Annotated in this window: 56 protein-coding genes (2 of these 56 only partly in view); 22 read left to right on the forward strand and 34 right to left on the reverse strand. The window is 71.3% G+C overall.

The features are described 5' to 3' along the window. From KZ829_RS05625 to KZ829_RS05660, 8 genes are all read right to left on the reverse strand, one after another. Window positions 1-507: the 5' portion of an SDR family oxidoreductase gene (locus tag KZ829_RS05625; protein WP_220142748.1), read on the reverse strand. The gene continues 240 nt to the left of window position 1, outside the view; only the first 507 of its 747 coding nucleotides appear in the window; it begins with the start codon at window positions 505-507; its stop codon lies beyond the left edge, outside the window. Between the two features lie 45 nt (window positions 508-552). Continuing rightward, window positions 553-1,818 (reverse strand): ABC transporter substrate-binding protein, encoded by a 1,266-nt coding sequence (locus KZ829_RS05630; RefSeq protein ID WP_220142749.1) that lies wholly within the window; start codon window positions 1,816-1,818, stop codon window positions 553-555. After that, window positions 1,815-2,849: a branched-chain amino acid ABC transporter permease gene (locus tag KZ829_RS05635; protein ID WP_220142750.1), complete on the reverse strand. Its 1,035-nt coding sequence runs from the start codon at window positions 2,847-2,849 to the stop codon at window positions 1,815-1,817. Before KZ829_RS05635 ends, KZ829_RS05630 begins: the two co-directional genes overlap by 4 nt. An 85-nt stretch (window positions 2,850-2,934) precedes the next feature. Next, a complete protein-coding gene (locus KZ829_RS05640) occupies window positions 2,935-3,813 on the reverse strand; it encodes a branched-chain amino acid ABC transporter permease (protein ID WP_220142751.1) in 879 nt (292 codons plus the stop codon). A gap of 2 nt (window positions 3,814-3,815) precedes the next feature. Next, window positions 3,816-4,535: an ABC transporter ATP-binding protein gene (locus KZ829_RS05645; protein ID WP_220142752.1), complete on the reverse strand. Its 720-nt coding sequence runs from the start codon at window positions 4,533-4,535 to the stop codon at window positions 3,816-3,818. A 190-nt stretch (window positions 4,536-4,725) separates the two neighbouring features. Continuing rightward, window positions 4,726-5,433, reverse strand: a complete 708-nt coding sequence (locus KZ829_RS05650; RefSeq protein WP_220142753.1) for an ABC transporter ATP-binding protein — start codon at window positions 5,431-5,433, stop codon at window positions 4,726-4,728. Between the two features lie 114 nt (window positions 5,434-5,547). Beyond that, complete coding sequence (locus KZ829_RS05655) at window positions 5,548-6,186, reverse strand: alpha-ketoglutarate-dependent dioxygenase AlkB (protein ID WP_220142754.1); 639 nt, start codon at window positions 6,184-6,186, stop codon at window positions 5,548-5,550. Between the two features lie 9 nt (window positions 6,187-6,195). Then, window positions 6,196-7,761, reverse strand: coding sequence for an MFS transporter (locus KZ829_RS05660; protein ID WP_220142755.1), 1,566 nt, complete (start codon window positions 7,759-7,761; stop codon window positions 6,196-6,198). Between the two features lie 89 nt (window positions 7,762-7,850). Here KZ829_RS05660 and KZ829_RS05665 point away from each other — a divergent pair, with 89 nt between their 5' ends. Then, the gene (locus KZ829_RS05665) at window positions 7,851-8,594 is read left to right on the forward strand and encodes a TetR/AcrR family transcriptional regulator (RefSeq protein ID WP_220142756.1); all 744 of its coding nucleotides are present in this window, start codon (window positions 7,851-7,853) and stop codon (window positions 8,592-8,594) included. 55 nt (window positions 8,595-8,649) lie between these two features. Here KZ829_RS05665 and KZ829_RS05670 read toward each other — a convergent pair whose 3' ends face one another. The 7 genes from KZ829_RS05670 to KZ829_RS05700 all read right to left on the reverse strand — a co-directional run bounded on the left by KZ829_RS05670 (window position 8,650) and on the right by KZ829_RS05700 (window position 18,032). Continuing rightward, a complete protein-coding gene (locus KZ829_RS05670; RefSeq protein ID WP_220142757.1) occupies window positions 8,650-9,219 on the reverse strand; it encodes a GNAT family N-acetyltransferase in 570 nt (189 codons plus the stop codon). A 93-nt stretch (window positions 9,220-9,312) separates the two neighbouring features. Continuing rightward, a complete protein-coding gene (locus KZ829_RS05675; RefSeq protein WP_220142758.1) occupies window positions 9,313-10,329 on the reverse strand; it encodes a succinate dehydrogenase/fumarate reductase iron-sulfur subunit in 1,017 nt (338 codons plus the stop codon). Next, window positions 10,326-12,221, reverse strand: a complete 1,896-nt coding sequence (locus KZ829_RS05680) for a fumarate reductase/succinate dehydrogenase flavoprotein subunit (protein WP_220142759.1) — start codon at window positions 12,219-12,221, stop codon at window positions 10,326-10,328. Before KZ829_RS05680 ends, KZ829_RS05675 begins: the two co-directional genes overlap by 4 nt. Before the next feature lie 67 nt (window positions 12,222-12,288). Then, window positions 12,289-13,080, reverse strand: coding sequence for a succinate dehydrogenase subunit SdhC (gene sdhC, locus KZ829_RS05685; RefSeq protein ID WP_220142760.1), 792 nt, complete (start codon window positions 13,078-13,080; stop codon window positions 12,289-12,291). Between the two features lie 194 nt (window positions 13,081-13,274). Then, window positions 13,275-14,732 carry a TldD/PmbA family protein gene (locus KZ829_RS05690; RefSeq protein ID WP_220142761.1) on the reverse strand — a complete coding sequence of 486 codons (1,458 nt, stop codon included), beginning with the start codon at window positions 14,730-14,732 and terminating at the stop codon, window positions 13,275-13,277. Window positions 14,733-14,805: 73 nt separating this feature from the next. Continuing rightward, window positions 14,806-16,242 carry a TldD/PmbA family protein gene (locus KZ829_RS05695; RefSeq protein ID WP_220142762.1) on the reverse strand — a complete coding sequence of 479 codons (1,437 nt, stop codon included), beginning with the start codon at window positions 16,240-16,242 and terminating at the stop codon, window positions 14,806-14,808. A gap of 32 nt (window positions 16,243-16,274) precedes the next feature. Next, a complete protein-coding gene (locus KZ829_RS05700; protein WP_308285352.1) occupies window positions 16,275-18,032 on the reverse strand; it encodes an alpha/beta hydrolase family protein in 1,758 nt (585 codons plus the stop codon). A gap of 94 nt (window positions 18,033-18,126) precedes the next feature. On the opposite strand from KZ829_RS05700, the gene mshB reads away from it, so the two are divergent. The 3 genes from mshB to KZ829_RS05715 are packed head-to-tail and all read left to right on the forward strand — an operon-like array spanning window position 18,127 to window position 19,991. Further along, window positions 18,127-19,002 carry an N-acetyl-1-D-myo-inositol-2-amino-2-deoxy-alpha-D-glucopyranoside deacetylase gene (mshB, locus tag KZ829_RS05705; RefSeq protein ID WP_220142764.1) on the forward strand — a complete coding sequence of 292 codons (876 nt, stop codon included), beginning with the start codon at window positions 18,127-18,129 and terminating at the stop codon, window positions 19,000-19,002. After that, window positions 18,999-19,451, forward strand: a complete 453-nt coding sequence (locus KZ829_RS05710) for a hypothetical protein (protein ID WP_220142765.1) — start codon at window positions 18,999-19,001, stop codon at window positions 19,449-19,451. The genes mshB and KZ829_RS05710 overlap by 4 nt, the downstream gene beginning before the upstream one ends. Before the next feature lie 48 nt (window positions 19,452-19,499). Then, on the forward strand, window positions 19,500-19,991 hold the full coding sequence (locus tag KZ829_RS05715) for a hypothetical protein (protein WP_308285353.1): 492 nt from the start codon (window positions 19,500-19,502) through the stop codon (window positions 19,989-19,991). Here the strand turns inward: KZ829_RS05715 and KZ829_RS05720 are convergent. After that, a complete protein-coding gene (locus tag KZ829_RS05720; RefSeq protein WP_220142766.1) occupies window positions 19,988-20,947 on the reverse strand; it encodes a GNAT family N-acetyltransferase in 960 nt (319 codons plus the stop codon). The genes KZ829_RS05715 and KZ829_RS05720 overlap by 4 nt on opposite strands. Window positions 20,948-21,029: 82 nt before the next feature. Between KZ829_RS05720 and fdxA the strand changes: the two genes are divergently transcribed. From fdxA to KZ829_RS05735, 3 genes are read left to right on the forward strand one after another with little or no spacing between them, the layout of a single operon-like run. Further along, window positions 21,030-21,356 (forward strand): ferredoxin, encoded by a 327-nt coding sequence (gene fdxA / locus KZ829_RS05725; protein ID WP_220142767.1) that lies wholly within the window; start codon window positions 21,030-21,032, stop codon window positions 21,354-21,356. Further along, complete coding sequence (gene dapC / locus KZ829_RS05730) at window positions 21,353-22,459, forward strand: succinyldiaminopimelate transaminase (RefSeq protein WP_220142896.1); 1,107 nt, start codon at window positions 21,353-21,355, stop codon at window positions 22,457-22,459. Before fdxA ends, dapC begins: the two co-directional genes overlap by 4 nt. A gap of 15 nt (window positions 22,460-22,474) precedes the next feature. Then, entirely contained in the window at window positions 22,475-23,119 is a 645-nt protein-coding gene (locus tag KZ829_RS05735; RefSeq protein ID WP_220142768.1) for an SIMPL domain-containing protein, read from the forward strand. A 25-nt stretch (window positions 23,120-23,144) separates the two neighbouring features. On the opposite strand, the gene KZ829_RS05740 is transcribed toward KZ829_RS05735, so the two are convergent. The 8 genes from KZ829_RS05740 to KZ829_RS05775 all read right to left on the reverse strand — a co-directional run bounded on the left by KZ829_RS05740 (window position 23,145) and on the right by KZ829_RS05775 (window position 29,343). Further along, window positions 23,145-23,741, reverse strand: coding sequence for a hypothetical protein (locus tag KZ829_RS05740; RefSeq protein WP_220142769.1), 597 nt, complete (start codon window positions 23,739-23,741; stop codon window positions 23,145-23,147). A gap of 370 nt (window positions 23,742-24,111) precedes the next feature. Further along, a complete protein-coding gene (locus KZ829_RS05745; RefSeq protein ID WP_220142770.1) occupies window positions 24,112-24,804 on the reverse strand; it encodes a hypothetical protein in 693 nt (230 codons plus the stop codon). Beyond that, on the reverse strand, window positions 24,801-25,256 hold the full coding sequence (locus tag KZ829_RS05750; RefSeq protein WP_220142771.1) for a hypothetical protein: 456 nt from the start codon (window positions 25,254-25,256) through the stop codon (window positions 24,801-24,803). The genes KZ829_RS05745 and KZ829_RS05750 overlap by 4 nt, the downstream gene beginning before the upstream one ends. After that, a complete protein-coding gene (locus tag KZ829_RS05755) occupies window positions 25,246-25,737 on the reverse strand; it encodes a hypothetical protein (protein ID WP_220142772.1) in 492 nt (163 codons plus the stop codon). The genes KZ829_RS05750 and KZ829_RS05755 overlap by 11 nt, the downstream gene beginning before the upstream one ends. 74 nt (window positions 25,738-25,811) lie before the next feature. After that, entirely contained in the window at window positions 25,812-26,315 is a 504-nt protein-coding gene (locus KZ829_RS05760) for a hypothetical protein (RefSeq protein WP_220142773.1), read from the reverse strand. Window positions 26,316-26,811: 496 nt separating this feature from the next. After that, a complete protein-coding gene (locus tag KZ829_RS05765; protein ID WP_308285354.1) occupies window positions 26,812-27,561 on the reverse strand; it encodes a class I SAM-dependent methyltransferase in 750 nt (249 codons plus the stop codon). A 94-nt stretch (window positions 27,562-27,655) separates the two neighbouring features. Next, entirely contained in the window at window positions 27,656-28,696 is a 1,041-nt protein-coding gene (locus tag KZ829_RS05770; protein ID WP_220142898.1) for a DNA polymerase III subunit beta family protein, read from the reverse strand. Between the two features lie 47 nt (window positions 28,697-28,743). Further along, window positions 28,744-29,343 (reverse strand): LysE/ArgO family amino acid transporter, encoded by a 600-nt coding sequence (locus tag KZ829_RS05775; RefSeq protein ID WP_220142774.1) that lies wholly within the window; start codon window positions 29,341-29,343, stop codon window positions 28,744-28,746. Window positions 29,344-29,413: 70 nt separating this feature from the next. On the opposite strand from KZ829_RS05775, the gene KZ829_RS05780 reads away from it, so the two are divergent. After that, window positions 29,414-30,238, forward strand: a complete 825-nt coding sequence (locus tag KZ829_RS05780) for a LysR family transcriptional regulator ArgP (protein ID WP_220142775.1) — start codon at window positions 29,414-29,416, stop codon at window positions 30,236-30,238. On the opposite strand, the gene dapD is transcribed toward KZ829_RS05780, so the two are convergent. Further along, window positions 30,235-31,182 (reverse strand): 2,3,4,5-tetrahydropyridine-2,6-dicarboxylate N-succinyltransferase, encoded by a 948-nt coding sequence (dapD, locus tag KZ829_RS05785; RefSeq protein ID WP_220142776.1) that lies wholly within the window; start codon window positions 31,180-31,182, stop codon window positions 30,235-30,237. The genes KZ829_RS05780 and dapD overlap by 4 nt on opposite strands. A gap of 66 nt (window positions 31,183-31,248) precedes the next feature. Between dapD and dapE the strand changes: the two genes are divergently transcribed. Then, on the forward strand, window positions 31,249-32,319 hold the full coding sequence (dapE, locus tag KZ829_RS05790; RefSeq protein WP_220142777.1) for a succinyl-diaminopimelate desuccinylase: 1,071 nt from the start codon (window positions 31,249-31,251) through the stop codon (window positions 32,317-32,319). Here dapE and KZ829_RS05795 read toward each other — a convergent pair. After that, window positions 32,316-32,486, reverse strand: a complete 171-nt coding sequence (locus KZ829_RS05795; protein WP_220142778.1) for a hypothetical protein — start codon at window positions 32,484-32,486, stop codon at window positions 32,316-32,318. The two genes, dapE and KZ829_RS05795, sit on opposite strands and share 4 nt — an antisense overlap. A gap of 173 nt (window positions 32,487-32,659) precedes the next feature. Here KZ829_RS05795 and KZ829_RS05800 point away from each other — a divergent pair, with 173 nt between their 5' ends. The 4 genes from KZ829_RS05800 (at window position 32,660) to KZ829_RS05815 (ending at window position 41,829) form a co-directional block, all read left to right on the forward strand. Beyond that, complete coding sequence (locus KZ829_RS05800) at window positions 32,660-33,439, forward strand: LOG family protein (protein ID WP_220142779.1); 780 nt, start codon at window positions 32,660-32,662, stop codon at window positions 33,437-33,439. A gap of 1 nt (window position 33,440) precedes the next feature. Next, window positions 33,441-34,046, forward strand: a complete 606-nt coding sequence (locus tag KZ829_RS05805; RefSeq protein ID WP_220142780.1) for an LOG family protein — start codon at window positions 33,441-33,443, stop codon at window positions 34,044-34,046. Between the two features lie 90 nt (window positions 34,047-34,136). Then, complete coding sequence (locus tag KZ829_RS05810; RefSeq protein ID WP_220142781.1) at window positions 34,137-38,042, forward strand: ATP-dependent helicase; 3,906 nt, start codon at window positions 34,137-34,139, stop codon at window positions 38,040-38,042. Between the two features lie 100 nt (window positions 38,043-38,142). Continuing rightward, the gene (locus tag KZ829_RS05815) at window positions 38,143-41,829 is read left to right on the forward strand and encodes an ATP-dependent helicase (RefSeq protein ID WP_220142782.1); all 3,687 of its coding nucleotides are present in this window, start codon (window positions 38,143-38,145) and stop codon (window positions 41,827-41,829) included. A 137-nt stretch (window positions 41,830-41,966) separates the two neighbouring features. Here KZ829_RS05815 and KZ829_RS05820 read toward each other — a convergent pair whose 3' ends face one another. Continuing rightward, on the reverse strand, window positions 41,967-42,371 hold the full coding sequence (locus KZ829_RS05820; RefSeq protein ID WP_220142783.1) for a pilus assembly protein CpaE: 405 nt from the start codon (window positions 42,369-42,371) through the stop codon (window positions 41,967-41,969). A gap of 223 nt (window positions 42,372-42,594) precedes the next feature. On the opposite strand from KZ829_RS05820, the gene cspE reads away from it, so the two are divergent. Next, entirely contained in the window at window positions 42,595-42,798 is a 204-nt protein-coding gene (gene cspE / locus KZ829_RS05825; RefSeq protein WP_014447450.1) for a transcription antiterminator/RNA stability regulator CspE, read from the forward strand. A 159-nt stretch (window positions 42,799-42,957) separates the two neighbouring features. On the opposite strand, the gene KZ829_RS05830 is transcribed toward cspE, so the two are convergent. Further along, window positions 42,958-43,671, reverse strand: coding sequence for a lysophospholipid acyltransferase family protein (locus KZ829_RS05830; RefSeq protein WP_220142784.1), 714 nt, complete (start codon window positions 43,669-43,671; stop codon window positions 42,958-42,960). A 106-nt stretch (window positions 43,672-43,777) separates the two neighbouring features. Between KZ829_RS05830 and KZ829_RS05835 the strand changes: the two genes are divergently transcribed. Further along, entirely contained in the window at window positions 43,778-44,647 is an 870-nt protein-coding gene (locus KZ829_RS05835; RefSeq protein ID WP_220142785.1) for a hypothetical protein, read from the forward strand. Between the two features lie 4 nt (window positions 44,648-44,651). Here KZ829_RS05835 and KZ829_RS05840 read toward each other — a convergent pair whose 3' ends face one another. Genes KZ829_RS05840 through KZ829_RS05855 form a run of 4 tightly spaced genes read right to left on the reverse strand, consistent with a single transcriptional unit; the run spans window position 44,652 to window position 47,786 of the window. Further along, window positions 44,652-45,524, reverse strand: a complete 873-nt coding sequence (locus tag KZ829_RS05840) for an ABC transporter permease (protein ID WP_220142786.1) — start codon at window positions 45,522-45,524, stop codon at window positions 44,652-44,654. Continuing rightward, window positions 45,514-46,260: an ABC transporter ATP-binding protein gene (locus KZ829_RS05845; RefSeq protein ID WP_220142787.1), complete on the reverse strand. Its 747-nt coding sequence runs from the start codon at window positions 46,258-46,260 to the stop codon at window positions 45,514-45,516. The genes KZ829_RS05840 and KZ829_RS05845 overlap by 11 nt, the downstream gene beginning before the upstream one ends. 33 nt (window positions 46,261-46,293) lie before the next feature. Next, a complete protein-coding gene (locus KZ829_RS05850) occupies window positions 46,294-47,364 on the reverse strand; it encodes an ABC transporter substrate-binding protein (RefSeq protein ID WP_220142788.1) in 1,071 nt (356 codons plus the stop codon). An 8-nt stretch (window positions 47,365-47,372) separates the two neighbouring features. After that, a complete protein-coding gene (locus KZ829_RS05855; RefSeq protein ID WP_220142789.1) occupies window positions 47,373-47,786 on the reverse strand; it encodes an RrF2 family transcriptional regulator in 414 nt (137 codons plus the stop codon). Window positions 47,787-47,977: 191 nt separating this feature from the next. Between KZ829_RS05855 and KZ829_RS05860 the strand changes: the two genes are divergently transcribed. From KZ829_RS05860 to KZ829_RS05875, 4 genes are read left to right on the forward strand one after another with little or no spacing between them, the layout of a single operon-like run. Then, window positions 47,978-49,285, forward strand: a complete 1,308-nt coding sequence (locus KZ829_RS05860; RefSeq protein WP_220142790.1) for a M16 family metallopeptidase — start codon at window positions 47,978-47,980, stop codon at window positions 49,283-49,285. Beyond that, window positions 49,282-50,598 (forward strand): M16 family metallopeptidase, encoded by a 1,317-nt coding sequence (locus tag KZ829_RS05865; RefSeq protein ID WP_220142791.1) that lies wholly within the window; start codon window positions 49,282-49,284, stop codon window positions 50,596-50,598. The genes KZ829_RS05860 and KZ829_RS05865 overlap by 4 nt, the downstream gene beginning before the upstream one ends. After that, on the forward strand, window positions 50,595-51,542 hold the full coding sequence (gene nudC, locus KZ829_RS05870; RefSeq protein ID WP_308285355.1) for an NAD(+) diphosphatase: 948 nt from the start codon (window positions 50,595-50,597) through the stop codon (window positions 51,540-51,542). The genes KZ829_RS05865 and nudC overlap by 4 nt, the downstream gene beginning before the upstream one ends. A gap of 57 nt (window positions 51,543-51,599) precedes the next feature. Beyond that, the gene (locus tag KZ829_RS05875; protein WP_220142792.1) at window positions 51,600-52,481 is read left to right on the forward strand and encodes a phytanoyl-CoA dioxygenase family protein; all 882 of its coding nucleotides are present in this window, start codon (window positions 51,600-51,602) and stop codon (window positions 52,479-52,481) included. Between the two features lie 34 nt (window positions 52,482-52,515). Here the strand turns inward: KZ829_RS05875 and KZ829_RS05880 are convergent, their stop codons facing one another. Next, entirely contained in the window at window positions 52,516-52,758 is a 243-nt protein-coding gene (locus tag KZ829_RS05880; RefSeq protein ID WP_188119738.1) for a mycoredoxin, read from the reverse strand. An 83-nt stretch (window positions 52,759-52,841) separates the two neighbouring features. Between KZ829_RS05880 and KZ829_RS05885 the strand changes: the two genes are divergently transcribed. The 3 genes from KZ829_RS05885 to KZ829_RS05895 all read left to right on the forward strand — a co-directional run bounded on the left by KZ829_RS05885 (window position 52,842) and on the right by KZ829_RS05895 (window position 55,960). Continuing rightward, window positions 52,842-54,980, forward strand: coding sequence for an ATP-dependent DNA helicase UvrD2 (locus KZ829_RS05885; protein ID WP_220142793.1), 2,139 nt, complete (start codon window positions 52,842-52,844; stop codon window positions 54,978-54,980). 137 nt (window positions 54,981-55,117) lie between these two features. Further along, a complete protein-coding gene (locus tag KZ829_RS05890) occupies window positions 55,118-55,453 on the forward strand; it encodes a hypothetical protein (RefSeq protein WP_246635077.1) in 336 nt (111 codons plus the stop codon). A gap of 144 nt (window positions 55,454-55,597) precedes the next feature. Then, complete coding sequence (locus tag KZ829_RS05895) at window positions 55,598-55,960, forward strand: WhiB family transcriptional regulator (RefSeq protein WP_183217053.1); 363 nt, start codon at window positions 55,598-55,600, stop codon at window positions 55,958-55,960. Between the two features lie 274 nt (window positions 55,961-56,234). Here KZ829_RS05895 and KZ829_RS05900 read toward each other — a convergent pair whose 3' ends face one another. Next, window positions 56,235-56,270, reverse strand: the 3' portion of a protein-coding gene (locus tag KZ829_RS05900) for an ABC1 kinase family protein (protein WP_220142794.1). 1,311 nt of this gene lie beyond the right edge of the window; 36 of the gene's 1,347 nt are visible here — the last part of the coding sequence; its start codon lies off the right edge, out of view; it ends in the stop codon at window positions 56,235-56,237.

Consider the following 56,270-nt stretch of genomic DNA (forward strand, 5'->3'; position numbering starts at 1 on the left):
CTCGACCGCGAGCTCTTCGGTGAGGTGGATCAGGGCAGCCTTGGTGGTGCCGTAGAAGGCGATCCCGGGCGCGGGGCGCACGCCGGAGACCGAGGAGATGTTGACCACCGAGCCACCGGTGTCGGCCAGCCCGCCGCGCAGCGCCTCCTGGATCCAGCCGAGCGTGCCGATCAGGTTCACCTCGGCCATCTTGCGGGCCGCGTTCAGATCGAGGCTGGCCAGCGGCCCGTACGCCGGGTTGATCCCGATGTTGTTGATCAGTGTGGTGACCGGCCCGAACCGCTCCCGCACCGTGTCGACCACGGCCGCCCGGTGCGCCGGGTCGTCGCCCTTCCCGGCCACGCCGAGGGCCACCTCGGGGCCGCCGAGCTCCTTCACCGCGGCCTCGAGGGCGTCGGCGTCACGGCCGGTGATCGCGACTTTCGCTCCCTGTGCGATGAATCGCTGGGCGATGGCGAACCCGATTCCGCGGCTTGCCCCGGTCACGATCGCTATCTGGTCCGCCATCGCTCAAACCTCCTGAGTCGTGTTTTTGCAGTCTGAGTGCAGATATTACGCGGCCGGTACGCCGTTCTGCGGCGGAGCCACGGGCTGGCCCGTGTACGGCGTGACCGGACCGTCCTTGTCGTCGGTCGTGTACGGCGTGCCGAAGTACACCGCCTTGCCGCCCTGGATCCTGGTGAGCTGCTCTCCGCCGTACCCCGAGTGGTCCTGCGCGGAGAAGCGCAGCGGCACCGTTCCCGGGCCCTGGAAGCCGTTCTTCTGCACGGCCTCGATGATCTTGTCGCGGGTCAGGTCCTTGCCGGCGGCCTGGAGCGCCTGCACGAACAGGTAGCCGACCGACATGCCGTAGACGACGTTGTTGTCGAATTCGGCGTTGCCGTTGTGCGCCGCGTTCACCTTCTTGAACAGCTGGATCCACGGGTTGGCATCGTCGTTGTTCAGCGGCAGGTAGTTGGTGGCCACCAGGCCCTCCATCAGGGGCGCGGCGGCACCCAGCGTCTTCCCGACGGTGGTCGGGTCGGCGCCGACGTTGCTGACCACGAACTGCGGTTTGAACGCAATCTTCGCAGCCGTGCCGATCGAGAGGGCAGTGAAACCGGGCACAGTAGCCAGTACCACCACCTCGCAGCCGGCCGCCTTCAGTGCGCCCATCTGCGGGCCCACGTTCGGGTTGCTGGTCACGTAGCTCTCCTTGGCCGCCACCGGGCCGAGGATCTTCTCGATGCCGGCCAGGCTGTCCCGGCCGAAGTCGTCGTCCTGGCCCAGGAAGCAGGTCTTCTTGCCGGCCAGGTTCTCCTTGACGTACGTGCCGAGGATCTTGCCCTCGACTGTGTAGTCCGGGTTGAAGCCGAACGTGCCCGGGTACTTGTCCGGCTGGTTCCAGCTGCGACTGCCGCTGGCCACGAAGAGGTCCGGCACCCGGTTGGTCTTGAGGAAGTCGAGTATGCCGGTGTGTGTCGGGGTGCCCAGGCCGTTGAGGATCGCGAAGACCTTGTCCTGCAGCACCAGCTCGCGCACCACGGTCTGGGTGTTGGCCGGGTTGTAGCCGTCGTCCTTGATCTTGTAGCTGATCTTCCGGCCGTGCACGCCGCCGTTGGCGTTCACGTAGTCGAAGTACGCCTTGGTGGCCGGCGCGATCTTCGAATAGCCGGCCGCGGCCGGGCCGGTCAGCGGCATGTGGGTGCCGACCACGATCTCGCTGTCGGTCACACCCGGCACGCTCGTGCCGCTGGAACCGCTGCCGCCGCCCTCGCTCGTGCAGCCCGCGGTGGCGAGCAGCACGACGGCCAGGGCCGCCGTCGCCGTACGTTTCATCGATTCCTCCTGATAAGACGTGAAATTCGGGATGGGATGGATGCGAGGCCGCCGGGGGCGGCGAGCATGACGACGACGAGCACCACACCGAAGACGACGAGCGCGAGGTTGCCCTCGAGCTGCTGCGATCCGGTCTGCTCACCGACGGACTGGGCCAGCGTGGGAAGCACCACCAGCAGAACCGCGCCCCACAGGGCGCCGAACAGGCTTCCCAGCCCGCCGATCACGATGGCCATGACAAGGAACAGGGAGAGCGTCAGCGGGAACGCGCCGGGTGAGACGCTCTGCGCGAGCACGGCGAACAGCGCGCCTGAGACACCGGCGCAGACGGCGCTCACCACGAACGCCAGCACCTGGGTCCGCGCGATGTTGATCCCGGCCAGCTTGGCGGCGGTCTCGTCGTCGCGGACGGCCCGCAGGTCACGCCCGAACCGGCCGCGGATCAGCAGCGCCAGCAGCAGCACCACGGCCAGCGCCGCGCCCCAGCACAGCCAGGCCTGCCAGCGCTCCATCGGGATCGTCTCCGGCGGTGGGTTCAGGATCACCGACAGGCCCTGGTCGCTGTTGAAAGTCTCGTCGAAGGTGCTGGTCACCGACGGGACCACGATTGCCACGGCCAGGGTGAGGCCGGCCAGATAGGGGCCGCGCAGCCGGGCCGCGGCCAGGCCGATCACCGCGCCGGCGGCGGTCGTCACCAGGACCGCCACGGCGAAACTGAGCGGCAGGTTCACCCACTTGTTCTGCGTCAGCGCCAGCGTGTAGGCGCCGGTCGCCATCAGTGCGCCGTGCCCCAGGGACAACTGCCCGTTCAGTCCGGTGAGGACGGTCAGGCCCGCGGTGACGCAGAAGTAGGCGCCCGTCGTGGCGAGCTGATAGTTCCGGAACGGCGGCAGCACATACGTCAGCGCCACCACCAGGACCGCGCCGGCCACGATCACCAGAGCCGGGTGCAGGCGCCGTCGGCGCTTCGGCACGGCAGACCCCACATCCGGTACGGGGGCCGCGTTCGCCTTCTGTTGGACGTCGGTCATGCTGGGCCTCCCTGGGCATGCCCTCCCGGCCCTCGCCTACGAGCTGCGCGGTCTGCCGCGGCCAGGTGCCGCTCGGTGCAGTCGGTCATGCCACCCTCGCTTTCGAACTGGAGAACAGCCCGCCCGGCCTGCCGAGCAGCACCAGCACGAGCAGGGCGAGGATCGCCATCGGGGCGACCGTGACGTCGATGTATCCGCTGACGTACGACAGCAGCAGACCCACGATCAGGCCGCCGACGACCGCACCGATCGGGCTGTCCAGACCGCCGACCACCGCGGCCGTGAACGCCGAGACGAAGACGACGTCCATGGCGGTCGGGTGGACGCCCAGTTCGGTGGGGACGACCAGCATCCCGGCGAGCGACCCGACCGCCGCCGCCAGCGCCCAGCCGAGCGTCAACATGCCGCCCACCGAGACGCCGAGCAGGCGGGACACGTCCGGTGCGAAGGCCGCGGCCCGCATCCGCAGACCGATCGCCGTACGGGTGAAGAGCAGCGTGAGAACGACGACCACCGTGCCCACCGCGGCGAAGACGAACAGGTCGTACCGCGACAGCATCGCGATCCCGCCCACCTCGAACGCGTCCCGGCTGAACGGCGTCTCCACCGGCTGGTACTCGTTGCCGTAGATGATGCCGAGCGTGCCCTGCAGAACCAGGACCAGGCCGAGCGCCACCACCACCCCGTTGAGCGGTGACGAGTGGTCGACGAAGCGCATCACCACCCGCTCGACCAGGACCCCGAGCAGGAGCCCGGCCAGCAGGGCCACCACGAACCCGAGCCAGTAGGACCCGGTCGCGTTCGTCACCGAATAGGCGACGTAGACGGCGGCCACCGCCATCGAGCCCTGCGCGAAGTTGACGATCCGCGCGGCGCGCCAGATCAGGACCAGGGCCAGCGCGAACGCGGCGTAGACCAGGCCGCGGCTGAGCCCGTCGAAGGTCAGATAGATGAATCGGTCCATCGCTAGAACCCCAGGTAGGCGTGTCGGAGATCGGCGTCGTCGCGCAACACCGACGCCTTGTTACGGGCCACCACCCGGCCCAGCGCGAGCACCACGCCCTCGTCGGCGATGGAGAGCGCGCTGCGTACGTTCTGTTCGACCAGCAGGACCGCCAGGCCGGTGCGTTCCCGCAGGTCACGGAGCAGCGCCATGATCTGGCCGGTCACCTTCGGCGCGAGGCCCAGCGACGGCTCGTCGAGCAGCAGCAGCCTGGGCCGCCCGACGAGCGCCCGGCCCAGGGCCAGCATCTGCCGCTCACCGCCGGACAGTTGATGGCCGGCGAAGGTGCGACGTTGTGCCAGCGGCGGGAACAACTCGTAGACCTCGTCGAGCGCTTTCCGGGCATCCGCCCGGTCGCGCCGCCAGAGCCCGCCGAGCCGCAGATTCTCGTCCACGGTCAGTTCGGTGACCACGCCGCGCCCCTCCGGGACGTGCGCGATGCCCCTCCGCACCAGATGCTCCACCTTGGTGCCGGCGAGGTCCGCGCCGTCGAAGAGGACCCGGCCACGCGAGCTGCGGACCAGACCCGAGAGGGTACGCAGGAGAGTGGTCTTGCCCGCGCCGTTCGCCCCGAGCACGGCGACGATCTCTCCCGGTTGGACGGTGAGGCCGACGTCGTGCAGGACCGGTGCCGCACCGTACCCCGCGGTCAGGCCGTCGACCTGCAGTAACGCCCCGGTCATGGCGATGCCTCCGGTGCGCTCCGGGTACGGGTGATCATCGGCGCTCCTCCTTCGGGGCCGCTCGGTGGGTATGCCGAGGAGAGCCGGGTCATGCCCGGCTTTCCGGATATGCGAAATGAGAGGCCGGTCCGGCCCCGTGTTGTGAAAGGCGTGCCGCGCTGTCAGGCCGGAAGGGAAACGGTGGCCCGGATCAGGCCGGAGCGCCGAGATAGGCCTCGGTCACCCGTGGGTTATCGCTGATCTCGCCCGGGGTGCCGAGCGCGATCGACCTGCCGAAATCGAGCACCAGGATCTCGTCGCAGACCGACATCACCAGGTCCATGTGGTGTTCGACCAGCAGGACGGTGGTGCCGACCTCTTTGATCAGGGTGCCTAGCCAGCGGATCTCGTCCGAGTCCAGCCCGCCGGCCGGCTCGTCGAGCATCAGGATGCGTGGCTTGGCGACCAGCGCCCGTGCCAGCTCGATGCGTTTACGGATCGCGTACGGCAGCGCGCCGGGATGGGCGCCCGCGTACCGGGCGACGCCACACCGCTCCAGGGCGGTGAGTGCCTCCCGCTCGGCATGCCGGTTGCGTGCACCGACCATCACGTTCTCCAGGACGGTCATGCCGGTGAACTGGCCGACGCCCTGGAGGGTCCGTGCGATGCCGAGGCGGTTCAAATGGTGCGGCCGGGGCCGCCAGGGCTGCCCGTCCAGCGTGAGCGACCCGGAGGTCGGGTTCACGAAGCCGCAGATGACATTGAAAAGGGTGGTCTTGCCCGCGCCGTTCGGCCCGATGACGCCCACGATCCGCCCCGGCGCCACGCGCAGGGAGACGTCATCGAGTGCGGTCAAGCCGCCGAAGCGGACCGTGATGTTGTGGAGCGCGAGCTCCTTGAGCGGGGGATCTGTTGACATGGCCGCCTCGCCGGACCGGTGGGGATCCTAGATGGAGATGGAGCATCAACTATTTACACTTGGAGTGTAACTTTCTCGGCGGACTCGTCAACCACTTGCGATGACCCTGTTACCTCAGGCCACGCCGGCGGGGCGGAACTGCACGCTGATCCGGGGTCCGGCGGCCTTCGCGGTCTTGGGCACGGCGTGCTCCCAGGTGCGCTGACAGGAGCCGCCCATCACGATCAGATCGCCGTGACCGAGGGGCAGCCGCAGCGTGTCGTGCCCGCCGGCGCGTGGCCGCAGCAGGAGATTCCGTGGGGAGCCGACCGAGACGATCGCGACCATCGTGTCCTGCGTGGCGGAGCGGCCGATGGTGTCGCCGTGCCAGGCCACGCTGTCACGCCCGTCGCGGTAGAGACACATCCCGGCGGTCATGAACTCCTCGCCGAGCTCATCGGCGTAGTGCCGGTTCAGCTCGGCGCGGGCGGCGGTCAGAGCGGGATGTGGCAGCGGCTCCTCCGCCGAGAACCAGCGGAGGAGCCGTGGGACGTCGACGACGTCGTCATACATCCGGCGGCGCTCGGCGCGCCAGTCGATGCCGAGCAGCGTCTCGAAGACGGCGTCGGAGCCGGGCAACCAGCCGGGCAGGATGTCCACCCAGGCGCCCGCGGTGAGGTGGCGGCGGGTGAGGCGGCCGGTCAGTGACCCGACCCGGACCTCAGCCGGCCCGGACAGCAGATCGAGCATCGAAGGCTGGTAGGCGCTGGTCATGCCGCCATGTTAGTACTGGCGTTCGATTCCGGCGGCCTTCATCTCCGAGCCTGTGGACAACGGATTCCCCGCTTCGCCTTCTGTGGACAACGGGCCGGTCTCCGCCCCGTCCGTGGCAGGCTTCGGGCGCAACACCGTGGCGGCCAGGACCGCCGCGGCGATCCCGCCCACCACGCCGATGAGAGAGGTGACCGCGATGGCGTCCACGAAAGCGGCACGGGCGGCCTCGGCCAGGCCCGTGTCTCCGGTCGCCACCGCCACCCCGAGCGCTTCACCGAGCGAGTCCCGCGCCGGCCCGGTGACGTCCGCCGGCATCGACGCGCGATATGCCGTGGTCAGCACACTTCCCAGAATCGCCACGCTCAGCGCCGTGCCCACCTGCTGGACCGTGTCGTTGACCGCCGAGCCGACCCCGGCCCGCTCCGGCGGAAGCGCGCCGAGCAGCGTTCCCACCGCGGCCGGCGCCGCCACACCACTGCCCATGCCGATGACGACCAGGGCCGCGGCGAGCTTCAGATACCCATCGTCCGGGTCGAGCGACGAGAGGATCGCGAAGCCGCCGGCGACCAGCAGCAGACCGGCCGCCAGCGCAACCCGCGCGCCGAACCGCTTGTCCACCACCACGCCGACACCGTTGAAGGCCATCGTCGTCACGATCATCGGGATGAAGGCCGAGCCCGCCCGCAGTGGCTCGTATCCGAGGACGAACTGGAGGTATTGCGTGATCGCCAGCATCACACCACCGGCGGAGAAGGAGAGCAGCACGAGCGACAGGCTGGCGCCCCGGAAATTGCGGTCCCCGAAGAGCGACAGCGGCAGCATCGGCTCGGCGACCCGGCGCTCCCAGAGGATGAATCCGGTCAGCGCGACCAGGGCGATGAGGAAACCGCCGACGGTGCGTGCCGACTGCCAGCCGTGCTCGGGTGCGGAGATCACGCCCCAGACCAGGGCGGTCATGCCGATGGTGGAGAGCAGGGCGCCGAGCGTGTCGGGCCGGGTGGCCGGGCCCCTGGACTCCGGGATGATCAGCACCGCGGCCACGATGCCGAGCACCACGATCGGGATGTTCAGCAGAAAGACCGAGCCCCACCAGAAGTGCTCCAGGAAGAAGCCGCCCAGGGTCGGGCCGCCGATCGCGCCGAGCATCAGCACGGAGCTCCAGATCGCGATCGCCTTCTTGCGCTCGTCCTCCGCGAAAACCGTGGTGAGGATGGCCAGGGTGCCCGGCATGAGGAAGGCGGCGCCCAGCCCCATCAGGCCACGGACCGCGATCAGCTGGCCGGGGGTCTGGCAGACGGTGGCCAGCGCGGATGCCCCACCGAAGATCGCGAGGCCGGTGACGAGACCGAGGCGGCGACCATGCCGGTCGGAGAGGCTGCCCGCGGTGAGCAGTGCGCCGGCGAAGACCAGGATGTAGGCGTCGATGATCCACTGAATGTCCGCGGTGCTCGCGCCGAGGTCGCGGATCAGGGCCGGGATGGCGATGTTGAGCACCATGTTGTCCACGACGGCCACGAGCAGGCTCAGGCAGAGCACGCCCAGGATCAGCCAGCGGCGGGGGTGACGGTCGGGCATGGACACGCCTCTCTCGTACGATGTTCGGTTGGACTCGAACACCGTACCAGTCGACTCGAACACTGTGCGAGTCACTTTATGATGACCTCATGCCCGAATTCACCGACTCGGTGTGGACCCGCCCGGCCCGCCCGCGCACCGGTCAGCCGACCCTCAGCCGGGAGCAGATCGTGCGCGCGGCGATCGAGCTCCTCGACGCGGAGGGAGCGGCCGGCCTGAGCATGCGCCGGCTCGGCGCCCGCCTCGGTTCCGGCGCCACCTCGCTCTACTGGCACGTGGCGAACAAGGACGACCTGCTCGAACTGGCCGTCGATCAGGTGATGGGAGAGATCTACGTGCCGGAGCCGGGGGACACCCCGTGGCGGGTGGGCGTGTCGGTGATGGCCAATGGCATGCGGGCCATGCTGCTGCGTCATACCTGGGTGATCGGGCTGCTCGGTGTGCGGCCCACCATCGGGCCCAACGTGATGCGGATGGGCAACCGCAGCGTCGCCCTGCTCCTGGCGGCCGGGTTTACCGGGCCCGCCCTGTCGCACGTGCACTCGCTGATCACCGCGCACGTGATCGGCGCGGCCACCACCGAGGCCGCGGTCGTCGCCGCGGTCCAGCGAGCCGGGCAGTCGGCGGCCGAGATCCGCGAGCAGTTGGAGCCGTTCATGGAGAAGACCGCCGGCGACTACCCCGACTACGCGCGCTGGCGGCAGGAGAACGGGGTCACCGAGATGGACCCGGACCAGGTCTGGGACCAGAGCTACGCCTTCGGCCTGGAGCGGATCCTCGACGGCCTCGAACTCTGGCGGGCCAACAGCATCGGCGACACCTCAGCCGCCTAGCCGCCAGTTCCGGAAGGGGACAGGAGCGAAACCGGCGCCAGCGAGCCGGGTGGGATCAGTCGGTGGCCAGGCGGGCGTGCAGATGCATGTCGTGCCAGCCGTCGGCATGGCGGGCCTCGCCGCGTTTGGTGCCCTCCAGGAGGTAGCCGGACCGCTGGGCGACCTGGCAGGAGGCGGCGTTGTGGGTGGAGTGGCTCAGTTCCAGGCGGTGCAGGCCGAGCTCGCCGATGCTCCACCGGGTCAAGGCGGTCAGGGCGCGGGGTGCGATCCGCTGTCCGCGGGCTGACGGGAGCACCCAGTACGAGACGTGCCCGAGACCCTCGGTGAGGCTGATGTGCCGCAGGCCGGTCTGGCCCACGACCTGCTCGTTCTCGACGATCGCCCAACCCGCGTCCGTCTCCGCCCGCCAGCGGAGCGGCCACTGCGCGATCCATTCGAGCGCCTCGTCCTGGCTCAGGCTCCGGCAGTGCCATCGCTGGATCGCCGGGTCGGCGAAACCCGCCACGACCGCGTCCACGTCGGTCTCCCGCCACGGCCGAAGCCGCAACCCTTCACCGTCGATGACGGGCTGCGCCGCCGTGGACAGCGAACCCGACGGAAGCGCGGGCGTGGTGAGAAGAGGCACCCAGCGACTCTAGGCGAGGGCGGTGCTCCGGTCGTACCGGGAAGGGGTTGGAGCGAGACGGCGAGGGGGAGCCCGCCGCCTCGCTCGCGCCGGTCAATGGTCGGGGGTTTTGTTCGGTTCGGGGTGGTGGTAGGCGATCTGCTCCGGCGGGAGCGGGAACTCGAGGTCCTCGCCGAAGGGCGAGAGGCCGCCCTGCTGCGGGGCGACGAGCTCGGCGATGTCCATGTGGCCGTCGGGGCCGACCGGCGCGGTCTGCGGGAGGCGGGCGCTGGACATCGGCGGATTGACCGTCGGCGGCTTGGCCGTCGATGGGTTGAACGTCGGCGGCTTGGCCGGATGCGGATTACCGGACGCCGATTCGAGCTCGTCGCGGCGGAAGATCTTGCGGCCCAGCCAGACCAGGGGGTCGTAGCGGCGGTCGACCACGCGCTCCTTCATCGGGATGATCGCGTTGTCGGTGATCTTGATGTGTTCGGGGCAGACCTCGGTGCAGCACTTGGTGATGTTGCAGTAGCCGAGACCCTGGCTGGCCTGCGCGTACTCCTTGCGGTCCTCAAGCGCGTCGAGCGGGTGCATGTCCAGCTCGGCGGCCCGGATGAAGAAGCGCGGGCCGGAGAAGGCCGGCTTGTTCTCGTCGTGGTCGCGGATCACGTGGCAGGTGTTCTGGCAGAGGAAGCACTCGATGCACTTCCGGAACTCCTGGCTGCGCTCCACGTCGACCTGCTGCATCCGGTAGTCGCCGGGGGCGACACCGGGCGGCGGGGCGAACGCGGGCGTCTCCCGCGCCTTCTCGTAGTTGAAGGAGACGTCCGTGACCAGGTCGCGGATCACCGGGAAGGTCCGGATCGGGGTGATCGTGATGGTCTCGTCCTCGGTGAACGTCGACATCCGGGTCATGCAGCCGAGCCGCGGCATGCCGTTGATCTCCATCGAGCAGGAGCCGCACTTGCCGGCCTTGCAGTTCCACCGGCAGGCCAGATCGGGCGCCTGGGTGGCCTGCAGCCGGTGGATGATGTCGAGGACGACCTCGCCCTCGTTCACCTCGACGTCGAAGTCGCGCAGGTCGCCGCCGGATGCGTCGCCGCGCCAGACACGAAAGTGGCGTTTCACTCTGCCTCCACCTCGGCGAGTTCCTCATCGGTCATGTATTTGGCCAGCTCACTGCGGTCGAACAGGTCGATCAGCTCGGCCCGCATCCGCGGGACCGGCTTGCGTTCCAGGTGCACCTCGCCGGCCTCGTCGAGCGAGCAGACCAGGTTCACGCGCCGCCACTCCGGGCTCATCTTCGGGAAGTCCTCGCGGGTGTGGCCGCCCCGCGACTCCTCCCGCTCCAGCGCCGCCTTGGCCGTGCACTCCGAGACGACCAGCATGTTGCGCAGGTCGAGGGCCAGGTGCCAGCCGGGGTTGTAGAGCCGGCCGCCGTCGGCGCTCACGTTCGCCACCCGGGCCTTCAGCTCCTGGAGACGCTTGATCGCGTCGGTCAGCTCGCCCGCACGGCGGATGATGCCGACCAGATCGCCCATCACCGCCTGGAGGTCCTGCTGCAACGTGTACGGGTTCTCCCCGCCGGCGCGGGCCAGCGGGGCGAGCGCCACCTCGGCCGCGGCGGCCACGTCGATCTTCGCGGGCTTCGGGCGTACGCCGAGAGTGTCCACATAGGCGGAGGCGTGCTCACCCGCCCGCTTGCCGAAGACCAGCAGGTCGGAGAGCGAATTGCCGCCCAGCCGGTTGGACCCGTGCATGCCCCCGGACACCTCGCCGGCCGCGAACAGCCCCTGAACCGTGCCGAAGGCCGCGCCGGTGTCCGGATCGACCTCGACCCCGCCCATCACGTAGTGACAGGTCGGCCCGACCTCCATCGGCTCCTTGGTGATGTCGACGTCCGCCAGCTCCTTGAACTGGTGATGCATCGACGGAAGCCGCTTGATGATCTGCTCGGCCGGCAGCCGGGTGGACACGTCCAGGAAGACGCCGCCGGCCGGGCTGCCCCGGCCCGCCTTGACCTCGCTGTTGATGGCCCGGGCCACCTCGTCACGGGGCAGCAGCTCCGGTGGGCGGCGGTTGTTGTCGGGGTCCTCGTACCAGCGGTCGCCCTCCTCCTCGGTCTCCGCGTACTGCTTGCGGAAGACGTCGGGGACGTAGTCGAACATGAACCGCTTGCCGTCGGAGTTGCGCAGCACCCCGCCGTCGCCCCGGACCGACTCGGTGACCAGGATGCCCTTCACGCTGGGCGGCCAGACCATGCCGGTCGGGTGGAACTGGAGGAACTCCATGTTGATCAGCGTCGCCCCGGAGCGCAGGGCCAGCGCGTGGCCGTCGCCCGTGTACTCCCATGAGTTCGACGTGACCTTGTAGCTGCGGCCCACACCGCCGGTGGCCAGCACCACGGCCGGCGTCTCGAAGAGCAGGAAATCCCCGGACTCGCGGTAGTAGCCGAACGCCCCGGCCACCCGGTCGCCGTCCAGCATCAGCTCGGTGATCGTGGTCTCCTGGAAGACCCGGATGCGGGACTCGTAGCTGCCGGTCTCGGCGAAGTCCTCCTGCTGGAGCGAGACGATCTTCTGTTGCAGGGTGCGGATCAGCTCCAGGCCGGTGCGGTCGCCGACGTGGGCGAGGCGCGGGTACTCGTGGCCGCCGAAGTTCCGCTGTGAGATCTTTCCGTCTTTCGTACGGTCGAAGAGCGCGCCGTACGTCTCCAGCTCCCAGATCCGCTCCGGGGCCTCCTTGGCGTGCAGCTCGGCCATCCGGAAGTTGTTCAGGAACTTGCCGCCGCGCATGGTGTCGCGGAAGTGGACCATCCAGTTGTCGTTCGAGTTGACGTTGCCCATCGCGGCGGCGGCGCCACCTTCGGCCATCACCGTGTGGGCCTTGCCGAACAGCGACTTCGAGATGATCGCGGTACGTTTCCCGGCGAGCCGGGCCTCGATCGCCGCGCGGAGTCCGGCACCACCGGCGCCGATCACGACGACGTCGTACAGGTGTCGTTCGATCGTGCTGCTCATCGCTTCGCCTCCGCCGCGCTCCGGCTACGCGACGATTCGCTCGCAAGCTCGCTCATTGGGGGGCCCTTCAGTTGATGATGCGCAGGTCGGAGAACCACTCGGCGGCGAGACCCATGATGTAGAAGTCGGTCAGCGCCAGGGTGCCGAGCGTGATCCAGGCCAGCTGCATGTGCCGGGTGTTGAGCTTGGAGACGAAGGTCCAGAAGCGGTAGCGCACCGGATGCTTCGAGAAGTGCTTGAGCCGGCCACCGGCGATGTGCCGACAGGAGTGGCAGGACAATGTGTACGCCCACAGCATGATCACGTTGACCCAGAGGATCACGTTGCCCAGCCCGAGCCCGGTGCTCTGCGCCAGGACCGCGTCCCACGTGTTGATCACCGAGATGATCACGGCGGCGTAGAACGCGTACCGGTGCGCGTTCTGGAAGATCAGCGGGAACCGGGTCTCGCCGGAGTAGCTCTTGTGCCCGTCCGGCACGGCGCAGGCCGGCGGCGACAACCAGAACGCCCGGTAGTAGGCCTTCCGGTAGTAGTAGCAGGTCAACCGGAAGAGCAGCAGGAACGGCAGAGTGAACGCCGCCTCCGGGATGAGGAAGAAGTTCGGCAGCGGGGTGCCGAACATCGCCGCGTCACCGCACCGGTCGGTCAGACACGGTGAGTAGAAGGGTGTGAGGTAGTGGAACTCCTCCACCCAGAACCACTTGTGCATGAAAACCCGGACGGTCGCGTAGGTGACCCACGCCCCGAGTCCGATAAAGGTCACCAGCGGCGCGAGCCACCACCGGTCGGTGCGCAGGGTGCGCGCGGAGATCGCCGCGCGTTCCTCGCCGCCGCCCGGCCGCGTTGCCGTCGTCGTCATTCCATCTCCCTGGACAGTGCCGTGTGCAGGGTCGCGGGGCGACGGTGGACGGACACAGTGGTGCCCCACTCCGCCGTCGCTCCGCGACGGTGATGTGGGGCACACGTTACGCCCAAGGTCCGGCATCTTGTGCGGGGCGGGTCACAAAAACGCCATCCCGGATCGCAGAGATCGGAACCGATAAGTTAATGGATCTATCCGGAGGCGTTCCCCGTCACGTTCCACGTCGCCAGGTGCAGGGCGGGAGCGCCGTACCGCGACCGGCCCCACCGCTCCGGCAACAGCACCGTCGACGGCCCGATCCCCAGCACCCGGCCCGGGGCCAGCGCCTGCGGGTAGGACTGGGTGAAACGAAGATTGCTCACCGGCGCGGTGATCTCACCGTCCTCAACGAGCCAGACGCCGTTACGGGTCAGCCCGGTGATCACGAGAGTCTTCGGGTCGAGGACCCGCGTATACCAAAGATCGGTCACCAGCAGGCCCCGGCGCATCCGGGCGACCAGCGGCCGGGCCGAATCGGCGATCGACTCCGGGCCACCGGCTGACGGGCCGTGACCGGAAAGGGGCTCCGCCTCCATGCGGAGGTGCGTGGCGTGCGGCCCCCACGAGCGGGACGCCGGCGACGCGTGCCCGGTCGACTCGGCGCCCGCCCGCGCGGCCGAGGTGCGGTCATGGGTCACCGCCGTGGTCACCCCGTCGCGCACCAGCACCAGCGTGCGCCGGGGCGTGCCCTCGTCGTCGAACGGCAGGTCGGCGGCCGGCTCCTCGCGGCCGCCGAGCGGCTCGTCCACGATGGTCACCGACGGGTCGAACTGCTCCTTGCCCAGCTCGGCGAAGCTCTGCTGCTGGTGGTGCGCCCTGCCGTCGAAGCCGAAGACCGCGAGGTTCTCCAGCAGGTCGGAGACCGCGTCCGGTTCGAGGACCACCTCGTACTCGCCCGGGGGCAGCTCGACCGGATTGCGGGCGGCGCGGGCCTTGGCGGCGGCGCGTGCGCCGAGCACCGCACCGTCCAGGTCGGCGAGCCGGGCGGAGGCCAGCCGGGCCACCCCGTCCGCGCCGTCCGCGCGGGCGATGCCGTCCATCGCGGCCTCCGCGGTCCGCCCCTCGACGGCCTGCGCGGCGGTGTTGGCGAAGGCGGCCGACACCGCCAGTGTCCGGCAGTAGCCGGCCGTCTCCAGGCCGCCGGCCGCGTCGACGAAGTCGCGGACCCGGCCGGCGCGCTCGGCCGGATCGGCCCGGGCGGTCGCCTCGTCGAAACCGAAGGGGAACCCGGACCACTCGTCCGAGCCGGGGTGGCCGGGCGACAGCCACAGCGGGGCCGGCGGGGCGAGGCCCGGCCAGGACCGGTCGGCCGGGCTCACCCGGGCCGCCGCGAGGGTCCGCTCGACCAGGGCGCGCAGCCCGTCGGCGCTGGTCAGGGTGGTGGAGCCACCGGCTGTCCGCCCGTCGGTGTGCAGGCGCAGCCGGACCCCGGTGGTGGCCGAGGCCACGTTCTGATGGATCGCCGAGTTGGCGAACCGGGTCAGCGCCTCGGCCTCGTGCCGCACGTTGACCTCGGCCTCGCAGCCGCGCCCGGCCACTTCCCGGACCAGCTCGATGATCCGGGCGGCGAGCTCCAGCCCGGCCCCGGGGGAGAAGTGGAACTCGCTCATGGCGCCACCTCCGCTTCGCTCCGGCGTCGCCATGAGTTCAAGACTGAGCCTGATGATTCACTCGCAAGCTCGCTCATGCGCGCACCCCCACCCGGACGTCAGTGAACCGGGCCGGCGCCGCCGGATGCCCGGTGTGGCCGATCTGGCCGGGCTGCCCCTTGCCGCAGTTGGGTGTGCCCCAGGCGACGGTCTCGCTGGAGAGCATGTCCATCGACTGCCAGAACCGGGGTCCGATCCCGGTATAGGTCGGATTGCGCAGCATCCGCCCCAGCCTCCCGTTCTTGATCTCGTAGCCGATCTCGCACCCGAACTGGAAGTTCAGCCGCCGGTCGTCGATCGACCAGGAGCGGTTGACGTCCATGAACACGCCGTCGCCGGTGGCCGCGATGATCTCGTCGAGGGTGTGCGGACCGGGCTCCAGCCCGACATTCGTCATGCGCACCATGGGCAGCCGGGCCCAGCCGTCGGAGCGGACGCTGCCCGCGTAGTCCAGCCCGGCGACCGCCGCCGAATCCCGCCCGGCCAGCACACCCACCCAGACACCGTCGCGAACCGCGTGCCGCTTGGCGGCCGGGGTGCCCTCGTCGTCGAAGCCGAAACTGCCCAGCGCGCCGGGGAAGGTGGGGTCGATCGTGATGTTCATCAGCTCGGAGCCGTAGCGCAGCGAGCCGAGCCGGCTCAGATCCAGCCAGCTGGTGCCGGCGAAGGCCGCCTCCCAGCCGAGGATCCGGTCCAGCTCGATGGCGTGCCCCACCGACTCGTGGATCTGGAGGGCCAGTTGCTCGCCGCCGAGCACCAGGGTGGTCTCGCCGGCCGGGCAGAGCGGCGCGGTCAGCAGCGCCCGCGCCTCCTCGGCCATCCGGGGCGCGTTGCCCACCAGGTCGAGCTCCTCGACCAGCTCCCACCCGCGGGTGCCGAACTGGCCGCGGTGCGACGGCCAGGACCGCCGCTGCACCTCGCCGTCACCGATCGCGATCGCCGTGACGCCCGCGCCGCACTCCCGGATGTGCTGGTCGATGCGGTGGCCCTCGCTGGAGGCGAACCACTTGCGGGTGTCCCAGATCGCGTAGTTGGCCTCGGCCACGTCGGCGCCCGCCGCCCTCGCCGCGGCGGTGGCCCGGACCAGCAGGTCACCCTTGTCGGACAGCGGGACGCCGAGCGGGTCGATCACGCAGTCGGCGGCCCAGCTCGCCGTGACCGGCTGAGCCGGTGTCAGCTCGGCGGCCGGCCCGCGGACCAGGGCGCCGGCCGCGGCGATCCGCGCGGCGCGCTCGCCGGCCGCGCGGGCGGAGGGCCCGGACAGATCCGGGACGGCATAGAAACCCCAGCTCGACCCGACCAGAGCACGGACGCCCAGGCCGGCGCTCTCGTCGAAGCTCAGATCCTCCACATCGCCGTCACGTGCCGACATGGCCTCGGTCCGTCGCACCATGACGCGTGCGTCGGCATATCGGGCGCCGGCGTCGAGTGCTGCCTGCACCGCCGCATCCGCCTCATCGAAGTGGCTCATGAACCCGACCCTATGTGCCGGGTGCGACACTTTCAGTGGTCCAGCAGGAAGGCGCGCTCCTCGTCGAAACCGGCGTCCGGGACCGACCGGAAGCCCGGCAGCTCCGCGCCGACCAGCAGCACGTCCGGGGAGGCGCCGCCCAGGGCGTGCTGGGCGTAGACCTCGGCGGAGTCGGACCGGTCGCCCAGGTAGCGCTCGGCCACCGGGACCGGCAGGTCGGCCCAGTCGGTGACCGGCTCCCGGGCCACCGCGCGGTGGAACACCTCGGGGCGGCGCAGCACGGCCAGCGCGGCCAGCCAGCCGCCCAGCCCGTGCCCGCGCACCGCGACCCGGCTCAGGTCCAGGTCCGGGTGCTTGCCGTGCAGCGCGCGCAGGCCGTCGGCCTGGTCGGCGAGGATCACCTCGGCGAGCCTGCGGTGCACCGCCTTCTCGAAACTGGGCGCCACCCCCGGCGTACCCCGGGAATCGATGCTGACGACGGCGAAGCCGGAGTCGGCCCAGCGGCGGCGCTCCTGCCAGGCCGCGCGGTCCGCGACCACCTGCTGATGCCCGGGCCCCTCGCCCAGGGTGACCAGGACCGGAAGCCGGGACCCGGCCACGAAGCCGGTGGGATACAGCACGGCGGCCGGCAACCGCCGGTCGGTGACCCGCTCCAGAGCCGGATCCGGGCGGTACGGCAGGTGCGGCCCCGGCGTGCGCAACGTCGCCACCCGCCGGTCCCCGCGCCACACCTGTGCCCCGACGACCAGCACGTCCCCGCCCACGGTGACCCGGTCCGCGCCGCCCAGCACGGCCACCCGGCTCACCTCCGGCCCGCCGCTGCCCAGCGACGTGCGGACCCGGAACACCTCGCGGACCGCCGGATCCCCGAGGCTGCCCTCGACGATCAGGTCCGGCGCCCCGGCCGGCCCGCCGTCGTGCGGCAGCGTCCCGGCGACCCGCCGTACGTAGAGCCCGGGCGGGGTGAGCAGGCTGCCGTCGGCGAACAGGCAGCGGGCGTCGAAGCCGTCGTGGGCCAGTTCGCCGCCGACCAGCACCCGGCCGTCCGGCAGGTGGCGCGGGGTGCCCGGGATGGGTTCCACCCAGCGGGCGTCGGCCAGTTCCGCGTGCACCTGGGTCTCCCCGGTGCGCGGGTCGATCGAGAGGATCAGCCCGTGCTGCTGCGTCCGGCGCAGCACGGTGATCAGCGGGCCGCCGCCGAACCAGCGCACCTGGGCCAGGTACGGGTAGGTCTCCCGGTCCCAGTGCACGTCCACCCACCCGTAGTCCAGGTCGAGCAGGTGCAGGCTGGCGGCACGGGCACTGCGCACCGCCAGGATCTGGGTCCCGTCCGGCGACCACCACCAGCCCCGGTTCCGCCCGAACTCGGCCGACGCCGGGCCGGGCACACCCCAGGCGATGGTGCCGCCGTGCTCCCGCCACGCGTTGCCCGGCTCACCGGCCAGCAGCCAGTCCCCCTCCGGCCCGGTGACGTGCAGCGACGCCGCGCCGGTGAGGTCGGTGACGTAGCCGATCCGCAGGCCCTGCGGGTCGGGCCGGGCGTCGTGGGCGGGCCCGGCGGTCGGCACCGGGGTGACCGTGTCCCCGATCAGGTCGGCGCGGAACAGCTCACCGTCGCGCACGATCGCGGCGGTACGGGCGTCGCGATCCGCCGCGTACGAGCCGACCGGCCCCTCGGCGACCCGGCGTTCCGTCCCGGAGGCCACGTCCAGCAGCCACAACTCGGCGGATCGGAGGAACACGACTCGGGCGCCGTCGGCACCGACGGTCACGGCGTACGGGTACTCCACGTTTCCCAGCATCGCCGATCAAGGGCGACTCGCGCCGGGCAAACCGCGGGCTGGTGAAGCGAGTTCGGCGCTGGTCGCGCGTACAGTATCCGCCGTGACTGACCTTCCAGCCCGCCGCCTGCTGCTGGTGCACGCCCACCCTGACGACGAGGTCATCGGTACCGGCGCGACCATGGCGCACTACGTCTCCGCCGGCGCCCACGTGACCCTGGTCACCTGCACCCTCGGTGAGGAGGGCGAGATCCACGTGCCGGATCTGGCCCGGCTCGGCGCGGCGCACGCGGACCAGCTGGGCGGTTACCGCCTGGTCGAGTGGGAGCGGGCCTGTACGGCGCTCGGCGTCACCGACCACCGGATGCTGGGCGGTCCGGGGCGATACCGTGACTCCGGGATGATGGGCCTGCCGACGAACCAGCACCCCCGCGCGTTCTGGGGCGCCGACCTGGACGAGGCGGCCGCCCACCTGGTCGAGATCATGCGGGAGATCCGCCCGCAGGTCATGATCACCTACGACGAGAACGGCTTCTACGGTCACCCGGACCACATCCAGGCCCACCGGGTCGCGATGCGCGCCGCCGAGCTGGCCGGCCCGGACGGCCCGGAGAAGATCTACTGGACCGCCATGCCGCTGAGCGTGCTGGTCGACGGCATGGAGGCGTTCCGCGGTTCGGAGAGCAACCCGTTCGCCGAGGTGGAGAAGCCCGAGGACCTGCCGTTCGGCACGCCGGACGCGGAGATCGCGGCCCGCATCGACGGCACCGACCACTACGCCAAGAAGACCGCGGCGATGCGCGCCCACGCCACCCAGATCCCGGACAACTCCTGGCTGTACGGGATCGCCGGCGACTTCGGCGGCGAGTTCATGGGCGTGGAGTACTACACGCTGGTCAAGGGCGAGCGCGGCCCCGCCTCCGGCCCGCACGGCTGGGAGAGCGACCTGTTCGCCGGCATCGACACGGGCGACCGATGATCTCCACCGCGACCCGGGCCGCGGGGATCACCGTGGTGGTCGTCGCCACGGTGGTCACCGCGTTCCTCGAGATGCAGCTCAGCGCCCTGCGGGTGGGTGCGGTCGGCTCGCTGCTGGCCGGCGACTCACCGTACGAGGGGAGCGGCTTCCCACTGCCGCTGGCCGTCCCGCTGGCGGTCGGGGCCAACCTGGCGCTCGCCTGGTTCGCCCTCACCACGGTCGGCCGCTGGGCGGTGGCCCTTCCCTGGGCCCTGTGGACGCTGATCATGCTGGCCGCCTCGGGCGTCCGCACGGACGGCGGCGACTATCTGGTCGGCGGGGCGAACTGGGTGTTCCTCGTGACGATGGTGGCCGGCAGCCTGACATTCGCCATGTTCTCGTACCGATTGATCCTGAAACCGCCGCCCGTTCCGGCAACGACTGACAGCGGACTCTCAGGCACCCTCTAGGAATCACCGGGTGCCATCCGCGAAGATGTCCGGCGGAACATTCACACGGTGCGATTCCCCCTGGAGGACGAGATGAGGCAGCAGCGCTGGTTCAGGATCACGGCGCTGGCGCTCGGCCTGTTCGCGATCAACGCGGTGGCCCGGCTGGTGATCCGCTTCGCGTTCGACGGCGCCGACTCCGCCCAGGGCAGGGCCACGATCGTCATGTTCACGGTGATCGCGCTGGCCCTCGCGGTGCTCACCTTCGTCCGCTCGCAGCGGGAGAGGCCGTCCGGCTGGCTGCCCGACGTGGCGTTCGGCGCGCTCGGCGGCATGCTCCTGACCGTCCTGGTGGGACCGTTCCTGAGCGGCCACGGCCCGTTCGCCGACGGCGCCGGCGACTTCTTCGCCCAGATCTGGATCTACGGCGCCTGCGCCGTCGCCGGGACACTGCTCGGCTTCTGGACCGCCGTCATGCTGGGCCGCGACTACCGCTCCCGCGCGCTGAAGGCCTTCACCGAGGCCCGCAAGAGCCGCCCCCGCCGGGTCGTCGGCCGCTAGCCGGGCGCTTCCCGGGTCAGATAGGTGTGATGGGTGCTGAACCCGAGCCGCCCGTAGAGCGCCACGGCCGCCGTGTTCCGCTCCTCCACCTGTAGATAGGCGCGGGTCGCGCCACGCTGCGCGGCCCACTGCGCGAGCCCGCGCATCACGTGCCGCCCCAGGCCCTGCCGGCGGGCGGCCGGCGCGGTCTGCAACAGCGACACGCCGAGCCAGCGATCCGGACCGGTCACCGCGCCCCGGGCCACCGCGACCAGGTCACCCTCCGCGTCGCGGATCTGAGCGAAGACCCTTTCCGGTACGCCGTTCAGAATGCGGATCGCGGCCGCCGGCAGAGTGCCCTTGTGCTCGGCGACCATCGCGTACCAGTCGTCACCGGCCGCGTCGGCCAGCTCCACCGGCGGCAGCCCGGCGGCGGCCGGCGTGGCGAGCAACGGCGCCAGCGGCGCGGTCTGCACCAGGGTCAGCGGCCGGCTCGTCCAGCCGCGCTCGTCGAGCGCCGAGTTCACCGGCGCGGCGAGCGGCATGGGCGCGTTGATCAGGGGCTGCTGGCCGTGGTCGTGGTACCACTTCACCACCGCGTCGATGGCCGCCTCCAACGGGCGGTCCGGATCGCCGACCGGGAGCGCCGAGTTGGCCCGGCCGGTCCAGTTGTCCGCGGCCCGCAGGATCCAGCCGCCCAGCCGGGACCGGACCGGAGCGGGCCACGCCTCGTCGGCGGCCGTCTCCAGGGCGATCACCGCGGCCGCGTGCGGACGGCGGGCCGGTGGCACCCGCTTGGCCCGGTGCACCTCGCGCAGCGGCACCCGGAGCGTGCCCTTGGCCGTCGCCAGTGTGAGATCGGTCTCGGTGAGGTCGACGAGTTCACCGAGCGCATCCGTGAAGAGCGTGCGGTCCCCGGTTACGCCTACAATTCGCCGTACCACCACCCGGTGTCCCACATCCTGCTGTCGGAGCACGCATTACCCCCTTCGGCAGGAATACTAGGCTCTGCAATTTGTCGTCGGCGGTTCCGCGGCGTGGCTTTGAAGGGAAAGACCAGTGACCTACATCATCGCTGAGCCCTGCCTCGATGTTCTCGACAAGGCATGCATCGAGGAGTGCCCGGTCGACTGCATCTACGAGGGCAACCGGATGCTCTACATCCACCCCGATGAGTGCGTCGACTGCGGGGCCTGCGAGCCGGTCTGCCCGGTCGAGGCGATCTTCTACGAGGACGACGTCCCGGAGCAGTGGAAGGACTACACGAACGCGAACTACGAGTTCTTCGAGGACCTCGGTTCGCCCGGTGGCGCCTCCAAGGTCGGCAAGATCGAGAAGGACGCGACGTTCGTGGCCGCCCAGCCGCCGCGCGGGGACGCACACTGAGCGCCCTCTCGTCGGCTCTGCCGGACTTCCCCTGGGACCTGCTGGAGCCGGCCAAGACCCTCGCGGCCGCCCACCCGGACGGCATCGTGGACCTGTCGGTCGGCACCCCCGTCGACCCGGTCCCGCCGGCCGTCCAGGAGGCGCTGTCCGCCACCTCGGACTCGCCCGGCTACCCGCTGACCGCGGGCACGCCGGCGTTGCGCGCCGCCATCGCGGGCTGGCTGGCCCGCGCGTGCGGCACGACCGGTGAGCCGGGTGTGCTGCCCACGATCGGCTCCAAGGAGCTGGTCGCCTGGCTGCCCACCCTGCTCGGGGTCCGCCCCGGCGACGTGGTGGTCATCCCCTCGGTCTGCTACCCGACGTACGAGGTGGGCGCCCGGCTGGCCGGCGCCGAGGTGATCCGGTCCGACTCGCTCACCGCGGTCGGCCCGGACCGGCGGGTCAAGCTGATCTGGATCAACTCACCGTCCAACCCGACCGGCCGGGTGCTCCCCGCGGCGCACCTGCGCAAAGTGGTCGACTGGGCACGCGAGCGTGGGGTCACCGTGGTCAGCGACGAGTGCTACCTGTCGCTGGGCTGGGAGACCACCCCGGTCTCGGTGCTCGCCGACGAGGTGACCGGCGGCGACCACACCGGTGTGCTGGCCGTGCACTCGCTCTCCAAGCGCTCCAACCTGGCCGGCTACCGCGCCGGGTTCGTCGGCGGCGACCCGGCGCTGGTCGCCGAGCTGCTGGCGGTGCGCAAACACGCCGGCATGATCGTCCCGGCGCCGGTGCAGGCGGCCATGATCGCGGCGCTGACCGACGAGACGCACGTCGCCGACCAGCGTGCCCGCTACGCGGCCCGGCGCGACACCCTGCGGACCGCCCTCACCAAGGCCGGCTTCGAGATCAGCCACTCGGAGGCGGGCCTCTACCTGTGGGCGACCCGCGACGAGGACTGCTGGGCGACCGTGGACCGGCTCGCCCGGCGCGGCATCCTTGCCGCGCCCGGCGCCTTCTACGGTCCGGCGGCCGCACGCCACGTGCGGATCGCCATGACCGCGACCGACGAGCGGGTGGCGGCCGCGGCCGACCGCCTCGCGGAGCCGTTCACCGACTGAGAGGGGCGCCCCGCCGTGGAGAAGACGATCGTCACCGTCCACGGCGAGGCGCGCCGTGAGGTCCCACCGGAGCAGGCCGTCTTCACCGTGACGGTCTCCGCGGTGGACCGGGACAAGGCCGCCCTGGTCGCCCGCATCAACCAGCGGGCGACCGAGGCGTCGGCCCTCCTCGACCGGTACGCCCAGGCCGTCGAGCGCCGGGAGACCACCGGCCTGCAGATGCACCCGGAGTACAACCGGCGCGGCCGGCGCGCCGAGGCGTACCAGGGATCGATCACCACGACCGTGACCGTCACCGACTTCGAGCCCCTCGGCGAGCTGCTCTACCAGCTCGCCGGCGAGGAGCTGATCTCCATCTCCGGCCCCTGGTGGCAGCTGCGCCCGGGCAGCCGGGCCGGCGCCGACGTGCGCCGGGAGGCGGTCGCCGACGCCCTGACCCGCGCCCGGGAGTACGCCGCGGCGGTCGGCTCCGAGCTGGACCGGATCCTCGAGATCGCCGACGCCGACACGGCCGGCGGGCACCCGATGATGCGGGCCGCCTTTGCCGGCGGTGCCGCCGAGGACACCGGCGGCTTCGATCTGTCGCCCGAGCGGCAGACCGTCGAGGCGCGGGTGCTGCTGCGGGTCACCATCACCGAGCCGACCCTGCCGCCGGCCTGACCCGGCACTTCCGGCAAGCGACCCCCTATGGGTGTACGGCGTGCGCGCGCACCGGAACGGTGAAGGTGGCCCCACGGCAGGCCGCCGGAGCGTTCGCCCCCATGGACAGCGCCCCGTCCACCGGGAACGCTCCGATCGTGTTCCGTGGCACCTCCCACGACACCGCGAAGCTCTCCCGGGTGATCTCCACCGGCGGATTCACGCAGCCAGCCTCCCGATGCTCGAAATCCGCGACCACCTGGCCGGGCGCCGCCATGATCGTGGTGATGCGCACCGGCACCGCATGCTGGTTCGTCACCGTGACCGTCAGATCGCCGGTCTCGCCGGGCAGCAGCGGCAAGCTGTTGTCCGACTTCCCGGTCAGCGCCATCTCCACACTGGTCGCGGCCGGCGGCAGCGGTTCGGTCTCCGGCCCCCGGAACCGCCAGTAGGCCCAGGCCGCCCCGGCATTGGCGAGCACCGCGGCGACCGCGGCGGCGCCGAGGATGACGCGGGACCGCCGATCGAACCGGCCCCGTGCCCGGGGCTGCCGCAACTCCCAGGTGGGTTCCTCATGATCAACCGCATCGAGTTCCAGGTGGGCATCCTCGGGAAAACCGGACAGGACGTCGCGCCGATTCACGAAACGACCTCGGTGGTGGTAGCCGCGCGGGAATCGCTCAGGTCGGACATGCGGCTCGTCCTCCTCGAAGGCCGGTGGAAATGATGCCGGGTTCGGCGCTCATACAACGTTCCCCGATAGAGATGTCCGATGTGATCGGTTTTCCGTCCGCCCTTCTGGCGCATAAATCGGACAGGTCTGCCCATCCGGTTTACCCCAGCGGGGTGAGGGAATCGGGCCGCGCCACTGCCCCCGCGACCGCGGGCCCGGCTGCCGCCAGCCGGTCGATCCAGCTCTGGCGCGCGTCACCCGCCCGCCGCGGAGACCACTTCACAGCGGACGGGCTCACTGGCCGGCCTCGCGCCGCCGTATCCGGCCTCTCCCGCGCTCACTACGGCTTCGCGCCGCCTGACCCGGCCTTCCCCGGGTTCACCGCGGGCGAGTTCGCGCCGCCCGATCCGGCCTTTCCCGGCGTCGACGGTGAAGGCGAAGCCGCCGCGGAGGGTGACGCCGAGGTCTCCGGCGCCGTCCCGCTGGGGCTCGCGGTCGGTTGCACGGTCCTTCCGGCCTCGGTCCTACCGGTCCCGTCCTCTCCCGCACGGCCGGTCTCGGGCGTCGCGGACGGCGTGGGCGATCCCGCCGCGAGACTCGCGGCGCCCGGTCCGCCCGGCCGGATGACCAGGTCGCTGATCGGGCTGGCCGGCCCGGTCCAGTGGTCCCCGGCGATCGCGGCCACCGTGTAGGTCACCGCCCGCCCCGCCTCGGCCTTGTCATCGGTGCACGTCAGCTTGGTGGCCGGACCCCGGCACACCGCAAGCCGGTCGCCACCGTCATGCCGGAACACGACAAACCCGCCGACCGCCTGCCCCGACCCGAACTCGACCGCCTCCCAGCTCACCCTCGGCACCCCACCGGCCAGCTCCACCACCGGCTTCTTCATGCCCGGCAAGGTGTCCCCCGTGGAGACCACCTGCCCGGAGGTGGTGCCGACCGACCAGTCCGCCCATGCGCTGAGCCCGCCGCCCACCGCGATCGCCCCCAGCGCTCCGGCCGCGACGATCAGCGCCGCGGTCTGCCGCCTCATCGCTTCACCTCTGTCGCGGTGGCGGTGAGCGCCAGGCGGAATGTCGCGCTCTGGCACGTGTCGGCTGCCGTGTTCGGCATCATGACCTCGAACTCTCCAGCACTTCGGCGTCCGTGTGCCGGCACGGTCAGCGGCAGCCTTCCGCGGTGGGGGCCGACCCGAAGGTTGCTCTCCACCGGCTTGCAGCGCCGCGCCGATGCCGAGGACAGCCGCGCGTCGATCGAGTGCACCCTGATCAGGAACGGGAACGGATTCACCACGGTCACCCGGGTCCGCGCGGTGGCGCCTGGATGGAGGTCCCGCACCGGGGTCCCGTCGACGGCGAACGTGTAGGTCCCGACCGGCGTGAACTCGGACCCATGCGAACCGGCCGTGGCCCAGACGCAGGCCACGGCCGTTCCGCCGGCCACCCACCGTTTGACCGTCAGGGCGCGGCGGAGGTCAAGCATCATCGTTCACTCCGCCGGCGCTCAGCGGCACGGTGAAGGTGGCGCCCTGACACGCGTTGTCGGAGTCGTTCGTCATCTGGATGGCCTCCGAGATCACGAATCCGCGGCTGGCCCCGGCCGGCACCCGCCACGAGACGCCGAAGCCCTGCCGGGTCAGCGAGACACCGGAGCGAAGGCAACCGGCGTCGCGATGTGCCTGGTCCACCTGGGTGGGGCCGCTGCCCGGGCGGATCGCGGTGACGCGGATGGGGAAGAGGTTGTCGTTGCGGACCGTGACGCTGAGGTCGGTGACCACTCCTGGACGGAGTGGAGCCTTCGGGTCGGGCCGCGCGCTGAGCTTCAGTTCGACGACGGTCGCCGCGCTGGCGGATCCGGTGCCGGATCCGCCGAGACTCCACGCCCATGCCGCCCCACCGGCCGCCACCAGTGCGGTGGTGGCGACCACCGCGAGAACGGATCGGGTTCGCAGGCCCCAACCGCGCACGTTGCCACTTCCTGTCTGTCGAAGGGAGAACGCGAAGCGGGAGGACCTCCCTCCGGAGGCCCTCCCTCGGTGGCTCAGTTGTTGCCGGGACCCTGGTGGCCGACGGTCTGCGCGTCGACCGTCACGGCGAAGGTGAACTTCGCGCCGATGCACTCGTTCGGCGCGTTGTTCTTGAGCTTCAACGACTTGGCGAAGGTGATGTCCAACGTGCCGTTGGCCTGGCCCTTCTTCTCCGGAACGGTGACATCCTCCGCCTTCTTGGGCAGCTCACCCTCAAGGATCTCGACGAACTTGCTGTCGCAGCCCGCCGTGTTGCTCGTGACCTCCTTGAAGGCGGCGCCCGTGATCTCGACCGGGAAGGCGTTGGGGTTGCTCACCTTGAACTTGACGTCGGCCAGCGTGCCCGGAACCAGCGGGGTGGAGGAGACTTCGGAGACGGTGAGTGCAGCGACCGAACTCGCCGTGGCCGATGCGGAGCCGGAGCCCTTGAGCGTCCAGGCGTACGCGGCGCCCGCTCCGCCGACGACCACGATGCCGGCGGTGATGATGGCTGCGGAACGCTTGGTGTACTTGGGCATGGGGAGGTTCCTCCTGGAACGGGGTAGGCGAGCGCCACACCCGGACGAGTCGTGAGCGACCGTTTCGGGGTGCACGTCGTTAATCGGATGTCACCGGGGCCACAAGGCCACCCGGCGCTGCGACAAAGATGGCTGACCCGTTCCCACCCGGCGATCGTCCGTACCGTCCGGCTGTTGCATGCGAGACGGCGGCGGACGCGATCCGTCCCGGTTACCCCGCAGGCGTGACGGCGTTCACCGCACCGGCCACAGCGGACCGCCGCGGAGATCCACGAAACCCGCGTCCACCTGGGGGCATGGCCGCAGCCAGGCGTTCGGGGCGGAGGCAAGCCCGAACCGGGTTCAGGTCACACATCTGCCCTGGACGGCCCGGATCGAAGCTTGAAACGTGAAGTTTCGGGCCGAATCCACGCGCTTTCCGGAAAGGGATTTCCCGATCCGGAACCCGAACGGGTCACCCGACGGCGGAGCCATTCCCCTGAAAGAGGCTTGCGACCTATGCCTCTGTCGGGCGCTCGGCCCGGACCAGGAACCGGTGCGCCCGCACCACGAATTCGCCCCGGGTCCGGATGAGGGCCGACAAACGGCCGAGCTCCCGCTCGTACCGATGTGGGGTGAAGTCGCGGATCTGCCAGGGCACCGTGCGCAGATGATGGACCACCGCGACGATGTCCCGGAAGGTGAGGAGCGGATGCTCCTCCCGCACCTCGGTGACCCGCAGCCCGGCCGACTGGAGCGCGGCCACCGCCACCTCGGCGTCCCACCGCCGCGGATGCGGGGGCGGGGCGCCGAGGGCGACGTTGAGATCGGCCAGGTCGGCGCTGCCCACCTGCTGGGTGAGCAGCACGCCGCCGGGCTTGAGCAGCCGGGCGATGTCGGCCACGGGCAACCGCCCGTGCCGGCTCAGCACCAGGTCGAACTCGTTCTCCTCGGACGGCAGCTCGGTCTGGACCTCGACCCCGAACGGGGTGAGCCGCTCGCGGGCGGCCGGAGTGTTGCGCGCCCACGTCTCCACCGCGACGGTGTGCGGCGGCAGCGGGGCCAGCTCGGCGAGCAGCTCACCGCCGCCGGTGTCGAGGTCGAGGACGCTCGTGGCGCGGCGCATCAGCGGCCGGACCAGTTCGAGGTACGACCAGGACGGCTCCGACGCCACGGCCAGGCCGTCCAGCCAGGCGAACTCCCACCCGGTCATGGAGGCGCCGGCGGTCGCGGCGTTGAGCTCTTCCTCCTGCCGGTTGCTGCGCACGGACCGAAAGTATCCGCACACCCTGTTGAACAGCGACTCGATCCCACGGCCTTTCCAGGACCGGTGCCGGACTGTGGCTGAACGGTTACCAGAGTCAGTGGCGGACCGGCATGAGGAGCGAGAAACGGGATTCGCTGCTCAGACCCCGGAGCGCCAGGGGGCGGACCGGGCCGTCCAGCTCCAGCACCAGTTGCCCGGCCCCGCCCGCGTCCAGCGCCTCGAGCAGGAACTCCCGGTTCACCGCGACGTGCGTTCCGGTGTCGGCGGCCCACTCGTCGGCGCCGGCGAACCGCACGCCGCCGGCCGGGTCGACGGTGAGGACGGAGACCGGGTACGCCCGGCCCTCGTGCTCGCGGTCGATCACCGGGGCGCCGTCGAGCAGGCCCCGCAGCTCGGCCACGTCGACGGTGACCCGGCGGCTCTCCGGGCCGGTCGCGATCAGCCGCCGCCAGTCCGGGAACTCCAGGTCGAGTGGTTTGCCCTCGACGGTCCGGTCGCCGGCGCGCGCGGTCACCCGGTCGGCGGTCAGGTCCAGTGTGACCTCACCGCCGCCGAGGCCGCGCAGGTCCCGGGCCAGGTCGAGGGGGAGGAACAGCCGGGCGGCCGAGCCCTCCACGGTGGCCGGGGTGGTGGCCACGGCGATCCGGTAGCGGTCGGTGGCGACCAGTGTGACGTCGCCGTCGCCGGTCTCGGCGAGCACGCCGGCCGGCATCGGGTCGGTGGCGCCCACCGCGGCGAACAGCACGGCGTCGAGGGCCGCGGACAGGTCGGCGGCGGACAGGGTGATGCGGGTCATCAGGTTCTCCTCCAGGTCGAGCAGGGTGTGCAGGCGGAGGAGCTCACGTCTGGCATCGGCGAGACCTGCCTCCAGACGGGCCAGGTGATCGTCCAGCCTCACCCGTACCGAAGCGGGGTCGTCGAGGTCTCGCACCACATCCGCGATCTCGGCGACGGGCATGCCCACCCGCCGCAGGCCGGCGATGAGCCGGGCGGCTCTGATCTGCTCCGCGGTGTACCGGCGATAGCCGGTGACCGGGTCCACGGCGGCCGGGATCAGCACGCCCGCGCCGTCGTAGAACCGCAGCGCGCTGACGCTCAGCCCACTCGCCCGGGCCGCCTCGCCGATGCCTCGCATGTCGCTCTCCACATCACTGAACCCTGGTGTCTCCACCTGGTGGAGAGTCAAGCTTGCACGATCAGTGTGATGCCGAGAGTGGCCATGACCAGTGCGATCGATCCGTCGAGCACCCGCCACGAGGCGGGCCGGGCGAGTACCGGGGCCAGCCGGCGCGCGCCCAGGCCGAGGCCGACGAACCAGGTCAGGCTGGCGGCGGCCGCGCCCAGCCCGAACAGCCACCGGTGCGGATGCTGCTGCGCCACCGAACCGAGCAGCAGCACGGTGTCCAGGTAGACGTGCGGGTTGAGGTAGGTCAGGGCGAGGCAGGTGAGCAGGGTGGCGCGCAGCGTGGCCGGCGCCTTCCCGGCCGGATCGAGGACCTCCGGGCGCATCGCGCGGCGCGCGGCGAGCACCGCGTAGCCGAGCAGGAACGCGGCGCCGGCCCAGCGGATCGCCGAGATCAGCTCGGGACGCGCGGTCAGGACCGCGCCGAGCCCGGCGATACCCGCGGAGATCAGCGCGAGGTCGGAGAGGGCACAGGTCAGGACCACCGGGAGTACGTGTTCCCGGCGCAGCCCTTGACGCAGGACGAACGCGTTCTGGGCTCCGATCGCGATGATCAGCACAGCGGAGGCGACAAAACCGGCGAAAGCGGAGGCGAACATGCCTCGACGCTAGCCACCACCCACGCGTGTCTCCAGCTAATCATTTTGAGGATGGATTAGTTTTCCTAACGTGGACCAGGTGCAGTTGGCGACCTTCCTGGCGGTGGTCGAGGAGGGCAGTTTCGAGGCGGCGGCACGAGTGCTGCACGTCACGCCGTCCGCGGTCAGTCAGCGGATCAAGGCGCTGGAGCAGGCCGTCGGCCAGGTGCTGGTGCGCCGCGCGAAACCGTGCACGGCGACCACCGCGGGCGCGGCGCTGGTCCGGTTCGCCGGCCAGGTGGCCCTGCTCGAACGGGAGGCGCTGGACCAGGCCCGCGATGACACCCGGCTCTCCGTGGTGGTCAACGCCGACTCGCTGGACAGCTGGTTCCTCCCGGTGCTCCAGCAGGTGCCCGGCGTGCTCTTCGAACTGCACACCGACGACCAGGAGCACACCGCCGACCTGCTGCGCAACGGCACCGCGATGGCCGCCGTGACCGCCGACCACCAGCCGGTCCAGGGCTGCCGGGTGGAGCGGCTGGGTGTCATGCGGTACCTCGCGGTGGCCGCGCCCGGCCTGGACACCACCGACCTGAACCGGACGCCGCTGCTCGCCTTCAACCGCAAGGACCGGATCCAGCACCGCTTCCTGACCGCCCGGTACGACCCACCGGTCCACTACATCCCGGCCACCGCGAGCTTCAACCACGCCCTGCTGCTCGGCCTGGGCTGGGGGATGCTCTACGAGCAGGAGGCCCGGAAACATCTCGCCGCCGGCAGCCTCGTGGAGGTCCGGCCCGGCCGGCACCTGGACGTCCCGCTCTACTGGCAGTGCTGGCGGCTCTCCTCGAAATCCCTGGACACACTGACGGCCGCCGTTCGCACGGCGGCCGCCCAAGCGCTGATCAGGGACTAGTCGTTGGCGTGCAGAGCCGAGTTCAGCTCGATGCCGGTGCCCTTGCGGGGACGGGCCTCCAGGGCGCCGGAGACCGAGTTGCGCCAGAACAGGAGGTTGTTCACGCCGGACAGCTCGATGGCCTTCACCACCCGGCCGTCGGGCAGCGTGATCTTGGAGGCTGCGGTGATGTAGACGCCCGCCTCCACCACGCAGTCGTCACCGAGCGAGATGCCGACGCCCGCGTTCGCGCCCAGCAGGCTGCGCTCGCCGATCCGCACCTTCGCCTTGCCGCCGCCGGAGAGCGTGCCCATGATCGACGAGCCGCCGCCGATGTCCGAGCCGTCGCCGACCACCACGCCCTGCACGATCCGGCCCTCGACCATCGAGGTCCCGAGCGTGCCCGCGTTGAAGTTGACGAATCCCTCCTGCATGATCGTCGTCCCGGAGGCCAGGTGGGCGCCGAGGCGCACCCGGTCGGAATCGGCGATCCGGACACCCGAGGGCACCACGTAGTCGGTCATCCGCGGGAACTTGTCCACCCCGAAGACGCTCAGCTGACGGCCGGCGGCGCGCTCCAGGAAACGCAGCTCGTCCACCCGCTCCGGCGGGCACGGGCCGGCCGACGTCCAGGCGACGTTGGCCAGCTTGCCGAAGATGCCGTCCAGGTTCAGCTCGTTCGGCCGGACCAGCCGGTGCGACAACAGGTGCAGTCGCAGGTACGCGTCGGAGGCGTCGGCGATCGGGTCGGCCAGCGACTTGACCACCACTCGCACCTCGACGGTGCTCAGTCCGGGCAGCAGCTTCGGGCCGGTCAGTCCGGCCGGCAGCACCGGAACGTCGGCCGGCTCCTCGCCGAGACCCAGGTGCCCGGCCGGGAACCAGGTGTCCAGAACCTGTCCCTCGGCGGTGACGGTGGCGAGGCCGATGCCCCAGGCGGGCGAAGTCGAGATCGGGGTTTCCACGAGCGAAACCCTACCGGACCTACATGAGCCACCAGGAGCCTCGCGCCACCCCGGTATGGTGCGCACATGGCCAACCCGCTCACCCCGGACGTGCTGGTCGACCCGGTTGTGCTGACCCGCGCGCTGGTCGACGTCGAGTCCGTGTCCCGGGACGAGAAGGTGATCGCCGACTGCGTGGAGGACGCCCTCCGCAAGGTCGGGCACCTGTCCGTGCGCCGGGTGGGAAACACGGTGATGGCCCGGACCAAACTGGGCCGCGACCAGCGGGTCATCCTCGCCGGGCACCTCGACACCGTGCCGGTCGACGACAACCTGCCGTCCACCGTCGTCGACGACCTGATCTACGGCTGCGGCACCTCGGACATGAAGGGCGGCGTAGCCCTCGCCCTCCACCTCGCCGTCACCCTGCCCGATCCCCGGTACGACGTCACCTACCTGTTCTACGAGTCCGAGGAGATCGAGTCCGAGCACAACGGGCTCAACCTGGTCACCGGAGCGCACCCCAAATGGCTCCAGGCCGACCTCGCGGTGCTGCTCGAACCGACGTACGGGACGGTGGAGGCCGGGTGCCAGGGCACGGTCTCGGCGCAGGTCAGCCTGCGGGGCCGGCGCGCGCACACCGCCCGGGCCTGGCGCGGGGTCAACGCCATCCACGCGGCCGGTGAGGTGCTGCGGCGGCTGGAGGCGTACCACCCGCGGACCGTGACCATCGACGGCTGCACCTACCGGGAGGGCCTCAACGCTGTGCGGATCTTCGGGGGTGTGGCCGGCAACGTCGTACCGGACGAGTGCGGCGTCGAGGTCAACCTGCGGTTCGCCCCGGACCGCTCGGAGAAGCAGGCCCACGAGCACCTGCGCGAGGTCTTCGACGGGTTCCAGCTGGAGATCACCGACTCGGCGCCCGGCGCCCGGCCCGGCCTCGACGCCGCCCCGGCCCGCGAATTCCTCGCCGCCGTCGGCATCGAACCGGCCGCCAAGCTGGGCTGGACCGACGTGGCCCGGTTCGCGGCCCTCGGCATCCCGGCCCTCAACTACGGCCCCGGCGATCCGGCGCTCGCCCACGCGCCGGACGAGCACGTCGAGATCGGCAAGATCCGTGACGGGGCGGCCACCCTCTACCGGTGGCTCGCCCGTTAGTACTCCACGGTCACCCGGCCCACCGCACGCTGCGGTGGCGGGATCTCCATCGTCGCCTCCGGGTCGACGGCCGGCTCGGCGTCGCGCGTCGCGAAAGCCGCCCGCCGCTCCTCCAGCACCAGGCGGATCCGGCGCTGCATCCTGAGGCGCTCGTGTCGGTTCGTCATGGTGACTGCTCCTTCGCCGGGAGCCCGGTGATGCCAGGTCGGTAACAGTACAGACGCGTCAGAGTCACTGTCGGTTGCTTCAATCTGGCAAAAAGGTCTGCGGGTCGCAATCCTCTTGCCGAAACGCGCCCCGATATTCACCGGGTGCCGACCCTCCGCACTACCTTTGTGGCATGACGGACAGCACCAACGGGCGACCGCAACCGGCCCCCGAACGGCATCGCGGAGCCGTCACACTGCGCCGCGACTCCATTCCGCCGAGCACGGCCGACCAGAAACTCCTCGACTCCCCGCACCGCGGGGAGTGGAAGACCAAGGACGCCTGGCGGGCGCTGCGGATCCTCTCCGAGTTCGTCGAGGGCTTCGACACCCTTGCCGACCTGCCGCCCGCGGTGAGCGTCTTCGGTTCGGCCCGCAGCACCCCCGGCAGCTACGAGTGCGAGCTCGCCGAGAGTCTCGGCGCGGCGCTCGCCGAAGCGGGGTACGCGGTCATCACCGGCGGCGGGCCGGGTGTCATGGAGGCGGCCAACCGGGGCGCCACCGAAGCCGGCGGCATGTCCGTGGGGCTCGGCATCGAGTTGCCCTTCGAACAGGGCCTCAACGGCTGGGTCGACGTCGGCATCGACTTCCGCTACTTCTTCGTCCGCAAGACCATGTTCGTCAAGTACGCGCAGGCCTTCGTGGTCCTGCCCGGCGGCTTCGGCACCCTGGACGAGCTGTTCGAGGCGATCACGCTGGTCCAGACGAAGAAGGTCACCCGGTTCCCGGTGATCCTGATGGGCACGGACTACTGGGGCGGGCTTCTCGACTGGATGAAGGACCGGATGCTCGGCGAGGGCAAGATATCCACCATGGATCTCGACCTCATCCAGCTCACCGACGACGTCGCCGAAGCCGTCCGGATCATCATCGACTCCGAGGCGGTCCTCTCCGAGACGAGCGAGCCCCGCTGACATGGCGAACATCTGCGTCTTCTGCGCCTCCTCCACCACCCTCGAACAGCGCTGGCTCGACCTTGCCACCGAGACCGGCCGGATCCTCGCCGAACGCGGGCACACGCTCGTCTCCGGCGGCGGCTCGGTCGGCATGATGGGCGCCGTGGGCGACGGCGCCCGAGCCGCCGGCGGGCACACCCTCGGCATCATCGCGCAGTGCCTCGTCGACCTGGAGGTCGCCGACCACGACTCCGACGAGCTCCAGGTCACCGGGGACATGGGCACCCGCAAGACCGTCATGATCGACCGGTCGGACGCGTTCATCACGCTGCCCGGTGGGCTCGGCACCCTCGACGAGCTGTTCGAGGTCTGGACCACCGCCACCCTCGACGTGCATCGCAAGCCGATCGTGCTGCTCGACCCGGACGGGTTCTACGACGGGCTGACCCGGTGGCTCGGTGCGCTCGTCGACCAGAAGTTCGTCCGGCCGGCCGCCATGGAGCTGCTGCTCGTCGCGCGTACCGTGCCGGAAGCCGTCGACCTGATCGAGAACGCGCTGGCCGGCCCGCGTGACGCGCCGTCCGGCACGGCCTCCGGGACGGCCAGCCCCGCCGAAGGCGCCTGACCCCGGCATCGGTCCTCCGGGCGTGAAATCCGGGGTCGATGCGCTTCCCGCCCCGGAATAACGTCGTACCGGCGTGCTCTCATAGATGCCGTGAGCACGCCGGTATCCCTCCCCCCGGTGCGCCGGCCCACCTACCGTCTGGTCCGGCGTCCCCGCCCGGTCGCGGCCGCCCTGCCCGCCGACCCGGTGCAGCGCGGCGTCATCCAGCACACCGCCGGGCCGCTCCTGGTCGTCGGCGGCCCCGGCACGGGCAAGACGTCGATGCTGGTCGAGTCGGTCGCCGCCCGGATCGCCGAGGGCACCGACCCCGAGCGCATCCTGGTGCTCACCTTCGGCCGCCGCGCGGCGGCCGCGCTGCGCGACCGCATCGAGGCACGGATCGCCGACCAGCCCGGCCGCATCGTGCACGAGCCGCTGGTGAGGACCTTCCATGCGTATGCGTTCGGCCTGCTCCGCCGGGCCGCCGCCGAGCGTGGCGAACCGTCTCCACGCCTGCTCACCGGCCCGGAGCAGGACCTGATCATCCGGGAGCTGCTGGCCGCCGTCGCCGACCCGGAGGCCACCGGCGACATCGGCTGGCCCGAGGCCCTCCGCCCGGCGCTGCCCACCCGTGCCTTCGCCCAGCAGCTGCGCGACCTCATGCAGCGCGCCGCCGAGCGTGGCGTCGGCCCGGTCGAGCTGGCCCGCCTCGGCGAGCGCCTGGGCCGCGACGACTGGCCCGCCGCCGCCCGCTTCCTCCGGGAGTATGTGGCGGTCCTCGCCCTGCGCGACGTCACCACCCGCGGCTCGGCGGCGTACGATCCGGCCGAGCTGGTCCGCGCCGCCGCCGGCCTCCTCTCCGACGAGCCCGACCTCCTCGAGGCCGAGCGCCGCCGCCTGGCGTTCGTCTATGCCGACGAACTGGCCGAGACCGACCCCGCCCAGATCGAGCTGCTCAACCTGGTCGCCGGCGGCGGCAAGCCCCTGGTCGCCTTCGCCGACCCCGACTCGTCCGTCTACGGCTTCCGGGGCGCCGACCCCGGCGTCGTCGGCACCTTCCCGGCCACCTTCCGCGCCGCCTCCGGCACCCCGGCCGAGACGATCGTCCTGCACACCAACTACCGGGCCGCTCCGTCCCTGCTCACCGCGACCGGCCGGGTCGCCCGCCGCATGCGCGGCCCGATCGGGCACCGCCCCATGCACCCACCCGCCCCGGCCGACCCCACACCCGCCGGGTCTTCGTCCGCGGGGTCTTCGGCTGCGGGATCTTCATCCGCCGGGGCTCCGTTCGCCGTGGGTGATGCGTCCGCTTCCGGGTCCGCTTTGCCGTCGGTCGGGGTGAGCGGAGCCGTGGGTGATGCGTCCGCTTCCGGGTCCGCTTTGCCGTCGGTCGGGGTGAGCGGAGCCGTGGGTGATGCGTCCGCTTCCGGGTCCGCTTCGCCGTCGGTCGGGGTGAGCGGCGAGGAGTGGGGGCCACGGCCGGAGGCGGTGGTCCGGACATTCCGGTCCACCGCCGCGGAGACGGCGTATATCGCTCACGCGCTGCGGGAAGCCCATCTGCTGCACGGGGTGCCGTGGTCGCGGATGGCGGTGCTGATGCGGTCCACGATGCTGCAACAGCCGTCGGTGCAGCGGGCGCTGGCCGCGGCCGGGGTGCCGACCGTCATCCACGCCGAGGACCTGCCGTTGCACCTGCAACCGGCGGTGGCGCCGTTCCTGCTGCTCCTGCGCTGTGCGGTGGATCCGGCGGCCCTCGACGAGGAGGCGGCCGTCGCTCTGCTGCACTCGCCGCTCGGCGGGGCCGATCCGCTGGCCGAGCGCCGGTTGCGCCAGGGGCTGCGGGCACTGGCCGTGGCCGCCGGTGACCGGCGGCCCTCGGGTGAGCTGCTGGTCGACGCGATCCGCGACCCGGCCGGGCTGGACCTGGTCGAGCGGCGGTGGGCCCGCCCGGCGCAGATGATCGCCCGCCTGATCACCGTCGCCCGGGAGGCGGCCGCCGCCCCCGGTGTCTCCGCCGAACAGGTGCTCTGGACCGTGTGGCGGGAGAGCGGCCTGCACGACCGGTGGTTCGCGATGAGCACCGGCAACGTCCCCATGCCGGACCAGCGTGACTCCGGTCGTGCCCGGCAGTGGCGCTCCGAGGCCGCCGACCGCGACCTGGACGCCATGGTGGTCCTCTTCGACGCGGCCGCCCGGTTCGTGGACCGGCTGCCCGGCGCCGGGGTCTCGGTCTTCCTCGACCACGTTCTCGGCCAGGAGCTGCCCGCCGACTCGATCGCCCCGAGCGCCGACCGTGGCGAGGCCGTCCGGCTCCTCACCGCGCATGCGGCGAAGGGCCTCGAATGGGACGTCGTGATCCTCGCCGGTGTTCAGGAGGGCATCTGGCCCGACCTGCGCCTGCGCGGCAGCCTGCTCGGCTCGGAACGCCTCGTCGACGTGCTGGCCGGCCGTCCCGCCTCGGGCCCGGCCGCGGTGGTCGCCGAGACGTCGGCCCTGCTCGACGAGGAGCGGCGGATCTTCTACGTGGCGGTCACGAGGGCACGGCGCCGCCTGGTCGTCACCGCCGTCTCGTCGGCGAGTGTGGGCGGTTCCATCGGCGAGGAACAGCCGAGCCGCTTCCTCGCCGAACTCGCCACCCCGGTCCGCCGCACCGGCGGCGATCCTCCACCCGATCCCGGCCCCTGGGACACCGGCCCTCCCCAACCCTCGTCCGGCCCGGTCGGCCCGGATGGCCCGGATGGCCCGGATGGCCCGGATGGCCCGGTCGGCCCGGATGGCCCGGTCGGCCCGGTCGGCCCGGATGGCCCGGTCGGCCCGGATGGCCCGGTCGGCCCGGTCGGCCCGGATGGCTCGCCCGATCCGGGCGACCCCGCAGGGTCGGTGGGGAGCAATGCCGCACGGCCTGTTGCGGAAGACGGGGACGCCGAGCCGTCAGACAGCGATGAGCGCGGTGCGGGGCACAGCGATTCCGCCGGCGGAGCGGCGCCGGAGGACGGGGACGCCGAGGTCGAGATCCCGATGGGTCGGCCGCCCCGGGCGCTGACCCTTGCCTCGCTGGTGGCCGAGCTTCGTACCGTCGTGGTGGGCAGTGCGGAGACGCCCAGCCGGCGGCGCGCCGCGGCGGCCGAGCTGGCCCGTCTGGCGGCGGCGGGGGTGGCGGGGGCGCATCCGGACGAGTGGTGGGGTCTGCGGCCGCTCTCCGACGACCGGCCGCTCGTCGACGAGGGCGAGGCGGTCAAGGTGACGCCGTCGTCGATGGAGAGCGCGCTGCGGTGCAGCCTGCGCTGGCTGCTGGAGCGGCACGGCGGCGCGGCCCCGGCCGGGCCCGCGCAGGGCATCGGCAACCTGGTGCACGCCGCAGCGATGCTGGCCGAGGACGCGAACGCGGACCGGGAGAAGCTGGTCGAGTACGTGTCGGCCCGGTTCGACTCGATCGAACTGGCCGCACAGTGGCTGGCCGGCTCGGAGCAGGAGCGTGCCCAGGCGATGGTCGACAAGCTGTTGCGCTGGCTGGCGGTCAACCCGCGGCGGCTGCTGGCGATCGAGCACGAGTTCACGGTCCGGCTGGAGGACGAGAGCCGGCCGATCCAGTTGACCGGCCGGGTGGACCGGCTCGAGGTGGACGAGGAGGGGCGGCTCGTCGTCATCGACCTGAAGACCGGGAAGACCACCGCCGTCTCGTCCGCCGACGTGGCCGAGAATCCGCAGCTCGGCGGCTATCAGGCGGCGATCGCGGCGGGAGCTTTCGCGGACTACGGGTCGGACAGCGGCGGTGCGGCCCTGGTGCAGCTCGGGCCCGGTAAGGACGCCCGCGAGCAGCTCCAGGTGCCGATCACCGAGGCGGCCGACCCGCAGTGGGCGTACGCGATGGTCCGCCGCACCGCCGAGACGATGGCCGCCGCCACCTTCTCCGCGGTGGCGAACAGCCGCTGCCGGGTGTGCCCGGTCCGCACCAGCTGCCCGATCTCCGGCAAGGGCCGCCAGGTCGTCGAGCCGGCCCCGGAGGGCGACGGATGACGGCCGCCGGGAAGTGCCGGGAAGAGGGGCGCGACGGATGACGTGGCGCATGGGAAAAGGTACCTGGACCACTGGATACGAGACGACCGGAAACTGATCGATGACGCAGCCGACGCTGTTCGCCGAAGGGCCGCCGCCGCGCCGCCGCGCCGCCGACTCGGGGCCCCGCTACACGCCGCGGGAGCTGGCCCGGCTGCTGCGCCTGCCGGAGCCGACCACCGAGCAGGAGGCGATCATCGCGGCGCCGGTGCAGCCGCTGCTCGTGGTGGCGGGCGCCGGCTCCGGCAAGACCGAGACGATGGCGTCGCGGGTGGTCTGGCTGGTCGCGAACGGGTACGCGCATCCCGGCGAGATCCTCGGCCTGACCTTCACCCGGAAGGCGGCCGGCGAGCTGTCGCACCGGGTCCGGACCCGGCTCGGCCAGCTGGTCCGCAGGCTGGGCCGGGACGACGCGTTCGCCGGTGAGGCCACCATCTCGACGTACCACGCCTATGCGGCCCGGGTCGTCACCGAGCACGGGCTCCGCGCCGGGTACGAACCGTCCGCGCGCCTGCTCACCGAGGCGGCCCGCTGGCAGATCGTCGACTCGCTGGTGCGCACCTACACCGGTGAGATGACGGGGCTGAACCGCGCGCCCGGCACGGTCACCGACGACGTCCTGGCACTCTCCGCGGAGCTGTCCGAGCACCTGGTCACGCCGGGCGATCTGGCGGCCTGGACCGGCCGGTTCTTCGCCGAGGTGCAGGAGTTCCCGGGCCGGATGTACAAGGACGTCTCCGAGGTGCTGCGCCGGCAGCAGGGCCGGCTCACCCTGCTGCCCCTGGTCCGGGCGTACGAGCAGCGCAAACTCGACCTGGAGGCGATGGACTTCGGGGACCAGATGGCCCGTGCCGCGCTGGTCGCCCGTGATCATCCGAAGGTCGGCGAGATCGAGCGCGGCCGGTTCCGGATCGTGCTGCTCGACGAGTACCAGGACACCAGCCACGCCCAGGTGACGATGCTGAACAACCTGTTCGGCGGCGGCCATCCGGTGACCGCGGTGGGCGACCCCTGCCAGTCGATCTACGGGTGGCGGGGCGCGTCCGCGGGGACGCTGGAGCGGTTCCCGGCGGAGTTCCGGGATTCCGGGGACCGGCCGGCCTGGGAGCGCACGCTGACCCGGAGCTGGCGCAACCGGCCGGAGATCCTGCGCGTGGCGAACACGATCTCCGCCCCGCTGCGCGCCCACGTGCACCAGCTGCAGTCGGCCGACCGGGTGGCGGCGGCGGTCGGCGGGCGGACGGTGACGTGCGCGCTGCTGCCGACGTACGCGGACGAGGCCGCCTGGATCGCCGATTCGATGCTGACCGCCTGGCGTCTGGTCGCCGGGATGCCGAGCGCCCCGGCCGCCGAGATCCCGCTCGAACAGCGCCCGACCAGCGCCGTCCTGGTGCGGGTGCGCAGCCAGATCCCGGTGCTCGAGGAGGCGCTGCGGTCCCGGGGCCTGCCGGTCGAGGTGGTCGGCCTGGGCGGCCTGCTGGACACCCCGGAGGTCCGGGACGTGGTCTGCACGCTGCGGGTGCTGGCCGACCCGGCCGACGGCGCGTCGCTGTTGCGGCTGCTCACCGGGGCGCGCTGGCGGATCGGCCCACGCGATCTGGTGGCCCTGCACCGGCGGGCCCGGGCGATCGCGGCGGCCCGGGCGGCCGCCTCCGGCCGGTCCGGCGACGACCCTGAGGAGATCAACACCGACCGTCTGGACGACGCCACGCTGGTGGAGGCGCTGGCCGACCCGGGTTCTCCCCGGCAGTACTCGGGGGAGGGCTACCGCCGGGTGCGGGACTACGGCCGTGAGCTGGCCGCTCTGCGCCGCCGCCTGGACCAGCCGCTGCCCGACCTGCTCGCCGACATCGAGCGCACCATCGGCCTGGACGTGGAGGTGGCGGTGCGCGGCTGGGCGGCCGGTGACGCCGGGCTGGCCCGCGGCCACCTGGACGCGCTGGGCGAGGCGGCGACCCGCTACATCACCGAGAACGAGACCGGCACCCCGGCCGGGTTCCTGGCCTTCCTGGCGGCCGCCGAGGAGGAGGAACGCGGTCTGGAGCCGGGCCAGGTGGATGTGGTCGAGGGCGCGGTGCAGATCCTGACCGCGCACGCCGCGAAGGGCCTGGAGTGGGACGTGGTCTCGGTCGCCGGCCTGTGCCGGGGGGTCTGGCCGGGCCTGGTCCGCTCCTCCGACCACTACCTCGGCGGTATCGGGGTGCTGCCGTTTCCGCTGCGTGGCGACTCGTCGGGGCTTCCGGCGCTGGATCTCGGCGACGCCGTCGAACAGAAGGGCGTCGCCGCCGCGGTGACCGATTTCGGTCGTGCCTGGCGGGAGCACGACGAGCGGGAGGAGCGCCGCCTGGCCTATGTCGCGGTGACCCGGCCACGCCGCCTGCTGCTCTGCTCCGGCTATTGGTGGGGGGACGGGGTGAAGCGCCCGCGCGGCCCGTCGGTCTTCCTCGACGAGATCCGCGCGGCCTGCGCCGACGGTGCGGGGGTGGTGGACGTCTGGACGCCGGAGCCGGCGCCCGGCGACACCAATCCGAGCGATCAGGTGGTGGCGACCGCCGAGTGGCCGGCCGATCCGCTCGGTCTGCGCCGCCCGGCGATGGCGGCCGCCGCCGACCTGATCCGCCGCATGATCGAGAACCCGGACGCCTCCGCGGCCGAGGCGTTCGCCGACCTGGCCGCCGCGGATCCGGAGGTCGCGGCCCGGGCCGGCCTGGCGGCCGACCTCGTCGGCCTTGCCGAGGAGGGCGCCGGCTGGTCGGTCCCCTCACCCCGCTCACCAGACAAAACGTCCAAATCCGGGGTACGGCGGAGCGAGGGCGATTCCGGCCCCCACCCGGACGACAGTGCCGGTGTGGCGACCCCGGAAGTGGCCGCGACCGAAAACGATCGGCCGGCCGCCGCGCAGGCCGAGGTGGCTGGTGACGCCGGACCCGACGCGAGCGGGGCCGACGCGAGCGGGGCCGCGCCAAGAGCGGAAGCGGCCGGGGCGGACGGGCGTGACCGGGCGGAGGTGGTGGCCGCGGTGGAGGCGGCCGACCGGGCGGCCGAGGCCGGGGATCCGGACATCGCCCGGTGGCGGCACGAGGCGCGGCTGCTGCTGGCCGAGCGGGCCGAGCGCACCCGTCAGGAGGGCCCGATCGAGGTGGTGGTGCCCCCGCACCTGTCGGTGTCCCAGCTCGTGGTGCTACGCCGGGATCCGCAGGCCCTGGCCCGCTCGTTGCGCCGCCCGTTGCCGCAGCGGCCCGCCCCGCACGCCCGCCGGGGCACGGCCTTCCACGCCTGGCTGGAGCAGCGGTTCGGGTCGGCGCGGCTGATCGACATCGACGAGCTGCCGGGCGCGGCCGACGACGACGCGGCCGGTGACGACGAGATGGCCCTGCTCCAGGAGGCGTTCCTGACCGGGGAGTGGGCGGAGCGGACGCCGGTCGAGGTGGAGGTGCCGTTCGCCACGACCGTCGCCGGGGTGGTGATCCGGGGGCGGATGGACGCGGTCTTCGCCGATCCGGGCGGCCGGTTTGACGTGATCGACTGGAAGACCGGGCGGCGGCCGGGCGGTGCGGAGGCCGAGGCGGCGGCGGTGCAGCTGGCCGCCTACCGGATCGCCTGGGCGTCGCTGGCCGGGGTGCCGGTGCGCAAGGTGCGTGCCGGGTTCCACTACGTCCGGGAGCAGGTCACGGTCCGGCCCACCGACCTGATGGAGGCCGCCGAGCTGGCCGCCCTGATCGAGGAGATCCCGGCCGACTCGCTCTGACCACTCCCGCGGCCCGGAGCGGGACCACCGATCTCAGCCCGGCGGCGCGTCGCGGGCCCGCCCCGGCAGATGATCGCGGGGTGCCGCGGGACGGGGTGGATTCGGCGGGTTCGAGGTCGTCCGTACCGGAAAGGGGTTCAGAAGGCCGCCGCCAGGACGTGCAGGAGGGCGGCCGCGTAGGCCTCCTCGGCGTGGGCGGCCGTGAAGGTGTGCTCGTGGCCGAGCAGCTCGACGCGGACCAGGTGGCCGCCGGGCTCCCGGCGCAGCTCGCGGAAGGTGCCGCCGAGCAGCTCGCGGAGCTGATCCTCGCGTGGCAGCCAGAGCGCCTCGCCCAGATCGACGTCGTCGAGCGCCCACTCGGTGGTGCCGTTGAAGGCGATGATTCGTCCCTCCGGGCGGTCGTGCACCTGGATCAGCATGTTGCTGAGCACGAACAGCTCGTCGTCCAGATCCCGGTCCGGGATGGCGAAACGGTCGCCGAGCTGTGGCTTCCAGGCCAGTCCGGCGGCCTTGAGCTGCCGCGCCACTTGTACGCCGAGCACTTCCCGACCCCTGTTCCCGTGCTACGCTGGCCCACGTTGTCAGTTTGGTTCCCAAGTACTCAGGAGCGCCTGTGGGGAAGTCTGCCCCAGGCGCTCTTTGTCGTAACCCGGGTTTCTCCGGTCGGGCGATCAGTACGACAGCACGAGACCCACAGAATGCGGGTCTTATTACCTCGTTCCCGTCCATAATGGTCGGGAATGATCGATCGTCGAGGAGACGAGCATGGTTACCGGTGTTGTGAAGTGGTTCAACGCGGACAAGGGCTTCGGGTTCATCACCCCGGACGACGGCGGCGCCGACGTCTTCGCCCACTTCTCCGCGATCCAGATGTCGGGCTACCGCTCCCTGGAGGAGAACCAGCGGGTGGAGTTCGAGGTGACCCAGGGCCAGAAGGGTCCGCAGGCGGCCAACATCCGTTCTGTCTGACTCACGCTGAGCCTCGGCCGCGGATAGCGGCCGGCACCGAGTGAGGTCGGCGCCGTACCCGGTCAGGGTGCGGCGCCGATGCCGTTCCGGGGCCTTTCACGCATCGAGGGCCCCCGGCGCGCCGGAAGCCCTCGATGGTCGGTTTCGGTCAAATAGGCCTCAGGCGGCCGTGCCGCTCGGCAGCGGGGCGGTGCCGCCCAGGTGCGCCGGCAGCCACCAGCGGTCGTCCGGGCCGGAGGGCTTCGCCGGGTACGCCCGCTGGACCGCGTCGAGCAGCTCGGTGAGCCGCTCCTTCAGGGTCGCGGTGATCGCCTCGGGGTTGGCGTCCGCGGGGACCTCGATCGCCTCGCCGATCTTGATGAGCACCGGCACGTGCCGCTTGGTCAGCTCCTTCTTGCGGCCCTTGGTCCACAGCCGGTGCGGACCCCAGACGGCCATCGGGATGAGCGGCACCCCGGCCTCCTGGGCCATCCGGGCGGCACCCGACTTCAGCGTCTTCACGGTGAAGGACTCGCTGATCGTCGCCTCCGGGAAGACGCCGACGATCTCGCCGCCGCGCAGCGACTCGATGGCGTGCTTGAAGGCGGCGGTGCCGGCCTTGCGGTCGACCGGGATGTGCCGCATGCCGCGCATCAGCGGGCCACTGATCTTGTGGTCGAAGACCTGCTTCTTCGCCATGAACCGGACCAGCCGCTTGGCGGGCTGGCAGCCCAGGCCGCAGTAGATGAAGTCCAGGTAGCTGGAGTGGTTACTGGCCAGCACCGCCCCGCCGCTCGTCGGGATGTGCTCGGCGCCCTCGACTTCGATCTTGTTGTCGAGCACGCGGAACATCGTCTTGGCAAGGGCGACGACCGGGGGATACACCAGTTCCATGGCAGCACGGTAGCCGACGTTTCCGGGATCGGCGTAGGTCGGCCGGACAAACCCGGCGGGCCTACCGGCTCGTGGGATGTCGGCGCCCGTGGTGTTCACTGGAGTCATGACCGATGCGCGTCCTGATCCGTCCCCATGGGCATCGGGGATGGTCACCGCGTACGGCGTACCCCCGCAGTCTCCGCCGCAACCGCCCACCCCGCCGAAGGCGCCTCCGCCGGACGGGCCACGCCGGCGCCGGCGGCAGTTGATGATCTTCGGTGGTGTCGCCGGGGCGATCGTGGCGATCGGCCTCACCGTCCTGCTGATCGTGATCGTGGGCGGCGACGGCCACCCGTTCGGGTCGAAGGCCGGCCCACCGGCCGATGTGCGGCCGCCGCTGGCGCAGGCCTGCCCGGCGCCCACCGTCGCGCCGAGCGCCGCCCCCACAGTCGCGCCGGGCGTGCCGCCGCCGGCCCCCGGGGAGCGCACGGTCGACGACGTTGCCGGCATCTCCTACCAGCGGTACGGCGCCCCCTGGGAGACCTGGACCGACGTCTGGGAGGCGGGGACGCTGCGGGTGCCCTACCGGGCCGGGCAGCATTTCGTGACCGAGGTCTACAGCGGCGGCAGCTACCACGCCTCGATCCTGTCGGCGGCGGTGCCGGCGGCCGACAACGACGCCGTCACGCTGGATCTGGAGTGTGTCGGGCGGCAGGTCGCGGCGGACGTGCGGGCCGAGTACTACCCGCAGCCGAACCGGATGGAGCCGCTGCGCGACGAGGTGACGACGCTGGGCGGGCGGCCCGCCTGGGTGAGCCAGTTCCGGCTGCGCTTCTCCGAAGCCGGGCTGACCGCCACCGAGGAGCTGTCCGCGGTGGCGGTCATCGACGTCGGGAAACCGACGGCCGCGATTCTGTACGTCTCGGTGCCCGGCACCCACAAGCAGTTCGACCACGTCATCGACGAGGTGCTCGAGTCGGTCCGGCCGCTCTAGACCTCTAGTTGCCGGTCAGGCCCCAGCGCTTGCGCAGGGCGTTGTCCGCCGTGTTGAACAGGATGTCGATCAGAATGCCGATGATCAGCACGACGATGATGTAGCTGATCACCAGCGAGGCCTCGTGCAGGTCCCGGGCGTTCTGCATGCGGGCGCCGACGGACAGCGCGCCCGGCACGATGACCAGCAGCTCACCGGCCATCAGGCTGCGCCAGGAGAACGCCCAGCCCTGCTTGAGCCCGGAGATGAAGGACGGCAGCGACGCCGGCAGGATCAGGTGCCGGTATTTGGACAGGCCCTTCATGCCCAGCACCTGGCCCACCCGCAGCCAGGTCCGCGGCACGTAGTCGATGCCGCTGATCAGGCCGTTCGCCACCGAGGGCGCGGCGCCGATGACCACCACGAACATGATGGCGCTCTCGCTGAGCTGGAAGAGCAGGATGGCCAGCGGGAACCACATGATCGACGGCATGGTCTGCAGGCCGGTGATCAGTGAGCCGATCGCGGCCCGCAGCGGGGCGAACCGGGAGACCGCCGCGCCGATCACGGTGCCGATGGCGACCGCGAGCAGGAAGCCGGTGAAGGCCCTGGTCAGGGTCAGCCGTACGCCGTCCCAGAAGTCCGGCGTGGTGGCGAGCTCCTTCAGGTCGGCGAACACGTCGACCGGGCCGGGCAGCACGTAGGTGGGCTTCCACTCGGAGAGCACCACGAGCTGCCAGGCGGCGATCGCGATGGCGACGGCCAGCAGCTTGGGCCAGGCGCTGTTCCAGATCCGCCGGCCGCGGTCGCCCTTGTCCGGCCGGGGTGCGAGTTCCAGCGCGTCGAGGCCGCTGACCTCGTCGGCCGTCTTGTCGGCGGTGATGGCCTCAGTTGGCATGACGGGCGACCTCCGCACGAAGCCGGTCGGTGATCTCGGCGGCCTGGGCGGCCACCTCGGTCGAGTCGATACGCCGCGGGCGCGGGTGATCGATCTTGAAGTCCTCGAGGACCCGGCCCGGCCGGCTGCTCAGCAGGACGACCCGGTCCCCGAGCCGGACCGCCTCCCGGACGTTGTGCGTCACGAAGAGGACGGTGAGCTCCTGCTCGCGCCAGATCCGCTCCAGCTCGTCGTGCAGGATGTCGCGGGTCATCGCGTCCAGTGCGCCGAACGGCTCGTCCATCAGCAGGATGTCGGCGTTCTGAGCCAGTGCCCGGGCCAGCGCCACCCGCTGCCGCATGCCGCCGGACAGCTCGTGCGGCCGCTTGCCGCCGAAGCCGCCCAGCCGGACGATCTCCAGCAGCTCCTGCGCCCGCTTGCGGCGGTCGGCCCGGCCGACGCCCCGTAGGCGCAGTGCCAGCTCGACGTTGCCGGCCACCGACAGCCAGGGGAAGAGGGCGGCCTCCTGGAACATCAGGGAGATGTGCTTGCCGTTGATCTCCAGGGTCCCGCCGGTGATCTTGTCCAGGCCCGCCACCAGGGACAACAGCGTGCTCTTGCCGCACCCGGACGCACCGAGGAGGCAGACGAACTCGCCCTTGTCGACGGTGAGCGAGACGTGGTCGAGGGCGAGCAGCGCATTGCTGCCCGAACCGTACTGTTTGGTGACGTCGTCGATCCGCACTACCGTGCTCATGCTCGCCCTCCCATCACTCGGAGAATCAGTCCGTCAGGCCGCGGCGTCGCTGACCGCGGACTGGCCCTCGGCCTTGAGCACCTCGTTGAGCAGGGTCAGGTCGTAGATGCCCTTGAGGTCGACCGGGTCCAGCAGGTCCACCGACTCGGCGTTCTTCGCGCTGGTGTACAGCGAGGAGGCGATCGGGTCGTGGGTGAACTTCAGGTTCTTGAACGCGGACGCGAGGATCTCCGGCTTGAGCGCCTTGCCGGACAGCTTCTCGATCTGGGCGTTCGCGGCGGCCTGCGCGTCGGCGTTGCTGGTCTCGATGAACTTGACCGACTTGACGTGGCCCTGGATCAGCTTCTTGACCGTGCCCGGGTACTTCTTCAGGAATTCCTGGCTGACGATCAGGTGCGTGGTGACGAACTCGCCGTTCGGCCACAGGGTCTTCTCGTCGACGAGCAGCTTGCCCTTGGACTCGAGGATCAGCCGGCTCAGGTTGGGCTCGGGCACCCAGGCGCCGTCGATCGCGCCCTGGGCGAAGGCCTGGAGCGCGGTCGCGTTGTCCTGCGGCAGCACCGAGACGTCGCCGCCGCCCTGCTTGTCGGCGTTCAGGCCGTTCTGCTTCAGCCAGGCGCGCAGCGCGACGTCCTGGGTGTTGCCCAGCTGCGGGGTGGCGATCTTCTTGCCCTTGAGGTCGGCCGGAGTGTTGATGCCCTCCTTGACCACCAGGCCGGCGCCACCCGAGGTGCTGCCGGCGACGATCTTCAGCGCCTGGCCCTTGGACTCGGACCAGCCGTTGATCGCCGGGTTCGGGCCGATGTAGGTCGCGTCGATCGCGCCGGAGAAGAGCGCCTCGATCGCGGCCGGGCCGGCGTTGAAGGTCTTCTCCTCCAGCTTGGTGCTGCCCAGGGCCTCGGTGAAGAAGCCCTTGTTGACACCGACCAGGGCCGGCGCGTGGGTGATGTTCGGGAAGTAACCCAGACGGATGGATTCGGCCTCGGCGGCGCCGGAGCCGGCCGCGGCTGGGGTCTCCTCGTCCGAACCGCAGGCGGCGAGGGCGGTCGAGGCCAGAACGGCGGCGGTGGCGAAGGCGAGCGCGCGTATGGTGCGGGAGCTCATGCTCACTCCTAATTTCGTTTCACTGAATTACTGGAGAGTTCGGCCAGGGTCTTGTGGTCGACCACACCCTCGATGGCCGCCTCGACGGCCACCCACACGTCATGCAGCGCCGTCGCCGCACCGTGGTAGGTCGCCGTGGACGTGGGCAGGCCGCGAACCGTGGTGAGGGCCCCGCCGACGGCGCGTACGACGTCGCCGACGGTGATCTCCTCGGCCGGGCGGGCCAGCGCGTATCCGCCGTCCACCCCGCGATGGCTGTGCAGCAGCCCGGCGCGGCGCAGATCGAGCAGGATGCCCTGGAGGAAGCTCAGCGGGATCTCCTGGGCGGCCGCCAGCCCGGCGGCCTTGACCAGGTGCGGATGTTCCGCGGTGACCGCGAGCATCGCGCGTACGGCGTAGTCCGTGCGTGCCGAGACATACACGACGCGCGCCCCCTTCCCCGTGTTCACCTATCTGTTGGATGGGAATACTGGGCCATGTGGGGTTGGTGCGTCAAGTCCGTCCCAGGGGTGATGTCCCCGTCCGATTCGCGGCAGAAGATCGGGAACGGATATTGATGTATTTACCCGGCGTCGCCACTCGACTACGGAGCAGCGTCCGCTAGATTCGTACCGTGGCGCCCAGAATCAAGATCCCCGCGACGAAATACCCGGTCGAGCGGTTCACTCTCGGCAACGGTCTGCGCGTGGTCCTCTCCCCGGATCGCAGCGCCCCCGTGGTCGGTGTGGCAGTCGTCTACGACGTCGGCATCCGCAGCGAGCCGGAAGGCCGCACCGGGTTCGCCCATCTCTTCGAGCACCTGATGTTCCAGGGCTCGGAGAACCTGGAGAAGCTGGCGCACTTCCGCCACGTGCAGGGCGCGGGCGGCAGTTTCAACGGCTCCACCCACCTGGACTACACCGACTACTTCGAGGTGCTGCCGTCCGGCGGCCTCGAGCGCGCGCTCTTCCTCGAGGCCGACCGCATGCGCGGCCCCCGGCTCACCGAGGAGAACCTGCGCAACCAGGTCGACGTGGTCAAGGAGGAGATCCGGGTCAACGTGCTGAACCGGCCGTACGGCGGGTTCCCGTGGCTCAAGTTGCCACCGGTGATGTTCGAGACCTTCCCGAACGCGCACGACGGATACGGCTCGTTCGAGGACCTGGAGAGCGCCACGGTCGAGGACGCGCGGGGGTTCTTCGACCGCTACTACGCCTGCGGCAACGCGGTCCTGTCGGTGGCCGGCGACTTCGACGTGGCCGAGGCGACCGCCATGATCGAGCGGCACTTCGGTGACGTACCCGCCCGTCCCGCCCCGCGGCTGCCCGACTTCTTCGAGCCGGACCTGACGGCGGAGCGCCGGGAGTCGTACGTCGATCGCATCGCCCCGCTGCCCGCGGTGGCCGGCGGCTGGCGTGTGCCGGACCCGATCGGGACCTTCGACGACTACCTGCCGTTCGTGGTGCTCGCCGAGGTGCTCACCGACGGTGACGCCTCCCGGCTTGTGGAGCGCCTGGTCCAGCGGGACCGGACGGCCACCACCCTGGGCGGCTACCTCGGCTTCATGGGCGACGAGTACCAGGTGCGCAACCCCACCGCGCTGCTGCTCCAGGCCCACCTGCCGCCCGGTGGCGACGCCGACAAGGTGCTGCGGACCATCGACGAGGAGCTGGACCGGCTCGCCGCCGACGGTCTCAAGCCGGGCGAGTTGGACCGCACCCAGGCCCGGATGGCGACCCGCCTGCTGAACGGCACCGACGACGTGCTCGGCCGGGCGCTGCCGATGGCTGTGCTGGAATTGCAGCGAGGCCGCCCCGAGCTGCTGAACGACCTGCCCAAGCTGATCAGCGAGGTGCGCGCGGAGCAGATCGTCGCCGCCGCGGCCACCCTGCGGCCCGAGCGCCGCGCCTCCGTCGAAGTGATCCCGGGAGCCACGGCATGACCAAGACCCTGCCGGACCTGGTGCCGGACGCTGAGCTGAACCTGCCCCTGGAGAGGGAGCGCACCCTTCCCAACGGCCTCACCGTGATCGCCATCCGCCGGTCCGCCGTGCCGCTGGTCGAGGTGCGGCTGCGGATCCCGTTCGGGCGGGCGCCGCTGGCCCCGGCCACCCTGCTGTCGCAGGCCCTGCTCACCGGCACCAGCGCCATGTCGAGCATCGACATCGCGGCCGAGTTGCAGGCCGTCGGCGGCAGCCTGGCCGCCGGGCTCGACCCGGACCGCCTGCTGATCAGCGGCAACGCCCTCGCCGACGGGCTCGACCGGACTCTGGAGCTGCTCGCCGGGGTGCTCACCGGCGCCGCCTACCCGGAGACCGAGGTGGCCACCGAACGAGAGCGGCTGGTCGACCACATCCAGGTCGCCCTCAGCCAGCCCGGCCACCTGGCCCGCGTGGCGCTGCTCAGCCGGATGTACGGAGCCCATCCGTACGCGGTGCAGACCCCCGGCCCGGAGGAGGTCCGCGCCGTCGAGCCGGCCGCCCTGCGCGAGCTGCACGCCGAGCGGGTCCGCCCGGACGGCGCGGTGCTGGTGCTCGTCGGCGACATCGACCCGGAGCAGGCCATCGATACCGCCGACAAGATCCTCGGCGGCTGGACCGGCAGCGCCCCGGACGGGACCATCCCGGCCACCCCCGCGCTGGAGACCGGCCCGCTGCTGCTCGTGGACCGGCCCGGCTCGGTGCAGTCCTCGCTGCGGATCGCACTGCCCGCGCTCACCCGCACCGACCCCGACTACGCCGCCCTCTACCTGGCCAACCTGGTCTTCGGCGGCTACTTCTCGTCCCGCTGGACGGAGAACATCCGGGAGGACAAGGGCTACACCTACGGGTCGTACTCGTCGATCGAGCACTATGTCGCCGGTTCCGCCCTGGTCGCGGCCGCCGAGGTGGCCACCGAGGTGACCGGCCCGTCCCTGCTCGAGACGCAGTACGAGCTGGGCCGCATCGCCAGCCTCGCCCCCGGTGAGGAGGAGCTGGAGCAGGCCCGCCGGTACGCCCTCGGAGCCCTCCGCCTCAACATGTCCACGCAGGCCGGCCTGGCCGGGCTGGCCAGCATCTACGCCGGCTTCGGGCTGCGCCTCAACCACCTGCGCGACTACTCGGCGGCGCTGTCGGCCGCCACCCGTGAGGAGGTCGCCGCCGCGGCCGCGAAGTACCTCGCCCCGTCCCGCGCGGTGACCGTCGTCCTGGGTGACGCCGAGCGGATCGAGGCACAGCTCGCCGCGCTGACCGCCGTGGAGCGCGGCGCGGCGTGACCAGTTCCGAAGAACTGGGCGGCCCACCGCTCGCACGCACCACCCTCGACCGTGCCGCCCACCGCCGCAAGGACGAGGACTGGCTCGCCGCCGCCTGGGACCGCGGCCAGGTCGTCGTGGTGGACCTGGCCAAGGGCGGCCGGGCGCTGGTCACCGACCGTCCCGACGGCGGCTCCGCGCTGGTCCTGGTGCCGCCGTCGGAGGCGCCGGAAGGGGAGCGCTGGTTTCTCGGCACCGGTCCGGACGACACCCCGTTCTGGGCCGTCGACGCCCCGCTCACGGCGGGCGACGGCACCCGGTCCATGGATCTGCGCTCGGTCGGGCACCTGCTCGACGCCCGCGACACCGGCCTGTTGACCACCGCGGTCGCCCTCGGGAACTGGCATCGCAGTCACCAGTTCTCCCCGCGTACCGGGAAACCGACCGTCGCGGTGGAGGCAGGGTGGGCGCGAGTCGACCCGGACGGCGGCCTGATGTGGCCGCGGACCGACCCGGCGATGATCATCCTGGTGCACGACGGGGTACCGGGTCCGGCCGGCCGCTGCCTGCTCGGGCACAACGCGGCCTGGCCGCCCCGGCCGGACGGCAGCCGGCGTTTCTCCTGCCTGGCGGGCTTCGTCGAGGCCGGCGAGTCGGCCGAGGCCGCGGTCGCCCGCGAGGTGCACGAGGAGGTCGGCGTCCGCCTCTCCGAGATCCGGTACGAGGGCAGCCAGTCCTGGCCGTACCCCGGCTCGCTGATGCTCGGCTTCCACGGCATCGCCGATCCGGCCCAGCCGCTGGTCCTGGACCCGGAGGAGATCGACGAGGCGCACTGGTTCACCCGGGAGGCGGTCGCGAAGATGGTCGCCGGCGACGGCACGCCGGCCCTGCCGATGAACTCGTCGATCGCCTTCTACCTGATCGAGAAGTGGCTCCACGAGGATCCGGAAACTTTTTCCGGTTAGGCGGCAACCAATCCGAGGGGTCGTCGCGTCTTCCTTTCAAAGACGAAGGGGGAAGCGATGACTCAGGTGGAGGCGCCGGCGTGGACGCCGATGTCCGCGGAGGAGCGGGAGGCGTTCGATCGCGACGGCTACATCGTCGTGCCGTCGGTGCTGAGTGAGAGCGAGATCGAGGCCGGCCGGGCCGCGATCCTGGGGTATTACGAGAAGTGCGAGGCCGAGGGCAAGCTCAGCGCGACCGGTGCGCTGCACCAGCTGTCGCCGATCGCTCACCTGCCCGAGCTGGCCTTCCTGATCGACCACCCCAAGGCTTTCAAGTACATCTGGTCGCTGCTCGGGTGGAACCTGCACATCTACCACTCGCACATCGACGTCCACCCCCAGCTGCACGAGCAGCAGAAGGAGTGGTGGCACTGGCATCAGGACGGCGGCCGGCAGAACCGGGAGATCGAGACCGACCCGCGCCCGATGCTGTCGGTCAAGCTGGCGTACTGGTTCTCCGACGTGAGCGAGACCGGCCGGGGCAACTTCACCGTGCTGCCGGGCAGCCACAAGACCAACTGGCTGCCCGGCCCGAAGAGCCGCGGCCTGCCGTTCCCGCAGCCGGAGGGCGCGACCCAGATCACGGCGAACGCCGGTGACCTGGTCGTCTTCGACCGCCGCATCTGGCACGCCCGGTCGGACAACTACTCCGACATCACCCGTGTCGGCGCGTTCTTCGGCTACACCCCGCGGTGGATCGCGATGCGCGACGAGAACGCGGATCTGCCGAACACGCCGGCCTGGGCGGAGCTCAACGAGGTGCAGAAGCAGCTGCTCGGCGGCTTCGGTGACGGCGACGGTGACCACCAGTGGGGCCACTACCCGGAGACCACGCCGCTCTACGGCGCCCTCAAGGAGCGGGGTCTGCTCGACTCGAGCATCCCGGCGCTGATTCCGTAAAGGTTCGGGAGGGGCCCGGCCCCTCCCGAAAACCTCAGGCCGCGATGGCGGCGAGGTGCTGCTTCACCTGGACGATCGACGGGTTCGTCAGCGCCGAACCGTCCGCGAACCTCAGCGTCGGCACGGTCTGGTTGCCCCCGTTGACGCTGCGCACGAACGCGGCCGAGGCCTCGTCCTGCTCGATGTCGACGACGTCGTAGGCGATGCCCTCGCGGTCGAGCTGCGACTTGAGGCGGTGGCAGTACCCACACCAGGACGTCGAGTACATGGTCAGCATCGGTCAGGGCTCCTTCGATACAGGTCACACGGTGGTGCGTCCGACAAGCACAACACCCCGTACGGGTGTCATGATTCCCTACCGTGCGGACTGAAGGGGTGCTGGCCGGGCTGGATCCGGAGCAGCGGACGGCGGTGACGGCCCCCGCCGGGCCGGTCTGCATCCTCGCCGGCGCGGGCACCGGCAAGACCCGGGCCATCACCCACCGCATCGCGTACCGGACCCTCTCCGGTGAGATCAGCCCGCGGCACGTGCTGGCGGTGACCTTCACGGCGCGGGCCGCGGCCGAGATGCGGGCCCGGCTCACCGCCCTCGGTACGGCGGGGGTGCAGGCCCGTACCTTCCACGCGGCCGCGCTGCGCCAGGTCCGATACTTCGCCCCGCGGCTTCTCGAGGGCCGGCAGATGCCCGAGCTGATGGAGAGCAAGGTCCGCGTCGTCGGTCTGGCGGCCGCGAAGGCCGGGCTGCGCACCGACCGGGCCGCCGCCCGGGACCTGGCCGGTGAGATCGAGTGGGCCAAGTCCTCCCTGGTCGAGCCGGGGGAGTACGTGGTGGCCGCGGCCAAGGCGATGCGTGAGCCGCCGTTCGAGCCGGCCCGGGTGGCCGAGGTGTTCGCCGCCTACGAGTCGCTGAAGCGCCGTCAGGGCGTGATCGACTTCGAGGACATGCTGCGTGCCGCGGTCTGGGGCATCGAGGAGCACCCGGACGTCGCCGAACAGATCCGCGCCCAGTACCGGCACTTCGTCGTCGACGAGTACCAGGACGTCAACCCGCTCCAGCAGCGGCTGCTCGGCGCCTGGCTGGGTGGGCGCGACGACCTCACCGTGGTCGGCGACGCCAGCCAGACCATCTACTCGTTCACCGGCGCCACCTCGGCGTACCTCATCGACTTTCCGCGTCAGCGGCGCGACGCCGTGGTGGTCCGTCTGGTCCGTGACTACCGCTCCACACCGCAGGTGGTGGGGCTGGCCAACGCGGTGATCCGGCAGGCCCGAGGCACCGAGGCGAAACTGCGCCTGGAGCTGGTCGGGCAGCGGCCGCCGGGGCCGGAGCCGGAACTCAAGATCTTCCCGGACGAGCCGGGAGAGGCGGTCGCGGTGGCCCGGCGATGCCGGGAACTGATCGCGGCCGGCACCCCGGCCAGCGAGATCGCGGTGCTCTTCCGGACCAACGCGCAGTCCGAGGCGTACGAGGAGGCGCTCGCCGAGGCCGAGGTGCCCTACGTGGTCCGGGGCGCCGAGCGGTTCTTCGAGCGTGCCGAGGTGCGGAAGGCGATGGTCGCGCTGCGTGCCGCCGTGCGGTCGGTCCCCGGCGAGACCCCGCTCGTCGAGGCCGTCGTGGAGGCGCTCGCCGCCACCGGGTGGAACCGGCACCAGCCCCCGCCGGGCGGTGCGGCACGCGAGCAGTGGGAGGCGCTCGCCGCGCTGGTCACCCTCGCCGAGGAGTACGCCGCCGAGCCGGAGATCCTGCCGATCGGTGAGGCCGGGCGGATCCAGCGGGACGTGTCGCTGTCCACCTTCAACGACGAGCTGGCCCGCCGTGCCGAGCAGCAGCACGCACCCACTGTGGCAGGAGTCACACTCGCTTCGCTGCACTCCGCGAAGGGCCTCGAATGGGACGCCGTGTTCCTGGTCGGGCTCGCCGACGGGACGCTTCCGACGACGTACGCGAAGACCCCCGAGCAGTTGGAGGAGGAGCGCCGCCTGCTCTATGTGGGGGTGACCCGGGCCCGTCACCTGCTCTGGCTCTCCTACGGCCAGTCCCGCGCCCCCGGTGGCCGGGCCCGCCGCCCGTGCCGGTTCCTTCCGCAGCTGGAACGCTCGACGTCCAGGGAACGCACCCCGGTCGATGGAAGTCGGAAAGCCGACCGGCGCCCCATCCGGGTGTCCTCGTGCCGGATCTGCGGCGCCACCCTGCTGGCCGGCGCCGACCGCAAACTGGGCCGCTGTCCCACCTGCCCGTCGGACCTCGACGAGGACCTCCACGAGCGTTTGCAGGTGTGGCGCGCGAGCACCGCGGCGGAGCTCAAAGTCCCTGCGTACGTGGTGTTCACCGACGCGACTCTGGTGGCCGTGGCGGAGCGCCGCCCGACCGGCCCGGCGGAGCTGCTGGCGATCGCCGGGATCGGCCCCCGGAAGCTGGGTCAGTACGGCGACGCGGTCTTCGCTCTGGTGGCCGGAGCGAGCCCAGATGATCTTGCGCCGAAAAACTTCGGAAACTAGTGCGTTAATTCGTTTGCCCTCCCGTGTAGGGCAGGCATAGCCTCAGGACACGTCTTGGCGAGCGGTTCGCTTGCTCAAGATTGAAACGACATAGTTCTAACCACGAGTGCAAGGTCATGGAGAGGGAGGTGGCACCGATGAAGCTCAACATCACGATGACGAATCCGTCGATGCTGCTGACTGCTGCCTGGCCTCTGTCCGCCTCACTGCCCGCCACCGCCGCTCCGTTGGCGCTGATGGCCGCTGAGCGGACCCCGTTCGAGCCCGTCCGGGCCCTGCCGACCGCGGCAGCGCTCGTCCCGGCTCCGCGGGAGCACCAGGTCCGCGTCCAGGCCGAGCTGGGCAAAGCGACCCTGGTGCGCATGGGTGGAAGCAACGGGACAACTGGTTTCAAGGGCAGCAACATCACCATCTCCGGCAAGCGCTACACGGATGGTGGCAGCGGTGTCCCGCCTCGAGGAAGGCCGGTCTGACAAACAGACCTCCGGCTCACCTCGAGGCCGCGGAACCCAGAAATGGGATCCGCGGCCTCAAATCTTTTTCCGGCCCAACCGGCCGGTGCATGACCCGAAACACGATCCAGAAGATCGAGAAGAAGAGAGAGGTGACCGGGCTTTATGAGTCTGGCGCTGGCCCCGATCGACGTGAGCGTCGACATCGAGGCGAACCTGCCCTGTCGGAAGTTCGACCCGGACCTGTGGTTCTCCGACTCCCCGGCCCAGCTGGAGCTGGCCAAGTCGCTCTGCGGGGACTGCCCGCTGCGCGCCGAGTGCCTGGCCGGTGCGGTCGACCGTGCGGAGCCCTGGGGTGTCTGGGGTGGCGAGATCTTCGAGCGTGGCGCCGTGGTTCCGCGCAAGCGGCCCCGTGGTCGTCCGCGTAAGGCCGACGTCGCTCGCGACGCCGAGCTGGCTGTCGAGGTCGAGGAGCGGCTCGCCGCGAACGGTCTCGACACCCGCAGCTCGGTCCGTCTGGCGGCCTGAGATGCACACCCTCCCCAAGCCCGAGATCGAAATCCGAAAGCCGAGTAACGACATGAACCCGAGTGGAGCCCCGAAGATGAGACTCATCCAAGAAGCGTTGTCCCGTGCCCGAATGCGTCGGCCTCAGAGTGACCGTGCACCTGAGGCCTACCGCTCCGCCCGCCAGATCACCATGGACGCCCGCAGCAGGGCCTCCCGTGACCGCGGCGTCGGGCTCTGACAACCGACCCTGATGGAATGAAACGGCCCGTCCGCAGCAGCGGACGGGCCGTTTTCACGTGATCGGCGCGAACCCTGGTAACCACTCCTC

The sequence above is a fragment of the Actinoplanes hulinensis genome, assembly GCF_019429605.1.
In the GTDB taxonomy this organism is placed as follows: domain Bacteria; phylum Actinomycetota; class Actinomycetes; order Mycobacteriales; family Micromonosporaceae; genus Actinoplanes; species Actinoplanes campanulatus.

Bases quoted from the DNA above. Each gene is read 5' to 3' on its own strand.
- KZ829_RS05630 (WP_220142749.1), bottom strand. From the start codon at position 1,818: ATGAAACGTACGGCGACGGCGGCCCTGGCCGTCGTGCTGCTCGCCACC.
- KZ829_RS05635 (WP_220142750.1), bottom strand. From the start codon at position 2,849: ATGACCGACGTCCAACAGAAGGCGAACGCGGCCCCCGTACCGGATGTG.
- KZ829_RS05640 (WP_220142751.1), bottom strand. From the start codon at position 3,813: ATGGACCGATTCATCTATCTGACCTTCGACGGGCTCAGCCGCGGCCTG.
- KZ829_RS05645 (WP_220142752.1), bottom strand. From the start codon at position 4,535: ATGACCGGGGCGTTACTGCAGGTCGACGGCCTGACCGCGGGGTACGGT.
- KZ829_RS05650 (WP_220142753.1), bottom strand. From the start codon at position 5,433: ATGTCAACAGATCCCCCGCTCAAGGAGCTCGCGCTCCACAACATCACG.
- KZ829_RS05655 (WP_220142754.1), bottom strand. From the start codon at position 6,186: ATGACCAGCGCCTACCAGCCTTCGATGCTCGATCTGCTGTCCGGGCCG.
- KZ829_RS05660 (WP_220142755.1), bottom strand. From the start codon at position 7,761: ATGCCCGACCGTCACCCCCGCCGCTGGCTGATCCTGGGCGTGCTCTGC.
- KZ829_RS05665 (WP_220142756.1), top strand. From the start codon at position 7,851: ATGCCCGAATTCACCGACTCGGTGTGGACCCGCCCGGCCCGCCCGCGC.
- KZ829_RS05680 (WP_220142759.1), bottom strand. From the start codon at position 12,221: ATGAGCAGCACGATCGAACGACACCTGTACGACGTCGTCGTGATCGGC.
- sdhC (WP_220142760.1), bottom strand. From the start codon at position 13,080: ATGACGACGACGGCAACGCGGCCGGGCGGCGGCGAGGAACGCGCGGCG.
- KZ829_RS05690 (WP_220142761.1), bottom strand. From the start codon at position 14,732: ATGAGCGAGTTCCACTTCTCCCCCGGGGCCGGGCTGGAGCTCGCCGCC.
- KZ829_RS05695 (WP_220142762.1), bottom strand. From the start codon at position 16,242: ATGAGCCACTTCGATGAGGCGGATGCGGCGGTGCAGGCAGCACTCGAC.
- KZ829_RS05710 (WP_220142765.1), top strand. From the start codon at position 18,999: ATGATCTCCACCGCGACCCGGGCCGCGGGGATCACCGTGGTGGTCGTC.
- KZ829_RS05745 (WP_220142770.1), bottom strand. From the start codon at position 24,804: ATGAGGCGGCAGACCGCGGCGCTGATCGTCGCGGCCGGAGCGCTGGGG.
- KZ829_RS05750 (WP_220142771.1), bottom strand. From the start codon at position 25,256: ATGATGCTTGACCTCCGCCGCGCCCTGACGGTCAAACGGTGGGTGGCC.
- KZ829_RS05760 (WP_220142773.1), bottom strand. From the start codon at position 26,315: ATGCCCAAGTACACCAAGCGTTCCGCAGCCATCATCACCGCCGGCATC.
- KZ829_RS05770 (WP_220142898.1), bottom strand. From the start codon at position 28,696: ATGCGAGGCATCGGCGAGGCGGCCCGGGCGAGTGGGCTGAGCGTCAGC.
- KZ829_RS05775 (WP_220142774.1), bottom strand. From the start codon at position 29,343: ATGTTCGCCTCCGCTTTCGCCGGTTTTGTCGCCTCCGCTGTGCTGATC.
- dapE (WP_220142777.1), top strand. From the start codon at position 31,249: ATGGCCAACCCGCTCACCCCGGACGTGCTGGTCGACCCGGTTGTGCTG.
- KZ829_RS05795 (WP_220142778.1), bottom strand. From the start codon at position 32,486: ATGACGAACCGACACGAGCGCCTCAGGATGCAGCGCCGGATCCGCCTG.
- KZ829_RS05800 (WP_220142779.1), top strand. From the start codon at position 32,660: ATGACGGACAGCACCAACGGGCGACCGCAACCGGCCCCCGAACGGCAT.
- KZ829_RS05805 (WP_220142780.1), top strand. From the start codon at position 33,441: ATGGCGAACATCTGCGTCTTCTGCGCCTCCTCCACCACCCTCGAACAG.
- KZ829_RS05815 (WP_220142782.1), top strand. From the start codon at position 38,143: ATGACGCAGCCGACGCTGTTCGCCGAAGGGCCGCCGCCGCGCCGCCGC.
- cspE (WP_014447450.1), top strand. From the start codon at position 42,595: ATGGTTACCGGTGTTGTGAAGTGGTTCAACGCGGACAAGGGCTTCGGG.
- KZ829_RS05830 (WP_220142784.1), bottom strand. From the start codon at position 43,671: ATGGAACTGGTGTATCCCCCGGTCGTCGCCCTTGCCAAGACGATGTTC.
- KZ829_RS05835 (WP_220142785.1), top strand. From the start codon at position 43,778: ATGACCGATGCGCGTCCTGATCCGTCCCCATGGGCATCGGGGATGGTC.
- KZ829_RS05840 (WP_220142786.1), bottom strand. From the start codon at position 45,524: ATGCCAACTGAGGCCATCACCGCCGACAAGACGGCCGACGAGGTCAGC.
- KZ829_RS05845 (WP_220142787.1), bottom strand. From the start codon at position 46,260: ATGAGCACGGTAGTGCGGATCGACGACGTCACCAAACAGTACGGTTCG.
- KZ829_RS05850 (WP_220142788.1), bottom strand. From the start codon at position 47,364: ATGAGCTCCCGCACCATACGCGCGCTCGCCTTCGCCACCGCCGCCGTT.
- KZ829_RS05865 (WP_220142791.1), top strand. From the start codon at position 49,282: ATGACCAAGACCCTGCCGGACCTGGTGCCGGACGCTGAGCTGAACCTG.
- KZ829_RS05875 (WP_220142792.1), top strand. From the start codon at position 51,600: ATGACTCAGGTGGAGGCGCCGGCGTGGACGCCGATGTCCGCGGAGGAG.
- KZ829_RS05880 (WP_188119738.1), bottom strand. From the start codon at position 52,758: ATGCTGACCATGTACTCGACGTCCTGGTGTGGGTACTGCCACCGCCTC.
- KZ829_RS05890 (WP_246635077.1), top strand. From the start codon at position 55,118: ATGAAGCTCAACATCACGATGACGAATCCGTCGATGCTGCTGACTGCT.
- KZ829_RS05895 (WP_183217053.1), top strand. From the start codon at position 55,598: ATGAGTCTGGCGCTGGCCCCGATCGACGTGAGCGTCGACATCGAGGCG.